The organism is Inquilinus ginsengisoli, assembly GCF_050434925.1.
GTDB lineage: Bacteria > Pseudomonadota > Alphaproteobacteria > DSM-16000 > Inquilinaceae > Inquilinus > Inquilinus ginsengisoli_B.
Genome location: NZ_JBNDJK010000001.1, coordinates 4,415,877 through 4,470,588, shown reverse-complemented (window position 1 = coordinate 4,470,588; position 54,712 = coordinate 4,415,877). Strand labels below are relative to the sequence as shown.

Below are 54,712 nucleotides of genomic sequence, written 5' to 3'. Positions count from 1 at the left end.
TCGAGGGGGGAATGCATGATCTGACTCCTCAAAATCATAGATAATCCTTTCGATTGATCTATGATCATTGCGACTCAGTCGAGTTTAGAGACGCAAAACCCCGTGTGCACCGATTTACTCAGTAGATAATCTATGATCCAGAAAGCGGGCGCTTCTCAACAAACCGTCGCCGACCGGATCGCCGAAATCCTGGCCGAGCGGATCGTGACCGGCGAACTGGCGCCGGATGCGCCGCTGCGTCAGGACCACATCGCCCATGAGTTCGGGTCGAGCCATGTGCCGGTCCGCGAGGCGTTCCAGCGCCTGCGGGCCCAGGGGCTGGCGGTCAGCGAGCCGCGGCGCGGCATGCGCGTGGCGCCGCTGGACGAGCGGTCGATGCGCGAGGTGGTGGAGATCCGGGCGGCGCTGGAGGTGCTGGCGCTGCGCCATGCCGCCCGCCGGCTGACGCCGCCGCAGATCGAGCGGATCGACGAGGCCGTCGCCGCCGGCGACCGGGCGCAGTCCTTCGCCGAGTGGGAAGCGGCGAACCGCAGCTTCCATCGCGAACTGGTGGCGGCCTGCCGCATGCCGCGCCTGCTGGCGATGCTGGCGGAGCTGCAACTGGCCAATTCCCGCTTCACCTTCGCGGCGACTCGGTCGGCCGGGTGGCAGCCGCGCTCGAACCAGGACCACCGGCAGATCCTGGACGCGCTGCGGCGCGGCGCCGTCGATCAGGCCGCCGCGCTGCTGGGCCGGCATATCCAGACGCTGGAACGGGTCGGCGGCGGCGCTGCCGACACGCCGGCCCGCTGAGGATCAGGCCCGGCGGCGCCGGCGGCCTTCGCGCTCGCCGCCGCCCTCGGCCGGGCGGCCGGATTGCGCCTTGATCGGGCCCAGCAGCCGCTCGACCGTCTCGACATCCGGCACCGGGCCGCGGGCGGTGCCGTTCACCGCCGCGACCATGGCGCGGATATGCTCCGGCGTCGTGCCGCAGCAGCCGCCGATGATGCGGGCGCCGGCATCGCGCGCCAGAATGGCGTAGTCGGCCATGATCTGAGGCGTGCCGTCATAGACGATGGCCCCCTCGCGGTACTGCGGGATGCCGCAATTGCCCTTGGCGACGATGATGTCGCCGGTCTCCGACGCACGCACGAGGCCCAGGATGCTGTCCAGCAGCTGGGCCGGGCCGATGCCGCAATTGGCGCCGAAGGCGCTGGGCCGGCAGGCGCAGTTGCGGCCATGAGTGATCGCCGCCTCCGGCGTCAGCCCCATCATGGTGCGGCCATTGGTGTCGAAGGTCATGGTCGAGACGATCGGCAGGCCGGTGCGCGACGCGCCCTCGATCGCGGCCTGGATCTCCTCCGCCGCCGAGATGGTCTCGATCCACAGCACGTCGACGCCGCCCTCGGCCAGCGCCTCGGCCTGCTCGGCGAAGGCGGCGACGCCCTCCTCGTAGCTCAGCGCGCCGACCGGCTGGAAGATGTCGCCGGTCGGGCCCATCGAGCCGGCGACGATCACCGGGCGGTCGAACTCCTCGGCCACCACGCGGGCGATGCGGGCGCCGGCGATGTTCAGCTCACGCACCCGGCCCTGGGCGCTGTGCAGCGCCAGCCGCCGCGCATTGCCGCCGAAGGTGTTGGTCAGGATGATGTCCGAGCCGGCCTCGGCGAAGCCGCGATGCACCACCTGCACCCGCTCCGGCCGATCGAGGTTCCATAGCTCCGGGCTGTCCCCGGTCTCCAGCCCCTGGGCGAACAACCCGGTGCCCATGCCGCCGTCGGCGAACAGGACCGGCTTGGCGGCGAGAAGATCGTGGAAACGGGTGCTGGACATGGCCGGACCTTCCTGAAACCGCGGCGGGCGCAAGGCGACGGTACCGCCGGGCTGATGCGAACTCCATCTAAATATAAGGACATCGTTATGAATTTATATCCCGCCTGCGACGCAGGCTCGCCCGGCCCCGCCGCGCTGCGAGTCGTTCGTCGTTGCCTTTGCCCAAGGCCCGGCGGAGAAGCGGAAGGCGAGCGAAGCGGAGACCGTGATGAAGGACTTTTCCGAGCTGACCGAGCGCGAGCTGCTGGCCCTGGCGATCGCGCTGGAGGAGGAGGATGCGCGGATCTACGGCGATTTCGCCGAAGGCCTGGCCGCCGACTTCCCCGCCTCGGCCGCCGTGTTCCGCGGCATGTCGCGGGAGGAGGACGGGCATTGCCACCGACTGCTCGAGCTCTACCGGGAGCGCTTCGGCGACCATATCCCGCTGATCAACCGCCATGTGGTCCGCGGCTTCATCCGCCGCCGGCCGGTCTGGCTGTCCCGGCCGCTGCCGCTGGACACCGTCCGCAAGCAGGCCGAGGCGATGGAAACTGAAACCCGGCGCTTCTACGAGCGCGCCGCCGGCCGCGCGACCGACATTGCCGTGCGCCAATTGCTGGGCGACCTGGCGGCGGAGGAACGGCGGCACGAGCATGTCGCAGGGCAGTTGGAGGAGAAGCACGTCCCGGCCAAGGTGCAGGCGCGCGAGGGCGAGGATGAGCGCCGGCTGTTCGTGCTGCAGATCGTGCAGCCGGGCCTGGCCGGTCTGATGGACGGGTCGGTCTCCACCCTCGCCCCGCTGTTCGCCGCGGCCTTCGCCACCCATGACAGCCTCGACACCTTCCTGGTCGGCCTCGCCGCCTCGATCGGCGCCGGCATCAGCATGGGCTTCGCCGAGGCGCTGTCGGATGACGGCAGCCTGACCGGCCGCGGCCGGCCCTGGCTGCGCGGCCTGGTCTGTGGCGGCATGACCGCGCTGGGCGGCCTGGGCCACACCCTGCCCTATCTGATCCCGGATTTCCGCATCGCCACCGGCATCGCCGTCGGCGTGGTGGCGGTGGAGCTGGCGGTGATCTCCTGGATCCGCCACCGCTTCATGGACACGCCGCTGTTGTCCTCCGCCTTCCAGGTCGTGGTCGGCGGCGTGCTGGTGTTCCTGACCGGTATCCTGATCGGCAGCGCCTGACGCGCCCAGCGTCAGGGCGGCGGCGCCGACATGGCCGCGACCACCAGGCGGCGCGCCTCGGCCGGGGTGAAGGGCTTTTCCAGCACCGGCAGGCCGGTTTCCCTCAGGAAGCCGTCGAGGCTGCCGGTCATGGTGTCGCCGGTGACGAAGATGATCCGGCCGGCAAAGCGCGGCCGGCGGTCGCGCAGCGCCCGGAACAGGTTGGGACCGTCGAGCTCCGGCATGCGCAGGTCGCTGATCACCAGGTCGTACTCCATGGCAGCCACGCGGCGCAGAGCCTCGGCACCATTGGCGGCGATGTCGATGCGGGCGGCCAGCGGCGCCAGGATCTCGGTCAGGGCGTCGGCGATCTCCGGCTCGTCGTCGACGACCAGGATGCGCCAGGCCGCCGCGGCCGACGGCTCGGGAACCGGCGACGCGGCTGCGTCGGCCGGGGACGCGGCGCGCGGCAGCATCAGCACGAAGCAGGCACCGCCGCCCGGCGCATCCTCCAGCGCGATGCTGCCGCCATGCGCCTCGACGATGCCGCGGCTGAGCGACAGGCCGACACCGGTACCGGCACCGACCGGCTTGGTGGTGAAGAAGGGATCGAAGATGCGCGAACGGATCTCCGGCGGCACGCCCGGGCCGCTGTCGGCAACGGTCAGCCGCAACCCGTCCGCCGCCTCGGTCGCCGCGATGCGCAGCCGGCGCGGGCCCGGCCGGTCCTGCAACGCCTGCTGGGCATTGACCACCAGGTTCATCATCACCTGACCGAGCTGGTCGGCATCACCCCAGACCGGCGGCAAGTCACACGGCACAGCCACCTCGACCTCGATGCCGTTGCTCCGCAGCCCATAGGCGGTGATGGCGATGGCGCCCTGGACCACGTCGACCAGCCGCAGCGCCCGTCGGGACGGCGATTTCTGCCGGGCGATCGCCAGGAAAGACCGGACGATGCCGGCGCAGCGCTCCGCCGCCGCGCCGATCCGCTCGGCCCGGCCGAGCATCGCCGGATCGGTGGCGGTCTCCAGCATCAGCCCGGCCTGGGTGGCCACCACGGCAAGCGGATTGTTCAGCTCATGCGCGACGCCGGCCAGGAGCGAGCCCAGCGCCGCCATCTTCTCGCTCTGGTACAGCGTCTCGCGCTGACGGGCCACCTCCTCTTCCGCCTGCCGGCGCCGGGTGATGTCGCGCACCGTCGCCGCCAGCGCGGGCGCGCCGTCGAGCATGAAGGCGACCAGCATGACCTCGGCCGGAAAGGTGGTGCCGTCCTTGCGCCGGTGGACCCATTCCAGCAGCACGTGTCCTTCGGCCAGGGCGCGCTGCATCCATTGCTCGGCGGCGACACGGGATGGGCGTCCGTCCGGCTGGAACTCCGGCGACAGATCGGCCGGGTGTTGCCGGAGGTACTCCGACTTGTCGCCGAAGCCGAACATCTGAAGCACCGCATCGTTGCCGTCGATGAAGCCGTTGCGGTCGAGAAAGGTGATCGCGTCGCCCGAGCGGATGAAGGCCCCCGCCAGGAGATCGTCACTGCGCGCCATCTGATGCTCCATGGATTCCATCCTCGGCGGCGCCAGCATGATGCGCGGCGCCGCCTTCTGGAAGATGCGACGGCTACAGCATGAAATCGCCGGCGACGAGCGCAGCACCGCCGGACATGGTGATGTGAAAGTCCGAGACCTTGTCGCCGTTGATGTCGCCGGCGATGGTGGTGACGTCGCCGGCGACGGCGTAGCGTAGCTGTCCCGCGGCGCCGGTGTAGAGGCCGGTGCCGATGAAGCTGAAGCCCTGGTTGCCGGCCACGCCGGCATTGGCGTCGATCGCCGTCAGGTCGATCCTGTCCGCCTGGGCGTGGCTGAAATCGGTGATCCGATCGGCATTGGCCCCGACGACGCTGTCGCCGATAGTGCCATAGACGAAGCGGTCAGCGCCGGCGCCACCGGTCAGCGTGTCCTTGCCACCGGCCCCGTTGAGCACGTCGTTGCCGTTCCACCCCTGCAGCAGGTTGGCGCCGCTGTTGCCGACAAGGCTGTCGATGCCCTGGCTGCCGGAGAGGTTCTCGATGCCGATCAGCGTGTCGCCCTGCGCCTCGCCCCCGCTGCCAGTCCCGGTCAGAAGGCTGACGGCAACGCCAGCGGAGTCGGTGTAGTAGCTCGCAGTGTCGATGTCGGCACCGCCGTCGAGCTTGTCGGCGCCGGCGCCGCCGCGAAGCACGTCGCTGCCGTTCCAGCCTTGCAGCGTGTTTACGCCGGCGTCACCGATGAGAGTGTCGTTGCCCTGGCTGCCGGAGAGGTTCTCGATGCCGAACAGCATGTCGGCTTGGGCCTCGCCGCCGCTGCCGGCGCCGGTGGTCAGGTTCACCACGACCCCAGTGGTGCCGGTGTAATAGCTGGCCGTGTCGATGCCGGTGCCGGCGTTGAGGTAATCGGCCCCGGCACCGCCCCGCAGGACGTCGGTGTCTTCCCCGCCATAGAGGTAGTCGTTGCCGGCTGCGCCCTCCAGCGTGTCGGCCCCGCCACCGCCCTGCAGCATGTTGTCGCCATCATCACCGCGCAGCTGATCGGCCCAACTGCTGCCGAGCAGGTTCTCGATCTCGATCAGCTTATCGCCGGCGGCATCCCCGCCGGCACAAGCACCGGTCGTCAGGTTGACGTCCACCGCCGCGCCGGAATCGCGATAGTCAGCATAGTCAGAATAGTCGTAATCGCCGCCGCCGATAATCGTGTCAGCCCCATCACCGCCGGCCAGGATGTCGTTTCCGTTCCCGCCGTCGAGCGTGTCGCTCCCCGTGCCTCCGTGGAGGGTGTCCTGGCCGGCACCACCTGCGATCACATCGTTGTCGGCGTCGCCGTTGAGCCTGTCGTTCCCCGTGCCTCCGTGGAGGGTGTCCTGGCCGGCACCACCTGCGATCACATCGTTGTCGGCGTCGCCGTTGAGATCGTCGTTGCCATCGCCGCCGGACAAGGCATCATCGCCATTGCCGCCAAATGCCGTGTCGTTGCCGATGCCGGCCAGAAGCTTGTCGTTGCCGCCAAATAGAACATACTCGTCGTCGGTGGTAGACAGATGATAATCGAGGTCGTCGTCGCCGGTCGCGACATCGCTGTTGTTGGTTCCGTAAATCTTCGTCACGATTGATCTCCGCATGTCTTCGGACGGCAGAGCGTCCATTGCAATGCGGAGACCTTAGCTGCCTTCGATTGCCGGAGGATGTCGCGACAGGCGGCTCATGGTTAAGAGCGTGTCGCGAGTGTTTCGTTGATGTTTCCGGGCGGGTGCCGGGTCGTCGCCGTCGAAGGAGGCCTGCGTGCTGGGTGTTTCTCGGACCGGCGCGCGTCATTTAGATTGTATGCAGTCTGTGCCGCGGCCTCGGGAGTCGGGATGTCGGATCGCCCTCATATCCTCGTCGTCGATGACGATCGCGACCTGCGCGAGAGCATCGGGGAATACCTGTCGCTGCACGGCTTCGATACCATCCTGGCCGAAGACGGCGCGGCGATGCGCCGGCGGGTGGCGGAGCGGCGGCCGGACCTGGTGGTGCTGGACCTTACCATGCCGGGCGAGGACGGCCTGACCCTCGCCCGCTGGCTGCGGGCGCAGGGCTCCACCGGCATCATCATGCTGACCGCGATGGCCGAGCCGACCGACCGGATCGTCGGGCTGGAGATCGGCGCCGACGACTATATCGGCAAGCCCTTCGTGCCGCGCGAGTTGGTGGCGCGGATCCGGACCGTGCTGCGCCGGCTGGCCCCGGTCGCCGCCGCCCCTGCCTCGGCACCGCAGCCTCCGGTGCATGAGGTCCGCTTCGGCCGCTGCGTTCTTGACCGGCTTTCCGGCAAGCTGCGCGGCGATGACGGGGTTGAGGAACAACTGACCGGCATGGAGCTGGACCTCCTGAACGCCTTCGCCGAGCATCCGAACAGGATCCTCAGCCGCGACCGGCTGCTGTCGCTGGCCCATAACCGCGACTGGGATCCGCTGGACCGCAGCATCGACGTCCGGATCACCCGGATCCGCAAGAAGATCGAGCCGGATCCGGCCCGGCCGCGGGTGATCAAGACGGTGCGCGGCGCCGGCTACATCTTCGAGCCGGGCGGGATCCCTTCGGCCTGAGCGGCCGCGGGTGCCGATCAGTCGCTCGGCACCCCGCCCTCCTCCTTCCGCTTCGCGACGAAGGCGTCGAGCTCCTCGGCGATGGCGGGGTCGATTGGCGGCGGCTCATATTCGGCGAGGATGCGCTTGTACAGCTGGTGCGCCCGCTGGGTGGCGTCCGGCGCCCCGACCTCCTGCCAGCTCTCGAAGTTGCGCCAGTCGGACAGCAGCGGCGCGTAGAAGGCGGTCTCGTAGCGCGCCAGGGTGTGCTGGCAGCCGAAGAAATGGCCGCCCGGACCGACCTCGCGGATGGCATCGAGGCCGAGCGTGTCGTCGTCGACCACGATCGGCTTCAGGAATTCCCTCATCGTCTGCACCAGCTCGGCATCGATGATCATCTTCTCGAAGCTGGCGCGCAGCCCGCCTTCGAGCCAGCCGAGGCTGTGCATCACCATGTTGGCGTGCCCCTGCACCGCGGCCCACAGCGACACCATGCTCTCATAGGTCGCCTGGGCGTCGACCGCGTTCGAGGCGTTGGTGTTGGAGGAGCGGTAGGGCAGGCCGTAGCGCCGCGCCAGCTGGCCGCCGGCCAGCGCCGCCTTGGCGTATTCCGGCGTGCCGAAGGCCGGCGCCCCCGACTTCATGTCGACATTGGAGGTGAAGCCGCCATACATCACCGGCGCGCCGGGCTTGATCAGCTGGATCAGGGCGATGGTCGCCAGCGCCTCCGCGTTCTGCTGCGCCAGGGCGCCGGCCAGCGTCGCCGGGGCCATGGCGCCGGCCAGGGTGAAGGGCGTGACCGTCACGATCTGCCCCGCCGTCGCCATCTCGATCAGGCCCTCGATCATCGGCCCGTCCAGGCGCAGCGGCGAGGAGGTGTTGACCACGGTGAACAAGCTGGGCTCGCGCTGCAGCTGCTCGCGGCTGACGCCGCGGGCGATGCGGGCGATCTCGATGCCGTCGCGCATCCGCACCCGGCCCAGCGCATAGGCGTGGAACGGCTTGTCCGACAGGGTGACGAAGGCGCGCAGCGCGTCGAGATGCCGGGTCGAGGGATGCAGGTCCACCGGCTCGACCGGATAGCCGCCGAAGATATGCATCGCGTTCAGCGCCTGGCCGAGGCGCAGCAGGTTGCAATAGTCGCGGTAGTTGCCGACCCGGCGCCCGCCCTCGATGTCGGAGACGTTCGGGGCCGAGCCGACCGAGGCGAAGACGATCGAGCGGCCGCCGATCCGGACGTCCCGCTCCGGGTTGCGGGCATGGAAGGTATAGGCGGACGGTGCCTTCGCCACCGCGTCCAGCACCAGGTTCCGATCGAATCGGACGCGGCGGCTGCCCGGCGAGGTCTCGGCCCCGGCACGGCGCAGGATCTCGATCGCCTCGTCGTGCAGGAAATCCATCCCGATCTCTTCCAGGATGGTCAGCGAGGCATCGTGGATGCGTTCGATCTGGTCGGCGCGCAGCACCTCGACCGGCGGCATCGGGTTCTCGACCAGCTGCCAGGGCAGCTGGGCAAGGCCGCCCGCACGGTCGCGTCGGCGGGGCGTGGTGCGGCTGCGGCTCATCCTGACCTCGTCTCGATCTCGGGCGAATCCCGACGTTCAACCCTGGCACGGGCGCCGTGGATTCACGCCGCCCGGATTCGCCATGCAGCAGCCTCGTCGCGACACGTCTCATGCTTCTCACGACATGTGACATCGGGCACGACGGCGGCCATAATCCTGCTGTAATATGCGAGCAGATCGCAACTGCATCGCATTTCCGTGGAGGATTGAATGCCCCGTCTGCTGGAGCCCGGTGATCCCGCTCCGCTCTTCGTGGTCCCGACGCCGCAGCGGCCGGATTTCCGCTTCGATACGGTGGCAGGGCGCTACGTCGTTCTCAGCTTCTTCGGCTCGGCCGGCGACGCGCAGTCGGCGCGGCTGCTGTCGGCGATCGCGGCCGAGGTCGGACCGTTCAACGACGGCCACGCCGCCTTCTTCGGCGTCAGCCAGGACAAGGACGACGCCCAGCCGGGACGGCTGCCCACCCGCGTCCCCGGGCTGCGCCACTTCTATGATTTCGACCGCAAGATCGCTGCCTCCTACGGCGTCGATCAACGGAAATTCAGCTACGTGCTGTCGCCCGGCCTGCGCGTGCTCGCCCGCTTCCCGATCGAGGACGGCGTCGAGCATGCCAAGCTGCTGACGGATTTCGTCAGCCGGCTGCCGCCGCTGACCCGGCTGGGCACGGCCACGCCGGGCGCGCCGGTGCTGGTGGTGCCGTATCTGTTCGAGCCGGAGTTCTGCCGCGCCCTGATCGATTACTACAACAAGGTCGGCGGTGAGGAGAGCGGCTTCATGCAGTCGCTGCCGGACGGCCGCACCGCCGCCGCGGTCGACCATGCGCATAAGAAGCGCAAGGACGCGACGATCGAGGACGATACGCTGCGCCTGGCCATGAAGGCCCGGATCGAGCGGCGCCTGGTGCCGGAGATCAAGAAGGCGTTCCAGTTCAACGCCACCCGGATCGAGCGCTACATCGTCGCCTGCTACGATTCCGGCGAGGGCGGCTATTTCCGTGCCCATCGCGACAACACCACCAAGGGCACTGCGCACCGCCGCTTCGCCGTCACCATCAACCTGAACGCCGACGAGTTCGAGGGCGGCGAGCTGCGCTTCCCCGAATACGACCGCCACAGCTACAAGGCGCCGACCGGCGGGGCGGTGGTGTTCTCGTGCTCTCTGCTGCACGAGGCGCTGCCGGTGACCAAGGGCACGCGCTACTGCACCCTGCCCTTCCTGTATGACGAGGAGGGCGCCAAGATCCGCGAGCAGAACCTGTCCTATTTCGCGGATGACGACCTGCGCAGCCAGCTGGAGCGCAACCTGCTGGGCAAGGAGGCGAAGGCGGCCAGTTGATCCAGGAGCGCGCCGCGGCAGCAGCGTTCGCGGCGCCCTTCGTTGATGGTCGGCACGGCCACGGTCGGTCTGGTTCGCTATAGCTCGCTGATTGGAGGGGGCCGCCGTTCAGGGTATCGGCGCCTCGCCGCCGTGGAATGCGTCGTTCGGCGCCGCCATCGAATGTCTCGGCCAAGCCGCTGACGTGGCGGTGCCGGCAAGCCAGAGCCGCCGCCGCCGCATGGCTCCGCTCTGGCCCTGCTGGCCCCGGCCCCGCTAGCCTCGCCGCATCGTTCCGCCACGACCCGCCCGGAGACGGCCATGCAGCGCCTCGAGACCATGATGACCGACGACCTCCGCGCCTTCCGGCGGCAGGCGGGAGACCGGCATGCCGCCTTCCGCGCCCGCGGGCTGAAACTGGACAGCAGCCGGGGCAAGCCATCGGCGGAGCAGCTCGACCTGTCGAATGCGCTGCTGTCCCTGCCCGGGCCGGACGGATACAAGGCGGCCGACGGCAGCGACTGCCGCAACTATCTCGGCGACGTCCGCGGCCTGCCCGAGGCGCGAGCCTTGTTCGCACCGATGCTGGGCGCGCCGGCGGAGCAGGTGCTGGTCGGCAATAACTCCAGCCTGACGCTGATGCACGACATCATCGCCTTTGCCCTGCTGCACGGCGTGCCGGACGGCGCCAAGCCCTGGGCCGCGCAGGGGCCGATCACGTTCCTGTGCCCGGTGCCCGGCTATGACCGGCATTTCGGCATCTGCGAGGGCTTCGGCATCCGCATGATCCCGGTGCCGCTGACCGGGCACGGGCCGGACATGGATGTGGTCGAGCGGCTGGTGGCGCAGGACGCGTCGGTCAAGGGACTATGGGCCGTGCCGAAATACAGCAACCCGACGGCTGAGACCTATTCGACCGAGACGGTGGAGCGGCTGGCGGCGATGCCCACCGCGGCCCCGGACTTCCGCCTGTTCTGGGACGACGCCTATGCGGTGCACCATCTGACCGACCGGCCGCATGTGCTGGCAAACATCCTGGAGGCCTGCGCCCGGCACGACCACGCCAACCGGCCCTTCATCTTCGGCTCGACCTCGAAGATCACCCTCGCCGGCGCCGGCCTGGCGCTGTTCGCGAGCTCGGCTGCCAACATGGATTGGGCCCGCAAGCATTTGTCGCGGCAGTCGATCGGCCCGGACAAGCTGAACCAGCTGCGTCACGTCCGGCTGCTGCGGGACGAGGCCGGCATCGCCGCGCTGATGGAGCGGCATCGGCAGATCATCGTGCCGAAGTTCCAGCGCGTGCAGGCGGTGTTCGCCGAACACCTCGGCGGCAGCGGCGTCGCCCGCTGGACCGAGCCCGAGGGCGGCTACTTCGTCAGCCTGGACGTTCGGCGCGGCTCCGCCCGCCGGACCGTCGCCTTGGCGCAGGAGGCCGGGGTGGCGATGGTGCCGGCGGGCGCGACCTTCCCGTATGGCCGCGATCCGGACGACCGCAACATCCGCATCGCCCCGACCTTCCCGGCGCTGCCGGAAGTGGGGCTGGCCGCCGAAGGCGTGGCGCTGTCGGTGCTGGTGGCGACCAGCGAGGCCATCCTGGCCGAGCGCGAGGCCGGCGGCGGCCACTGACGAAGGTGAGCGACCGCCGGGATCAGGGACAGCGGATGGCCGCGAGCCCGCCGCGCCCTTCCTCCGACACCGGCTCGAATTCGCCGGTGTCCGGGTCGCGCACCAGCAGCCGGCCGGAGGCGACGCCGAAATAGGCGCCGTGCAGCTGCAGCTTGCCGCGCCCGACCAGGATCGAGACGCAAGGGAAAGTCATCAGGTTCTTCAGGCTCAGCTCGACCGAGGCGAATTCGAGCCGGCGCAGATAGGCATCGCCGTCTTCCGGCTTGCGCGGACCGAGGCTTTCCGCCGCGGGGGCGATCTGCGACATCCAGCGGCCGATGAAGTCACCGGGCGACAGCGGCTCCTGCTCGTCGGCGAAGGCGCGGATGCCGCCGCAATGGGCGTGGCCCAGCACCACGATATGCTTCACCCTCAGCGCCTGGACCCCGAATTCGAGCGCGGCGCTGGTGCCGTGCTGGGTCTCCCGGTCGGGCTCGTAGGGCGGCACCAGGTTGGCGACGTTGCGCACCACCAGCAGCTCGCCCGGCGCCGCGTCGAAGATGACCTCGGGCGACACCCGCGAATCGACGCAGCCGATGACCATGATCTCGGGCTTCTGCCCGGCCTCGGCCAGCATCTCGTAGCGGTTGCGCTCGGCGGCGAACCGGCCGCTGAGAAAGGCGCGATATCCGTCGGTAAGCCGTTCGGGAAACATGGCCGTTCTCACATCCACCTCACCGCGACAAGGAATGCGGCAGAAGCGTGGCAATAGCAAACGGCGCCGTCCGCGCCAATACGGACCGCGCCGGCGGATCGCGGTTGGATCGGCGCCGGCTCTGCTCTAAGCAGGGCAGAGACCATGGCGTGAGAGCGAGAGTGCGGGCCGAATGCTGACGCTGGAGCGGATCTGCCGGAGCTTCGGGACCGTCCGGGCGCTGGACGAGGTGTCGCTGTCGATCGCGCATGGCGAGATCGTCTGCCTGGTCGGCCGGTCCGGCTGCGGCAAGTCCTCGCTGCTGCGCATCGTCGCCGGGGTCGATGCCCCCAACAGCGGCCGGATCCTGCTGGACGGCGCGGAGATCGCGGGACCGAACGGCTTCGTCGAGCCGGAGGACCGCAACATCGGCTTCATGTTCCAGGACTACGCGCTGTTCCCGCATCTGTCGGTCGAGGAAAACGTCGCCTTCGGCCTGAAGCGGCTGCCGCGCGAGGCGTCGCGCGCCCGGGCGGCGGAGGTGATCGGCCGCATCGGTATCGCGGCGCTGGCCGGCCGCTATCCGCACACGCTGTCGGGCGGCGAGCAGCAGCGCGTGGCCCTGGCGCGGGCGCTGGCCCCGAAGCCGGTCATCCTGCTGATGGACGAGCCCTTCTCCAACCTCGACCGCGGCCTGCGCGAGCAGGTGCGGGAGGAGACCATCGCGACGCTGCGGACCCTCGGCACGACGGCGATCATGGTCACGCATGATCCCGAGGAGGCGCTGTCGGCCGGCGACCGGGTGGTGCTGATGCAGAAGGGCCGCATCGTCCAGGCCGGCTCCGGCTACGAGATCTACGACCATCCCAACTCGCTCTACGCCGCCGAGTTCCTGTGCTCGCTCAACCGGATCGCCGGCATCGTCGGCGACGGCCGGGTGGAGACACTGCTCGGCACCTTTCCGGCCCCGCCCGGCCTGCCGGAGGGCAGCGCCGCCGTGGCCTGCATCCGGCCGCAAGCTTTGTCCCTGGCGCGGCCAGGCGAAGGCATGCCGGGGCACATCGTGAGCTGTTCGTTCCTGGGCGAGATCGAGCAGATTTCGATCCGGCTAGAGGGCGTCCCCGACCTGCTGCGCCTGCGCACCACCGGCCGGATCGTAGCGAAGCCGGGCGAGCCGGTCGCGGTGGCCGTCGATCCCGCGGGCGTCCTGGTGTTCGCCGCGGAGTGAGGCCGAATGCCGCGACGTAACCAGGCGGCTTGACGGCGCGAATTCAGCTATGATGAAGCAAATGCGTCTCGATTGCAGCGAACGAGCCGCATCGGACAACAGAAGGGGGTTTCGCATCATGAAGGACGTTTCCGCATTCCGGCTGGCGCTCGTGACGGGCATCGCCGTGGTCGGCTTCGCCGGCAGCGCCGCGGCCGACATCAACATCTACACGACGCGGGAGCCGGGGCTGATCCAGCCGCTGCTCGACGCCTACACCGCCAAGAGCGGCGTCAAGGTGAACACCGTGTTCCTGAAGGACGGTCTCGCCGAGCGGGTCGCGGCCGAGGGGCAGAGCTCGCCCGCCGATCTGCTGATGGCGGTCGATGCCGGGAACCTGGCCGATCTGGTGGACAAGGGCGTCACCCAGGCGATCCAGTCCGACGTCCTGATCGCCGCGGTTCCGGCGCCGCTGCGCGATCCGAACAACCATTGGGTCTCCCTGTCTATGCGCGCCCGCGTGCTCTACGCCGACAAGGACCTCGACCTGACGACTTTCAACTACGAGGATCTGGCCGATCCGAAGTGGAAGGGCAAGGTCTGCATCCGCTCCGGCCAGCACCCGTACAACACCGCGCTGTTCGCCGATTACATCGCGCATCACGGCGCCGAGAAGACGGAAGCCTGGCTGACAGGGGTCAAGGCCAACCTGGCCCGCAAGGCCGGCGGCGGCGATCGTGACGTGGCCAAGGACATCCTCGGCGGCATCTGCGACATCGGCATCGCCAATTCCTACTATGTCGGGCTGATGCGCTCCGGCAAGGGCGGCGAGGAGCAGGTCGCCTGGGGCAATGCGATCAAGGTGCTGCTGCCGACCTTCAAGGATGGCGGCACCCAGGTGAATGTCAGCGGAGCGGCCTTGGCCAAGCACTCGCCGAACAAGGCCGAGGCGGTGAAGCTGCTCGAGTACCTGGTATCCGACGACGCCCAGAAGATCTATGCCGAGGCCAATTTCGAGTATCCGGTGAAGGCCGGCGCTCAGGCCGACCCGATCATCGCCTCCTTCGGCGAGCTGAAGGTCGATTCCGTGCCGCTGACCGAGATCGTCAAGCACCGCAAGCAGGCCAGCGAGCTGGCCGAGAAGGTCGGCTTCGACGGCTGACGGACGGTCCGGGCGCGGCGAAATCCGCGCCCGGCGGTTTCCGACGATGACCCAAGCCGTCCTGCAGCAGGCCCCTGCCCTGACCACCGCCCGGCGCCAGCCCGGGCGGCGCTGGCTGTCGGCCGCCGCCGTCATCAGCGGGCTGGTGGCCCTGCCGGTCCTCGCTTTGGCCGGGGAGGCGCTGCAGGGGTCGACCGGGCTGTGGCCGCACCTATTCGCCTATGTGCTGCCGCCGGCGCTGGGCCAGACGGCTATGCTGCTGCTCGGCATCGGCGTGCTCGTCACCGTGATCGGCACCTCGACGGCCTGGCTGGTCACGGCCTACGACTTCCCGGGCCGCCGGCAGCTGGAATGGGCGCTGCTGCTGCCGCTGGCGGTGCCGACCTACATCATCGCCTACGCCTATCTCGACATCCTGCACCCGCTCGGCGTGGTGCAGGGCGCGATCCGGGCACTGCTGGGTTATTCCAGCCCGCGCGAGTTCCGGCTGCCCGACATCCGGTCGATGGCCGGGTGCATCGTGCTGCTGGGCTTCGTGCTGTACCCCTATGTCTACATCACCACCCGGGCGATGTTCCTGACCCAGGCGGCCAATCTGGTCGAGGTGTCGCGCACGCTCGGGACCCGGCGGGGCCAGGTGTTCCGGCGGGTGGCGCTGCCGCTGGCCCGGCCGGCCATCGCGGTTGGCGTCAGCCTGGCGCTGATGGAGGCGCTGAACGACATCGGCGCATCCGAGTTCCTCGGGGTCCGGTCGCTGACCATCTCGGTCTACACCACCTGGGTGACGCGCTCGGACCTGCCCGGCGCGGCGCAGATTGCGCTGGCCATGCTGGTTCTGGTGGTCGCGCTGGTCGCGATCGAACGCTGGGCCCGCCGTCGGCAGCGCTACTGGACGGCGGCGCAGCGCACGCGCAGCTTCACGCCGCACCGGTTCGCCCCACTCCCCGGGCTCGCGGCGCTGGCGCTCGGCCTGGTTCCGGTCCCTGATCGGCTTCGCCGCTCCGGCGCTCTATCTCGCGGTCGAGGCGTGGAAGCGGTTCCGCTTCAACGGGGTGTCCGACCGGCTGCTGTCCGAGGCGGTCAACACGGTGGTCCTGTCGGTGATCGCGACCATCGCCGTGCTGCTGTTCGGCGTGATCGTCGCCTATACGGCTCGGTCAAGGCCGGGACGGGTCGCAGCGGCGCTGCAGCGCCTCTCGACCATCGGCTATGCCATGCCGGGCACGGTGATCGCGATCGGCATCCTGGTCCCGGTGGCCGCCCTCGACCAGGTGATCGACCGGGCGGCGAGCGCCTGGCTCGGCGTCTCCACCGGGCTGCTGCTGATCGGGTCCGGGGCGGCTCTGGTCTACGCCTATGTCGCCCGGTTCCTGGCGATCTCCACCGGCGCGGTCGAGGCTGGCTTCAGCCGGATTCCGAGATCCTTCGACCAGGCGGCGCGCAGCCTGGGCCAGACCGTGACCGGGACCTTCCGGCATGTGCACCTGCCGCTGTCGAAGGCCGCGCTGGCCGCCGCCGGGCTGCTGGTGTTCGTCGACTGCATGAAGGAGCTGCCGGCAACCCTGCTGCTGCGCCCGCTCAATGTCGAGACGCTGGCGACGCATCTCTACGGCGAGGCCGCACGCGGAACCTATGAGGAGGCGGCCATCGCCGCCCTCGCCATCGTCCTGGTCGGCATCCTGCCGGTGGTGCTGCTGGCCCGGATCGGCCGGCGCAGCGGGTAGGCGCAGGCCGGAAGCTCCGGCTTCAGCCGCGGCGGCGCCGACGTCCGCCCTCGCCGCCCTCGGCCGTCTTCGGCGCCGGCAGATCGACCACGGCGGCCAGGTTCGGGAAGGCTGCCGTCTTGTGCGGCAGCGCCATCGCCTCGACGAAGTGCTGCTGGAACATCGGCTCGACCGCGGTCTCGATCTTCTCGACCCGGCGCACGACTTCCTCGATCTCGGCGCGGGCCGCGCGGCTGACCAGGGCGATGCGGGCGCCGGTGCCCGCGGCGTTGCCGCCGGCCACCACCCTGGTCAGGTCGCAATCCGGGATCAGCCCCAGAACCATGGCGTATTTCACGTCGATATGGCTGCCGAAGGCGCCGGCCAGGGTGATGCGGTCGACATGATCGACGCCCAGCTTGTCCATCAAGAGGCGTACCCCGGCATAGAGCGCGGCCTTGGCCAGCTGGATGGCACGGACGTCGTTCTGGGTGACCCGCAGCTCGCGCTCGCCATCGCGGTGCAGGACGTAGCTGAAGGTGCGGCCGTCGGCGACGATGCGGTCGCTGCGCGCCGCCATGCCGCCGTCGATCACCCCGTCCTGGGTGATCACGCCGGCCAGGAACATCTCGGCCAGCACCTCAATGATGCCGGAGCCGCAGATGCCGGTGACGCCGGTGCGCCGGACCTTCTGGGCGAAACCCTCCTCGTCCGACCACAGTTCGCTGCCGATGATGCGGAAGCGCGGCTCCAGCGTGTCGCGGTCGATCCGCACCCGCTCGATCGCGCCCGGCGCGGCGCGCTGGCCCGACGAGATCTGCGCCCCTTCGAAGGCGGGACCGGTGGGGCTGGAGCAGGCGAGCAGGCGATGCTTGTTGCCGAGCACGATTTCGGCATTGGTGCCGACATCGACGATCAGCCGCAGGTCGTCCGATTTGTGCGGCTCCTCCGACAGGATCACCGCGGCGGTGTCGGCGCCGACATGGCCGGCGATGCAGGGCAGGACATAGACCCGGGCGTTTGGGTGGATCCTGAGGTCGATCTCGGTCGCCCAGATGTTGATCGCCTGGTCGGTGGCCAGCGCGAAGGGCGCGCCGCCCAGCTCGATCGGGTCGATGCCCAGCACCAGGTGATGCATGATCGGGTTGCCGACCAGCGTCACCTCCAGCACGTCCTCGACCTCCAGCCCGGCCTGGGCCGTGACGTGCCGGGCGAGATCGTTCAGCGCCTCCCGCACCGTCTCGGTCAGCGCCTTGTCACCGCCGGGGTTCATCATGATGTAGCTGACCCGGCTCATCAGATCCTCGCCGAAGCGGATCTGCGGGTTCATGGCGCCGCCGGAGGCGACGACCTCGCCGGTCTCGATGTCGCAGAGATGGCAGGCGATGGTGGTGGAGCCGATGTCGTAGGCCAGGCCATAGATCTTGTCGCGGAAGCCCGGCCACACGGCCAGCAGGCGCTTCACTCGCTGCTCGCGCACCGCCACGGTGCAGGTCCAGCCGGTCCCTGTCTCGCTTTGGGCACGGAGGGCTTTCTGGAGCCGCTGCATCACCCGCAGGTCGCAGTCCAGGCCGGTGATGCCCCATTGCTCGGCCAGCGCCTCCTCCAGCCGGCGCAGATCGCCGGAGGGGTCGTGCATGTCGGGCTCGCGCACCTCGACATAGTAGAGCTTGACCGGCGGGTCGACCTCGATAACCCGGTGCTCGGCGTCCTTGCGGACCACCTGCTTGTGCACCTGGCTCTCTGGCGGTACGTCGACGACGAGGTCGCCCTGGATCAGGGTCTGGCAGGACAGCCGGCGGCCCGGCTTCAGCCCGCGCTTCTCGGCATAACGCAGCTCCGCTGCTCCGGTCCCGGAAGCATGGCCGGCGCGGGATTCGATGCCGTGCTTGGCGAACTGGCCGTTGCCGATCTCGACCTGGCAGCGACCGCAGATCGACCGGCCGCCGCAGACGCTGTCGACGTCGACGCCGAGCGACCGCGCCGCCTGCAGCAGCGGCGTGCCCAGCGCGAAGCGGCCGCGATGGCCCGACGGGGTGAAGACGACCAGCGCCGTCTGCGTCGCGTCCTGGCCCGGCTGCGCTGCGTCGATCATGTTCATCATCAACCCGTCGTCATCACGGCGCCCCGGCCGAGGCGCCGCCCCTCACGTCACTGCGCCCGCCGCCGGCGCCCTTCGCGGCCGCCGCGCGCGCCGGCCGCCTCGGCGCCCTCGGGCGCGGGCTCACGATACTGCCGGATCCAGCGGGCGCAATGCGGGTCATGCCCCATCATCGTGTCCGCGCCCAGCACCGCCTGCAGGCTCTCCGCATGCAGCGGGTTGGTGATCGCCGAGGTCATGCCGGCGCCGATCGCCATGGTCAGGAAGGCAGCGTTCAGCCCGTGCCGGTTCGGCATGCCGAAGCTGACATTGGAAGCTCCACAGGTGGTGTTGACCTTCAGCTCCTCGCGCAGCCGGCGGACCAGGGCGAACACCTGCCGCCCGGCGGTGTTGATGGCGCCGATCGGCATCACCAGCGGGTCGACCACGATGTCGGCGTAGGAGATGCCATGGTCGCGCGCCCGCTCGACGATCTTCTTGGCAACGGCGAAGCGCACGTCCGGGTCCTCGGAGATGCCGGTCTCGTCGTTCGAGATGGCGACAACCGCGGCGCCGTATTTCTTCACCAGCGGCAGCACCGTCTCCAGCCGCTCATCCTCGCCGGTGACCGAATTGACCAAGGCCTTGCCCTTGTAGACGGCCAGCCCGGCCTCCAGCGCAGCGACGATCGAGCTGTCGATCGACAGCGGCACATCGGTGATCGACTGCACCAGCTGGATGCATTCGGCCAGGATGCGCGGCTCGTCGGCCAGCGGGATGCCGGCATTGACGTCCAGCATCTGGGCCCCGGCCGCGACCTGGGCCAGCGCGTCGGACTGGACCCGGCTGTAGTCGCCGTTCTTCATCTCCTCGGCCAGGATCTTGCGGCCGGTCGGGTTGATCCGCTCGCCGATGATGACGAAGGGCCGCTCGAAGCCGATGGCGATCTCCTTGGTCGCCGAGCTGATCACCGTGTCCGTCATGCCCTGCCTTCGGATGCTGGAGTTCTGTGGGATCGAGGCTAGGAGGAACGCCCCGGCCGGGATCGTCTTGCAGCGGCATCGCCTGCCGCAAGCGCGTCAGGGATGCCGCTGCCGTACTTTGTCAAAGTTTGGAATCCGCCTATCATGGCGGGCGAGGAGATCTTGGCCATGCACATCTCACTGACACCCAAGTTAGAGGAACTGGTCCGGGAGAAGGTGGAGTCCGGCCTCTACAACAATGCCAGCGAGGTCGTGCGCGAAGCGCTCCGCCTGATGCAGGAGCATGACGAGATCCGTCGCCTGAAGCTGGAGCGCCTGCGCGACGAGCTGGCAAAGGGCGAGGCCGATATCGCCGCCGGCCGCGTCACGGTCCTGGACAGCGACGACGCGATCGAAGACTTCTTCGCCCGTCTGTGAAGCGGCTGATCGTCTCTACCGCGGCGAAGGCCGATTTGACGGCCATTGGCCACTACACCGCCGAGACCCTGGGTGTCGATCAGAGAGCCCGATATCTCGGCCAGATCCGTGCACGGTTCCTCCAGCTCCAGAGAAACCCAGACCTCGGTCGAGTGCGCGACGAGATCCGTCGCGGCTATCGAAGCATCTCCTGTGGACGACACGTCATCGTCTATCGAGAGACGGACGATATGATCGAGATCCTCCGAATCCTGCACGACCGTATGGATCTGCACCAACAGCTCGCAGATCCCAGCCCTGGTCCCTCCTGAGCCGCGCTCAGCCCGCGATGCCGCCAGCTTCGACCAGGGCCCGCAGCCGGGCGTCGTCATATTCCGCCTCGATCCGCGCCGCGGCCGCATCGGCCTCGGCCTGCAGGTCGTCGCCGCACTCGACCGGCTCGGACTTCTTCCATTCCTCGAGATAGCTGTCGGCATCGCGCGCCTTGCCGCGCATGGCGGCGCGGTCGATCGCATCCTGGAAGCGCTGCGACAGCAGCACCTTGGCCTGGTCGCGCCGGCCGGCCTTGGCGGTGACCTGGCTCGGGATGTCGCGCCAGGAGACGATGATGAGCTGCGGCATGGAGTCTCTCGATCGGTAAAAGGTCAGGCGGAAGCCGCCACGAACTGAGCGAATTCGCCGTAACTCGTGAAGCGGTACTCATAACCCAGCCCCAGCCGGTCCGCCGCGGCCTCTGCCTGGGCCTGCAGCGCCGGATCCTCGGTCTGGGCCAGATAGACCACCCGCCGGTAGTTGCCGAAGATCATCGGCAGCAGCTCCGGGTGGCGGTCCAGCCCCATGCCTTCGACGATCAGGGTCTGGAAGTGGCGGACCAGATAGTCGGTCAGGAAGAAGCTGCCCGGCTCCTCCTCCATCAGCCGGTCGAAATCGGCAGTTCCGGCGAAGAAGGCGTAGCAATGCGGGCCGCCGATGCGCTCGGCCCCCTCATCCGCCAGCACCCGGTCGATGGCGCCGCCGCTGCCGCATTCGGCATAGGCGATGCGGATTCGGCTCCAGCCCATGGCGCGGGCGGTGCGGATGCGCTGGCGCAGCCGGTCGGCGATGCGCTCGGGCCGGTTGTGCAGGATGGCGGGCAGGCAGGTGACGGCAACGCGATCCGCGATGCCGTTGGCGCGGATCACGGCCAGCGTCTCGCGCGCCAGGGCACCGCACGCGATCAAGAGCGTCCGATCCGGGCCGGGGTCGACCCCGGCGACGCCGAACCGGTCACCCGACGATGCAGGGGGCCTCAGGCCGTCGCGCTCTTCGCCTGGTTGTGCTTGCGCCGCATGAAGTCCTTGGCCGTCTCCACCGCCACCGCCGCGTCGCGGCAATAGGCGTCTGCGCCGATTTCCCGTGCGAATTCTTCGTTCAGGGGCGCACCGCCGACGAGCACCACGTAGTCGTCGCGGATCCCCTGCTCCTTCAATGTGTCGATGACGACCTTCATATAGGGCATGGTGGTCGTCAACAGGGCGGACATGCCGACGATGTCGGGCTGATGCTCCTCGATCGCCTTCAGGTAGTTCTCGACCGGGTTGTTGATGCCGAGGTCGATCACCTCGAAGCCGGCGCCTTCCATCATCATCGACACCAGGTTCTTGCCGATGTCGTGGATGTCGCCCTTGACCGTGCCGATCACCATCTTGCCGACCTTGGGCGCGCCGGTCTCGGCCAAGAGCGGCCGCAGCACGAACATGCCGCGCTTCATGGCGTTGGCCGCCAGCAGCACCTCGGGCACGAACAGGATGCCGTCGCGGAAGTCGATGCCGACGATGCGCATGCCCTCGACCAGCGCCTTGGTCAGCACGTCGTAGGGCGTCCATTTGCGCGCGAGCAGGATGTTGACGCTCTCGACGATCTCGTCGGCGAGGCCGTCATAGAGGTCGTCCCACATCTGCTCGACGAGTTCCTCGTCGTTCAGCGCGTTCAGGTCGATATCGTCATCCGCCATGGGGGCCCTCGATCGCCGGCTGCTGACTAGCCACGGCTCGCATTAACCGGGATGCCGGGTGTCGCCGCTAGCCTGGAACCGACCCCGACTGCGAAGGCGGCGACACGTCATGCGATCGGCCGGGCGCGGCATCACCGCGCTTGCCAGCCGCCCCCCGCCCCCGGATGATGCCCCTCCTCCGGCCGCACGGTTGCCATGGACCTCCAGGATTCCCTCGTCACCTTCCTCCGCCACTTTCCGCGGACGGACGATGCCACCCTGATCATTCTCAAGGGCCATCTCCTGCTGGAGGAGGAGATCAACAACCTGCTGCAGGAGATGCTGCCCAACCCGCAGGCGCTGGACGGGCTGCAGATCAACTTCTTCACCAAGACCCAGTTCGCCCGCGCCCTGATCAAGAACGAAGCGCTGGACGACATACTGGACGCGGCGGAGAAGCTGAACCGCCTGCGCAACCGGCTGGCGCACAACCTGGAGCCGTCCGGGGTCGAGGCCGCGATCCGCGATTTCGTCACCGCCGCCGACGGGAGGATCCTGGGCGGCGAGACTGCGCCGGAGCAGCAGCTGAAGCGGCGCATCGCCTTCCTCTGCGGCCAGCTGCTGCGCTTCCGCACCGAGTACCGCGCCGCGCGCCAGATCCTGAAGACCAGGGTCGGCGGCGGCAAGTCGAAGCCGAAACGGTCCTGAGGGCGGCCATGCCGAACTGGCGCAACCGCGGCGGCGGGCGGCGCGACCCGGAGCGGGTCGAACGGGCCGTGAAGGCGGACCGGCTGCGGCAGGACCGCCGGGCCAAGGCCAACCTCGAGGTGCAGGAGGCCGAGCGCAACACGCTGGCGATCGGCCTTCTCGCCGAAGAGATCGCCGACCGCGACGCCGCGGCCGAGCAGGAAGCCGATCCCATTCCCAAACGCCGTCCGCCGCGGGATACTGGGTGAATGCGGATCGACATCTTCTTCGACGTGGTCTGCCCCTGGTGCTACATCGGCAAGCACCGGCTGCAGCGCGCCCTGGCGATACGGCCGCTGCCCGGCATCGAGCTCCGCTGGCAGCCTTTCCAGCTGAACCCGGAGATGCCGAAGCAGGGCGTCGACCGGCAGAGCTACATGATCGCCAAGTTCGGCGGGCGCGAGCGCATGCGGCAGATCAACGCCGTGGTCGCCGAGGCTGCCGGCAAGGAAGGCCTGCCGCTGAACCAGAGCGTGATCCGCCGCACCCCGAACACGGTCGAGGCGCACCGGCTGATCCGCCATGCCGGCGAGCTGGGCGAGGCCGACCGCATGGTCGATGCGCTGTTTGCCGCCTATTTCGTCGACGGCCTGGACGTCGGCAATCGCGAGATCCTGATCGGCATCGCGGAAGATCTGGGCTTCGACCGTCGCCGCGTGGGCGGGGTCCTGGCCAGCGAGATCGGCATCGCCGAGATCCAGGCTGCCGACCTGCGGGCCCGGCAACTGGGCATCCAGGCGGTGCCGTGCTTCGTCTTCGACGGCCGCTACGCCGTCTCCGGCGCCCAGGAGCCGAGCGCCTTTCTGCCCCTGCTCGACCTCGCCCGCGAACACGCCGTCTCCGCGCCGCTATCGGAACGGGCGTAGCGGCCCGTTCTACCAGCTCCATTCGATGCGGTATGGAACCGGCGCGATTGAGCACCTCAACGGGTGGCGGCGGAGTCACCCCTCAAGGATGGCCGGATCAGCACATCGGCCGAAATCCCCAGCCTTTCGTGCAGGCGTCGGATCATGTCGATCGACAAGCCCCGTCTACGATTCATCACCTCCGCCACGCGGGCGCGGGTCCCTATCAGCGGTTCGAGATCCCGACGGGTCAGGCCCTGCTGCTCCATTCTGAACCTGATGGCCTCGATCGGATCCGGCGGGTCCATCGGATGGTGCTGGGCTTCATAGGCATCGATCAGGGTCGCCAACACATCCAGTCGATCGCCATCGGCCGTGCCGCTTTTGGCTCCCCACAGGCGTCCGATCTCGCCCAGGGCCTCCTCATAATCCGCCTCGGTGCGGATCGGCCTCACCTCAGTCGCCATGCTGCACCTCCGTCACGTCGATCTGGTCATAGGCCCTGTGGGTGCCGATCCATTTGACCCAGACGATCGCCTTTTCGAAATCGACCGATACGACCAGACGATAGTCGTTGCCTTTGATGTTGAACACGATGCGCTCAGACGTCACGACACTCGCTGTCGCATACAACCGTTTCACGTCGGCAGTGGTGGCCCAACTGGCCTTGCTCACTTCATCGAACCAAGCATCCAGCGCTGCTTTCACCGCCGGCTGGGCCTTCTGACCGGCGAGACTGGCGACGAATTCCCGCAGCGTCCGCCGGGCGATGATCCGCATTTCGAGATCCTACAACGATCCCAATATGGGAGCAAGCAGCCCTACCCCGCGGCCAGATCGGCCAGGCGCTGTACCAGCTTGCGGGCGCCGCCCACCCTATCCTGCGGGGTCTCCCAGCCGCGGGCATAGACCAGCTTCTGGTCCGGACGGACCTTGATCGCCCCGGCCATGCGCTGGATGAAGCCGATCAGCTTGTCCGGCTTGGCGAACCGGTTGTCGCGGAAGCCGATCACCGCGCCCTTCGGCCCGGCGTCCAGCCGCTCCACCCCGGCGGTGCGGCACAGCTGCTTGATCGCCACCAGCTCCAGCAGGTTCTCGACCTCCTCCGGCAGGGCGCCGAAGCGGTCGATCAGCTCGGCGGCGAAGCCGTCCAGCTCCGCCTGGCCCTCCAGCGCCGAGATCCGGCGATAGAGGTCGAGCCGCACCTGCAGGTCGGCGACATAGGTCTCCGGGATCAGCACCGGCACGCCGAGATTGATCTGCGGCGTCCAGCTTTCGACCACCTCGTCCGACGCGCTGATGCCGGCACGGGCGGCGCGCACCGCTTCGTCCAGCATCTGCTGGTACAGCTCGGCCCCGACCTCGCGGATATGGCCCGACTGCTCCTCGCCCAGCAGGTTGCCCGCGCCACGGATGTCCATGTCGTGGCTGGCCAGGGTGAAGCCGGCGCCCAGCGTGTCCAGCGTCTCGATCACGTGCAGCCGCTGCTGCGCCGTCTTGCTCAGCGCCTTGCGCGGACCGTAGGTGAGATAGGCATAGCCGCGCAGCTTCGACCGGCCGATGCGGCCGCGCAGCTGGTACAGCTGGGCCAGGCCGAACAGGTCGGCGCGGTGGATCACCATGGTGTTGGCCGACGGCACGTCCAGGCCGGATTCGACGATCGCGGTGGCCAGCAGCACGTCGAACTGGCCGTCGTAGAAGGCGCTCATCACCTCTTCGAGCTGGGTCGCCGGCATCTGACCGTGGGCGACGGCGATCTTCACCTCCGGCACCAGCTCCAGCAGGGTCTGGTGCGCCTCGGCCAGATCATCGATCCGCGGGCAGACATAGTAGGTCTGGCCGCCGCGGAAATGCTCACGCATCACCGCCTCGCGGATGATCACCGGGTCGAAGGGCAGGACGAAGGTGCGCACCGCCAGACGATCGATCGGCGGGGTGGTGATCAGCGACAGCTCGCGCACGCCGGAGAGCGACATCTGCAGCGTCCGCGGGATCGGCGTGGCGGTCAGCGTCAGCACATGCACGTCCTCGCGCAGCGCCTTCAGCTTCTCCTTCTGCTTGACGCCGAAATGCTGCTCCTCGTCGACGATGACGAGGCCGAGATTCTTGAACGACACCTGCTTCGACAGGATGGCGTGGGTGCCGACGACGATGTCCATGGTGCCGGCCGCCAGCTCGTCCCGCACCAGCTTGGCCTCCTTCGGCGTGACCATGCGCGACAGCTGGGCCACGCGCAGCGGCAGGCCCTTGAAGCGTTCGGAGAAGGTGCGGAAATGCTGCCGGGCCAGCAGCGTGGTCGGCACCACCACCGCCACCTGCACGCCGTTGGCGGCGGCGGCGAAGGCGGCGCGCAGCGCCACCTCGGTCTTGCCGAAGCCGACATCGCCGCAGACCAGCCGGTCCATCGGCCGGCCGGACTGCAGGTCGTCCAGCACCTCGTCGATGGCGCGCTGCTGGTCCTCGGTCTCGGCATAGGGGAAGCGGGCCGCGAACTCCTCGTACAGCCCCTCGGGCGGCGGCAGCGCGGCGGTGGTGCGCAGGGCGCGGGCGGCGGCGATCCGCATCAGCTCCTCCGCCATGTCCTTCAGCCGCTTCTTGACCCGCGCTTTCCGCGCCTGCCAGCCGGCGCCGCCCAGCTTGTCGAGCTGCACGGCCATGTCGCCGGAGCCGTAGCGCGACAGCACTTCGATGTTCTCGACGGGTACGAACAGCTTGTCGCCGCCCTCGTAGACGATGCGGAGGCAGTCATGCGCCGCGCCGCCGACGGTCAGCGTCTCCAGCCCCTCATAGCGGCCGATGCCGTGGTCCTGGTGGACGACGATGTCGCCCGCCGCCAGGGCCGAGACCTCGGCGATGAACTGCTCGGATTTGCGGCGCTTCTTCTGCGGCCGGGTCAGCCGGTCGCCGAGGATGTCCTGCTCGGTGACGACGGCGAGGTCCGGGGCCGAGAATCCGTGCTCGAGCGGCAGCACCACCATGACGGCGCTGGCCGGATTGGTCTTCTCCACGCCGGCCCAGCTCTCGGCCACGGCGAAGTCGGCTCGGCCCTGCTCCGACAGCATCGTGCGCAGCCGGTCGCGGGCGCCGGTGGTGTAGCCGGCGATCAGCACGCGCTTGCCGGCGGTCTTCAGTTCGCCGATGTGATTTCGCACCGCGGCGTAGAGATTGACCTCGGGATTGGCCCGAGCCTCGGCGAAGTCATGGCCGCGGCGGCCGCCGGCATCGATACCGCCCTCCGGCGGGGCAAAGGGTGAGAAATTGGTCACCGGCCGGCCGGCGAGCCCGGCATCCCATTCCGCCACGTCGAGATACAGGCGATCGGGCGGAATCGGCCGGTAGGGTACGCCCTTGGCCTTCTTCTGCGCCGCCTGATGGGTCAGCCGCGCCTCGTAGAAATCGGCGATCTGGGCCAGGCGCTGGTCGCGCGCCTGCTCCAGCTGGTGGTCGAGCGTGACCGAGGCGTCGGGCAGGTAGTCGAAGACCGTATCGAGGCTGTCGTGGAACAGCGGCAGCCAATGCTCCATGCCGGGCTGCTTGCGGCCGGCCGAGATCGCCTCGTACAGCGGGTCGTCGTCGTTGATGGCGCCGAACAGCTCGCGATAGCCGCTGCGGAAGCGGGCGATCGAGGCCGGGTCGAGGAACACCTCGCCCATCGGCTTCAGCGTGATCCGATCGACCTCGCCGGTGGTCCGCTGCGACATCGGGTCGAAGCGGCGGATCTTCTCCAGTTCGTCGCCGAACAGATCGAGCCGCAGCGGCTCCTCGATCCCCGGCGGGAACAGGTCGACGATGCCGCCGCGGACGGCGAATTCGCCCGGCTCACGCACCGTCTGGGCGCGGACATAGCCGTTGCGCGCCAGGAAGCCCTGCAACCCTTCAAGGTCTACCCGCTGCCCGGGCGCGATCGACAGGCTGGCCTCGGCGAAGGCGTCGCGCGGCGGCACCCGCTGCATGGCGGCGCCGATCGTGGTCAGCACGACGAAGGGCCGGCCGGGCTCGCGCGCAACCAGCAGCCGCGTCAGCGCGTCGACGCGCTCCGCCACCGTCTCCGGATTCGGCGAGACTCGGTCATAGGGCAGGCAGTCCCAGGGCGGCAGCACCACGACCGGCAGGTCGGGTGCGAAGAAGGCCAGCGCCGCCTCTAGCGCCGGCAGCCGGGCGTCGTCGCTGGCGACATGCAGCAGGCCCTTGTCGCCGGCCTTGCGAGCCAGCTCGGCGATCAGCCGCGCATCCTGGCCCTGCGGCACACCGCCGATGGCGCGATGCCGGGCGGCGGTGCGGGCGGCGACGGGTTCGGCCAGGGCGCTCATCCGCGCCCCCGCGACCGGGCATAGTCGATCAGCAGCCGCAGGACGTCGCTGTCGGATTCGGAAGGCACGGGCAGCCGCTCGGTCACCCAGTCCCACAGGTCGGGGTCGTTGTTCTCCAGCAGCTCGCCGTAACGGGCGAGCTGATCCGCATCGAGTAGATCCAGCGTCGCGTCGGCGAAGCCGCCGAGCAGCAGGTCGGCTTCACGGGTGCCGCGATGCCAGCTGCGGAAGCGCAGTCGGCGACGCAGCGGCGCGACAGCGGCGCTATCGATTGGCTCGGTCATTGGCTTAAGGTGCGTGTCCACGTGAGCCCCATATAGACCCGAGCCTTGCGTCCGCAAATCCTCTTCCCACTCTTTGCTGCCATCGAATCCCTGCACGGCATCGGTCCGAAGATCGCCCGGCTGATCGAAAGACTGGCCGGGCCGAAGGCGCTGGACCTGTTGTGGCACCTGCCCTCGGGCGTGGTCGACCGGCGCCGGGTGGTCACCCTGCGCGAGGCCCAGCCCGGCGGCATCGTCACCCTGACCCTCAGAATCGACGGCCATATCTGGGGCTCGTCCACCCGCGCGCCGCACCGGGTCCGCGCCTCGGATTCGACCGGGACGATCGACCTCGTCTTCTTCCACGCCCAGGCGAAATGGCTGGAGACGACCTTCCCGATCGGACAGACCCGCATCGTCTCTGGCCGGATCGAGCAGTATCAGGGCAGCCTGCAGATGCCGCATCCCGACCGGATCGGCACGCTGGAGGAACGCGAGGCGATCGCGGTGGTCGAGCCGATCTATCCGCTGACCGCCGGGCTGCAGCCGCGTACCCTGGCCAAGGTGATCGCCGACGCCGTCGCCCGTGCGCCGGAGCTGCCGGAATGGCAAGACGCCGCCTGGCTGCAGCGCCGCGGCTGGCCAGGCTGGCAGGAGTCGCTGCGCCGCGCCCATGCGCCTGAGGATGCGGCCGACCTGCTGCCCGTCGCCCCAGCCCGGCAGCGCCTGGCCTATGATGAGCTGCTGGCCAACCAGCTGGCCCTGGCGCTGTTCCGCCGTTCGACCCGCCAGCGCCCGGGCCGGCCGACCAGCGGCGACGGGTCGCTGCGGGAAAAGGTCGAAGCCGCCCTGCCCTTCGCCCTGACCAACGCCCAGCGCCTGTCCCTGGCCGAGATCTATGCCGATATGGCGGCGCCGAACCGGATGCTGCGGCTGCTGCAGGGCGATGTCGGCAGCGGCAAGACCGTCGTCGCGCTGCTGGCCATGCTGGCAGCGGTGGAGGATGGCCGTCAGGCGGCGCTGCTGGCCCCGACCGAGATCCTGGCCCGGCAACACCGTGAGACGCTGGCGGCGCTGCTGCAGCCGGTCAGGCTGGAGCCGGGCCTGCTGACCGGCCGCGACAAGGGCAAGGCGCGGAAGGAGACGCTGGCCGGGCTGGCCGATGGGTCGATCCGAATCGTCGTCGGCACCCATGCGCTGTTCCAGGAGAGCGTCGAATTCGCCGACCTGGCCGTGGCCGTGATCGACGAGCAGCACCGCTTCGGCGTGCATCAGCGGCTGCAGCTCTCGGCCAAGGGCGAGGGTGTCGACGTGCTGGTCATGACGGCGACGCCGATCCCACGCACGCTGCAGCTGACCGCCTACGGCGACATGGAGGTGTCGAAGCTGACCGAGAAGCCGCCGGGGCGCACCCCGGTCGACACCCGCGTCGTCTCGGTCGAGCGGATCGACGAGGTGGTGGCCGGCATCGGCAGGCATCTGGCCGGCGGCGGGAAAGCCTATTGGGTCTGCCCGCTGGTCGAAGAATCCGAGACCAGCGACCTGGCCGCCGCGACCGACCGGTTCGACGACCTGCGCCGCATGTTCGGCGAGAAGGTCGGGCTGGTGCACGGCAAGATGAAGGCGGCGGAGAAGGACGCGGTGATGGCCGGCTTCGCCGAGGCCGGCATCGACCTGCTGATCGCCACCACGGTGATCGAGGTCGGCGTCAACGTGCCGGCGGCGACGGTGATGGTGATCGAGCATGCCGAGCGCTTCGGCCTGGCCCAGCTGCACCAGCTGCGCGGCCGGGTCGGGCGCGGCGACGCGGCGTCGCGCTGCATCCTGCTGTATTCCCCGCCGCTGTCGGAGACATCGCGGCAACGCCTGGCGACGATCCGCGAGACCGAGGACGGGTTCCGCATCGCCGAAGAGGATCTGCGCCTGCGCGGCGCCGGCGAGGTGCTGGGCACACGGCAGAGCGGCCTGCCGGAGTTCCGCGTCGCCGACATCGATTCCCAGGGCGACCTGCTGGCCGTGGCCAAGGACGACGTCGCCCTGATCCTGAACAAGGACCCGGAGTTGGAAGGACCACGCGGCCAGGCGCTGCGAACTCTATTGTACCTGTTCGAGCATGACAGCAGCGCAAAATACCTGCGCGCAGGATAACGATCCCAAGAATCGGCCACCGCAGGTGCGGTTTGGGCTCGTCGTCCGTGCCGAAATGTCGGACGATACCCCTTCGCAACCGGATGCATCTGCAAGCCCGACGGCGATCGAGCGGGATGCGCGGAACCGAGAAGGGGAAACCACCATGACCGACATCGCTCAAGGGCGAGCCACAGACATCGACGATCCCTATCACCTCACGCCGGAAGGCGTGCGGGAGCCGCCGAAGGGATGGGGCGCCAGCCTGAAGCATCTCGGGCCCGGGCTGATCCTGTCGGCCTCGATCGTCGGGTCCGGCGAGCTCGTCGCCACCACCACGCTGGGAGCCCAGGTGGGCTTCGCCCTGCTCTGGATGGTGATCTTCTCGACCTTCGTGAAAGTCGCCGTGCAGGTCGAGCTGGCGCGCTGGACCATCTCCACCGGCCAGCCGGCCCTGACCGGCTACAACAAGGTGCCGCCGGCGGTCGGGCGCATCGGCTGGGTCAACCTGCTGTGGGTCGTCATGGCGCTGTCGAAGATTCTGCAGGTCGGCGGCGTGCTGGGCGGCACGGCCCTGGCCTTCTCGATCCTGCTGCCGCTGGGCGGAGATCCGCTGGGCACCACGTCGCTCGGGATCTGGACGGCACTGCTGGTCTGCGTCTCGATCGCCCTGCTCTATTCCAACAACTACAGCCTGATCGAGCGCGGCGCGGTGCTGCTGGTCGTGGTGTTCTCCGTCGTCACGGTGGTGATCGCGCTCGGCCTGCCTTTCACGCCCTACCCCTACGCCGCCGGCGACCTGGCGGCCGGGCTGGCCCTGACCATCCCGGCCGGGGCCGTGGGCGCCGCGATCGCCATGTTCGGCATCACCGGCGTCGGGGCCGACGAGCTGACCTTCTACACCTATTGGTGCGTCGAGAAGGGCTATGCCCGGTCGGTCGGCCCCAATGACGGCAGCGAGGCGTGGAAGCGCCGCGCCCGGGGCTGGATCAGCGTGATGTACAAGGACGCCTTCGTCTCCTGGTGCATCTACACCTTCTCGACCATCGCCTTCTACATCATGGGCGCAGCGGTGCTGAACCCGCAGGGGCTGGTGCCGAAAGGCAACGAGATGATCACCACCGTCTCGCGCATGTACACCGACACGCTCGGCGAATGGGCCGGGCTGGCATTCCTGGTCGGGGCGATCGCGGTGCTGGGCTCGACCTTGTGGGCCTCGATCCCGAGCTGGTCGCGGATGTATGTCAACCTGCTGGCCGTCATCGGCGCGGTGGACTGGCACGACACGCGGCAGCGGACACGCTGGATCCGCATCTTCACCGTGGCGCTGCCAATCATCTGGGGGCTGGCCTACATGACCTTGCAGTCGCCGGTGCTGATGATCCAGATCGGCGGGGTGGCCACCGGCATCTTCCTGCTCGCCGCGGTGGTGGCGGTCTGGTACCTGCGGCGGTCCGAGACCGACCCCGACCTGTATGGCGGGGCGGTGTTCAACGCCCTGCTGGTAATCAGCAGCATCGCGATCGTGCTGCTGGGCCTCTACACCGGCGCCAACGTGCTGGGGATTAAGCTGGCCTGAAAGCGGCCGGGGCGCGGGAAAACCGCGCCCCGGTCCGGATCAGAAGTTCAGGATGCTGCCGACGCTCAGGGACGAGGTCTCGAAGTCCGATCCCTGGCGGAACTCGTCCTTCTCGTAGCGGAGCTCGCTGAACACATCGAGGCCCGGCGCCAGGTTGTAGACCAGCGTGCCGATCACGTTGTGGCTGGCCTTCAGATCGTCGCCGTCGGTGAAGGTCGAGTCCAACCCATTGTTCTTCTGCGCCGCCGTATAGGCATAGCCGATCGAGGCCAGCCACGGGCCGGTGGTGTAGGACAGGTCGCCGACGATCGAGTCGATCGCCTTGTCCGCCCGGAACGTGCTGGAGAAATGGGTCCAGCTGGCGCTGGCCCAAAAGCCGTTGGCGAAACCGACCTGGCCGGCCAGGTAATAGGCCTCGAGGTCGTGATTGCCGCTGACGCCGTTGCCGTCATAGGCCATTCCGGAGAAGCGCAGTTCGGTGCCGTCGAAGGTCTGCCGGTAGTCGATGCCGCCGCCGATGACGTTCTCATAGACGGTGGTGCTGTCGTTGATCAGGTCATTGCGACCGCCATTGCCGGCATGGCCGTTGCCGCCGACCACGGGCGTGAAGTCGACGCCGAAGGACAGCCCCGCGAAGCTCGGCGACGTGTATTTGACCTTCGTGTCCTTGCTGTTCAGCCCGCCGAACTGCTGGTACGGCGCCACGGCGAAGAACGCATCACTGCCGCCGATCCAGGTGCCGGGGCTGCGGAAGCCGTTGCCCCAGTCGGTGTCGAGACCGAATTTGGTACCCAGCGTCTGCTGCGCATAGACGTGGAAGTCCTCCGCGATATAGGGCGCATCGCCAAGGGTCACCGTGCCGAAATCGCCCTTCAGGTAGACATAGGTGCGATCGACAGTGACGTCGTTGCGGCGGTCGACATTGTTGAAGCGAATCCGGGCGCCGTATTCCAGGCCGGAATCGGTGACGTTCTTGACGTCGAACTGCAGCCGCGCGCCCGACTCGAAATCGTAGTCGCGATCGATGTCGGGGCTGCGATTGTCGTTGAACAGCACGCCGGCCAGGAAGCCGACGCGGCCCGAAAGCCTGAGCTGCAGGCCCGAGGTCACGTTCGCGTCCTCGGCGTGGGCCGCGCAGGTGGCGGCGAGGGCCGCCAACGCGGCCGCACAGAAAAGGCTCTTCCTCATGGAAACCTCTGATCGCAAGCGATCGTTTCGGGGATGACGCGGCGCACCATGCTCCCGGATATCGAGAATACAAATTAAAACCAACGCCGTAGCCGAAATGTCACGATCCCATCGCGCAGCATCGCCCGCCCGACCCCATTGCGCTTCGTCCGGGATCAGGCCAGGAAAGCGATGATGAAGCCCCTCGATCCCGCCAAGATCCGCCTTGCCGAAGACGGCCCCGATTTCGTGCCGCGGCCGCATCAGCGCGTCGCCCGCGACGCCATCCTCGCGGCGCGGGCGGCGGGACGGCCGGGCTTCCTGCTGGGCGACCTGACCGGGCTGGGCAAGACCCTGTCGGCCTGGCTGGCGGTCGCAGCGATGCCGGAGGCCGAGGTGCTGGTGATCTGCCCGAAGGGCGCCGTGCCGCAATGGCGCCGGACCATCGCCCGCTCCGGCACCGCGGCGAAGCGGGTGACCCTGACCAACTTCGAGAAGACCAAGTCGCTGCTGGCACCGCCGCCCGCCAGCACCAAACGCTCGACGCGAGCCAAGAACAATGAGCTGGCGAAGCACGGCACGCCGAAGCGGACCTGGCCGATCGTGGTGATCGACGAGGCGCACCGCATCCGCAACCCGAACTCGCAGCAAGGCTTGGTCTGCCGGCAGATGGCCGCAGCCGCCGAGTTCACGATCTATATGAGCGCCACTGCCGGCCAGGCGCCGCACGAGCTGTCCTATCTCGGCCGGCTGCTGGCCGAGGCCGCGGGCGGCGTCGCCGGCGACCTCGACGGCTTCCGCACCCTGATGAAACGGCTGCGCATCGGCCGCGCCAAGGGCCGCTGGAAGAACTGGAGCTGGGAGCCGAACCCGGAGGATCGCCGTGTGATGGCCGATCTCCTTTACAAAGGGCCCAAGGCGATCGGGCTGCGCCGCCGGCCGGAGGATATCGCCGGCTGGCCCGAGGTGCAGCGCGAGCTGGCGCCGACTGCGCTGGACGCGCCTGCCCGGCGACTCTACGAGGCGACGTGGCGCGAGTTCCGGCGCGAGCTCGGCCTGGCCGCCGGCAGCACCCGCCGCGCCACCGGCTGGGCCGCCGATCTGCGCTTCCGGCAGAAGGCCAGCCTGCTGCGCATCGCCGGCACCGCCGATTTCTGCGACGACCTGCTGGCCAACGGGCAGCAGGTGGCGGTCTCGGTCGCTTTCCTGGAGACCAGCGCCATGCTGGCCGAAACGCTGCGCGGCCGCGGCTGGTCGGTCGGCGAGATCAACGGCACCCAGTCCGGCGAGACCAACGAGAATGTCCGGATCGCCTTCCAGACCGGCCGGCTGGACGCGGTGCTGTTCACGGTGACGGAATCGATCTCGCTGCATCGCGGCGAGCTGCCGGGCGGAGAGCGCGACCGGTCGCTGGTGGTGCACGACATGCGCCACAGCGCCATCCAGCTGCAGCAGATCGAGGGGCGCTGCCACCGCGACGGCGAGCGCGCGGTGATCTACTACGCCTATGCCGAGGGCACGGTGGAGGAGAACGTGGCCGCCACGGTGATCGCCCGCATGGCGTCGATGGAGGCGATGGCCGGCGACGACACCGCCATGCTCGACGCCATCTCCGCCGTGGTCGAGACCGCGGCGCTGCGGCGCGATGCGGCCTAATATCCAGTTGTGAGAATGCCCTGATGAATGCGGACGATGTGCTGAGACGCTACCAGGATCTGCCCGACTTTGCCGGGACCGACCTGTCCGACGTGAACCAGCCGGGAGTCTTCGGCGACGCCCCGATCCATGTCGCGGCGAATCGCGGCCGGACCGATGAGATCACGGCGCTGCTGGACGGCGGCGCCGATGCGAATGCGTCGGGCGAGCTCGGCAACACCCCGCTGCACGAGGCGGTGGTGCAGAACCGGATCGAAGCTGTGAAGCTGCTGCTGGAGCGTGGCGCCGATCCGCAGCGGAAGAACCATTTCGGCGGCTCGCCGCTGGATGCCGCTCGCTCCCGCGAGAACCGGCGCCTCGTCCGGCTGCTGGAAGGCGGCGCTCCGGCCCGCCGGTGACTACCAGAGGTTCTTGCCGTCGATCACCGTCACCGGCACTGCGTCCAGGTCGAAATCGTCGAGCAGCCGGGCGTTGATGCTGACCTTGGGGTTGCTGAAATCCGGCTGGCCGGTGCTGAAGTCCGGCGTCTCGGTATAGGTGGTGCAGCCGCAGACACCGCAGTGGTGGTGGTGGATGGTGTAGCTGCCCCACTGATAGGTCGACACCCGGTCGCGCGCCGTCGTCAACTTGAAGTCGGCGGCGGGGTAGTAGCCCCACAGCGCGCCGCGCTTGGCGCAGAAGGAGCAGGTGCAGCGGGTGACGCTCTCCGGCGCCGTCGGCACCTCGAACTGCGTCGCGCCGCAATGGCAGCTTCCCTTGACCGTCATGGCGTTCCACCCTCTTTCGCCCGGTGAGTCCCGGCCGGGCAGTGTGGCCGAGATCGCGTGCGCTATGCCACCGCCGTAGCTCCGATCACGTCGGCCAACGCCTCGACGGCATCGACCATGCGGTCGGTCGCTTCGAGCAGTGCGATGATCACCGGCAGATCCGCCTCGGGCTGGCGGGCCAGATCGAGCAGTTCGCTCAGCGCCCGGTGGCGCGCCGGCAGGTCGGGCGGGATCGCCGGCGCCCGATTGTCGCGCAGGGCGGTGGCCAACTCGCCCAGGGCGACGGCGATGGCATGGCCGAACGATGCGATCGCGGCGTGCTTCGCCAGCGCCGCGCCGCCATGGTCGTGCAGCGCGCTTTCCAGCGCCATGCCGGCCCGCAGGATGCGGTTGGCATTGGCGAAGATCGCCTCGGCCCGCGCCGGCTGAGCGGGATCGGCCGGCTCGACCCGCAGCCGCTCGACCGAGGCCTGGGCGTTGACCCGGGCGGCGCGAGCGGCGGTACGGGCCTCGGCCTGAGCCTTCGCGTCGGTGCCCAGCAACGCCCCCAGATAGGCGGCATAGGCGTCGAGCATGGCGGCGATCACCGGCCGCTCCCGCCCGCGCTCCCAGGTCGGCCACAGCAGATAGGCGGCCAGCGCCAGCAGGCTGCCCAGCACCGTGGCGACGCCGCGGTCCAGCAGCGTGTGCCCGGCCGGTTGCCCGGCCAGTCCCAGCAGCAGCACCACCACGGCGGTCAGCAGCGACACCGCCAGGCCGTAATGCACCGGCGCGAGGTAGCGGAAGCCGAAATAGAGCGGCGCGATCAGCAGCGCCTGGGCCAGCGGGTGGTCGGCCACCAGATAGACGACCGCCGTGGCCACCAGCAGGCCGGCCAGGGTGCCGAACATGCGCAGCAGGCCGAAGCTGACGGTGCCGCCGAAATCCGGCTTCAGCACGATCACCACCGTCATGGCGATCCAGTAGAACTGCGGCAGGCCGATGGCGCGGCCCAGCGCCTCCGCCGCCACCACGCAGACGGTCAGGCGCAGCGCGTGGCGGAAGGCGGCGGAGGACAACGACAGGTTGGCACGCAACGTCGCCAGCGGCGCGCCGGGCCGCAGCGCCGCCGGCTGCAGGGCATCGCGCTCGGCCGCCCGCCGGTCGCCGCGGACGCCGGCCTCGGCCGAGTTGCGGAGCGCGGCGCGCAGCGCTCCGGCCAGCCCGATCGCCCGCGCCTCCGCCAGATGCAGGCGGGAGCGGAGGAGCGGCTCATGCGCCGCGTGGCGAGCGTCGCGCAGAGCGGCCAGCGCCGCCTCGAACCCTTTCAGCGCCGCCCCGCCCTCCATCGGCCGGCCCTGGCGCAACGCCATGCCGAGGCCGCGCAGCACCACCGCGGCCTGGCGCATCACGGCCGGCAGCGCCGGGTCCTCGACCTGGCCGCGCAGGTCGGACAGTGCCAGCAGCTCGAGCCGGATGCGCTCGGCCAGGCCCAGCAGCACCCGGAACGCCTCCACCCCGCGGATCCGGGCGGCGCCGCTGCGGGCCAGCAGCAGTTGTGCCTCACCCAGGGAATCGGCCAGCGACATGAATTCGGTGTCCTCCGGCATCGCCCGCGCGATCTCCGACAGCATGCGGTAGACCGCGGCCAGCGCGTCGCGCTCCGGCTGGTAGATCCTGAGCGGCCAGGCGGCCACGGAGAACAGCGTGGCCAGCAGGCCGCCGGCGAAGAACAGGCCGGCGGCGGCCCAGGGGTCGAAGCCATGGCCGGCGGTCCCGGCAGTCACCACCAGCACGATCAGGATCGCGGTGCCGCCCTGCATCGCCACCGGGCCGAGCGCCACCAGCATGGCGAGCAGGAAGGCCGAGACCGCCAGCACCGGCAGGAAGGGCAGCCATTGCGTGCCGAGCGAGAAGCCGGCCAAGGCCGCCAGCCCGGTGCCGACCGAGATCAGCAGCATGCGGCGCAGGCGCAGCGCATGCGGCCCCGGCGCATCCGAGGTCACGACATTGAGCGCGCCGCCGGCGACGGCGAGCCCGACATCGGTCTGGCCGAGCAACACGCCGAGGATCACGGGCAGGGCCACGGCCAGCGCGTTGCGCAGCGCCACCGGCCAGGGAATGGTGGCGCGGTTCCACTGCACCAGCGCCATCAGCAGCGGTGATCGCCGGCGGGTCGCCACCCCCGTCACCGCCACGCCGCCTGCCACCCTCGAACGATCATCCACCCGCCTTCATCGAATCGTCCCCCGGGCCATGATGCCCGGCGATGCTGCACGGCGTCGACCGTCGATCCGGTCCCTGCGGACATCGATTCTTCATCCGCGTGCAACAGATCCGTCATCCCCGCTCCCTATCATCCGCGAGACGCAGCGGAACCGGATACCGGCCGCGGCACCAAAGCTCGCTTTTTCGACACATCCGATTGCCGCCGCTCGTCGGGCCGCCCGATGCGCGGGTGATTTGCCATGACGGGCGATCGGCAGCAGCAAGGAGCCGACCGTGCGGGTGATCCAGATCAGCGATACCCATCTGAGCCCCGGCAAGAGCCACTTCGCGCCGAACTGGGCGCCGCTGGCGGAGTGGCTGCAGGCCGCCCGGCCGGACCTGGTGGTCCACACCGGCGACCTCAGCGTCGACGGGGCGGATGTCGAGGCCGATCTGGAGCATTGCGCCGAGCTGCTGCGCGCCCTGCCCTTCCCGGTGCTGTCGGTGCCCGGCAACCACGATGTCGGCGACCTGCCCGGCACCCGCCAGCCGGCCAATCGCGAGCGGCTGGAGCGCTGGCGCCGCATCGTCGGGCCGGATCGCTGGGTACACGACCAGCCCGGCTGGCGCCTGGTCGGGCTGAACAGCCAGGTCATCGGCAGCGGTGATGAGGAGGAGGCGGCGCAATTCGCCTGGCTGCAGGGCGTGCTGGAGGCCTGCGAGGGCCGCGGCGTCATGGTCTTCACCCACAAGCCGATCTTCGTCGACCAGCCGGACGAGGGCGACACCGGCTATTGGAGCATCCGCCCGGCGCCGCGCCGCCGGCTGCTGGAGCTGTTCGAGCGGCATGGCGTGGCCCTGGTTGCCAGCGGCCATTTGCACCGCGCCTGGACCGGCGCCCATCTCGGCACCCGGTATGTCTGGGGGCCCTCCTCCGGCTTCATCGTCGGGCCGATGGAGCGCGACATGCCGGGCGACCGGATCCTCGGCGCCGTGATCCACACGCTGGACGAGACGGTGTCGAGCGAGATCGTCGAGCTGCCGGAGCTGCAGCCCTTCGTGATCGACGACGTAATCCACGAGGTCTATCCGCGTCACCAGCCCGTCGAGGCCATCTCGTGACCGGCCTGACGCTGCGCCGCATCAGCAAGGCCTTCGGCGGCAACCGGATCCTGCAGGACGTCACCATCGAGGCCGCGCCGGGCGAGTTCATCGCCCTGGTCGGCCCGTCCGGCTGCGGCAAGACCACCCTGCTGCGCATCGCCGCCGGGCTGGAGCATGCCGACACCGGAACGGTGCAGCTGGGCGACCGCGACATCACCGCGCTGCGCCCGGCGGCGCGCGACATCGCCATGGTGTTCCAGTCCTACGCCCTGTATCCGCATCTGACCGCCGGGCAGAACATCGCCGTGCCGCTGGCGATGCGGCGGCTGTCGACGGCGCAGCGCCTGCCCTTCATCGGCAATCTGATGCCCGGCCAGCGGACCCTGCGCACAGAGATCCAGGCCTCGGTCCGCGAGACGGCTGCCAGCCTGAGGATCGACCACCTGCTCGACCGCAAGCCGGGCCAGATGTCCGGCGGCCAGCGCCAGCGTGTCGCCCTGGCCCGGGCCCTGGTGCGCCGCCCCGCGGCCTTCCTGATGGACGAGCCGCTGTCGAATCTGGACGCCAACCTCCGGGTCCACACCCGCGGCGAGATCGTCGAGCTGCACCGCCGCGCCGGCGTCACCACGCTGTATGTCACCCATGACCAGTCCGAGGCGCTGAGCATGGCCGACCGGGTCGCGCTGATGATGGGCGGCCGGCTGCTGCAGCTCGACACGCCGTCCCGCATCTACACCGACCCGGCGCATGTCGAGGTGGCGCAGTTCATCGGCAGTCCGCGCATCAACCTGCTGCAAGCGGTGCTGGACGACACGCACGCCGCCCGCATCGGCGGCCGGGTCCTGGTCGACGGTATCGAGGCCGTGCCCGGGACCGCGGTGACGCTGGGCATCCGGCCGGAGGCGCTTCGCTTCCTGATGGCGGGTCAGCCCGGCTTGGCCGCAACGGTGCGCCGGCTCGAGTTCCTGGGCTCCGAGCTGCTGGTGTTCCTCACATTGGCCGACGGGGCGGAGCTGGTCGCCAAGACCGCCCCGGCCCTGGCGGCCGAGCTCGCGCCCGGCGCCGCGGCGACGCTGGCGATCGACGCTGCCGACATCCTGGTCTTCGGCCCCGAGGGTGGCCGCGTGTCGGTGTCGGCGGCGCCGCTGCGGATCGCGGCCCATGGCTGAGCTGGCATTCGACGACGGCACCGCCCGCCGGGCCGCCCGGGCCGCGGCGCGGGCGGAGGGCTTCGCCGCCTGGCGCCTGTCCGGCCCGGCGGTGCTGCTGCTGGCGGTCCTGGTCCTGGCCCCGACCCTGGCAGTGCTGGGCTTCAGCCTGACCGACTACGAGCTCGGCTATGATGGCGTCACCTTCATCGGCCTCGACAACTACGCCGAGCTGCTGGGCGACCGGACCTTCCTGATCTCGCTGAAGAACACCGCGGTCTACACCGCGATCGTCACCCCGGCCTCGGTGCTGCTGGGTCTCGGCGTCGCGCTGTTGATCGAGGCGGAGACGCGCGGCCGGGCGCTGTTCCGCACCGTCTACTTCCTGCCCGTCGCCTCGCTGCTGGTGGCCATGGCCACGGTCTGGCAGTACCTGCTGCATCCCAGCATCGGCCCGGTGAACGAGATGCTGCGGCTGGTCGGCCTGCCCGGCCCGAACTGGCTGGGCGACAGCAAGACCGTGCTGCTGAGCCTGGCGCTGATCGGCGTGTGGCAGTCGGTCGGCTTCAACATGGTGCTGTTCCTGGCCGGGCTGACCGCGATCCCGCGCGAGCTGTACGCCGCCGCCGAGATCGATGGCGCCGCCAGTGCCTGGGAGCGGTTCCGGCTGGTGACCTGGCCGATGCTGGGGCCAACCACGCTGTTCGTGATCACCATCAGCGTGGTCAACGCGGTGAAGGTGTTCGAGACCGTCGGCACGCTGACCCAGGGGGGCCCGAACAAGGCGTCCGAGGTCCTGCTCTGGACCATCTACCAGGAGGGCTTCGTCTATCTCCGGGTCGGCTACGCCTCGGCGATGACGGTGGTGTTCCTGGCCGTGCTGGTGGTGCTGATGCTGGTGCAGTACCGCGTCCTCGACCGCCGGGTGCACTACGCATGACCGCGTGGCCCCCCCTGCGGATCATCCGCCTGGCCCTGCTGTCGCTCGGCGCCCTGGTCTTCGTCGCGCCCTATCTGTGGATGCTGTCGGTCGCGATGAAGCCGCAGGACGAGATCTTCTCCTCCTCCCTGTCGCTGCTGCCGCACCGCTGGGCGCTGGTCGAGAATTTCACCAAGGCGCTGACCCGGGTGCCGATGGGGCAGATCCTGCTGAACGGCGTGATCGTCTGCGGCCTGATCCTGGTGCTGCAGGTGCTGGTCGCCGTGCCTTGCGCCTATGCCATGGCCAAGCTGCGCTTCCGTGGATCCCGGGCCATGGTCACCATGATCATGCTGGGCCTGCTGGTGCCGATCCATGCCATCGCCCTGCCGATCTATGTGGCGCTGTCGGCCAGCGGCACGCTGAACACCACTGTCGCGCTGGTGGCACCCTTCACCATCTCGGTGTTCGGCATCTTCCTGTTCCTGCAGTTCTTCCGGGCGATGCCGGACGACCTGATCGCCGCGGCCCGGCTGGACGGGATGTCGGAGCTGGCGATCGTCTGGCGCGTCATCGTGCCGAACGCCTGGCCGGCGATCACCGCCTTCGCGATCTTCTCGGTCGTCGCCCATTGGAACGACCTGTTCTGGCCGCTGATCGTGGTCAGCGACACCCGCATGGCGACCCCGCCGCTGGGCCTGCTGTTCTTCCGCGCCGCCGAGGCCGGCGACGACTATGGCGCGCTGATGGCGGCGACGGTGATCGTCACCCTGCCGCTGGTCGCCGCCTTCCTGGCCGCCCAGCGCCGCTTCATCGAAGGCATCACACTGACCGGGCTGAAGGGCTGACCCGGTCGCATTTCTTCCAGAGAGGGGCAATCCGTGAAACTGATCCGAACCGCGCTGGCGGGCATCGCGCTGGCGGCGAGCCTGGCCGGTGCCGCGCAGGCTGAGACCACCCTGACCGTCCATTACCCGATGCCGGGCTTCTTCAAGGACGTGATGGACACGATCTCGCAGAGATTCATGTCCGAGCATCCGGACATCAAGATCGTGTTCGCCAGCCCTTCGCCGACCTATGAGGACGGGCTACAGCTGATCCTGCGCCAGGCCGGCACCGCGGAGATGCCGGATGTCACCTTCATCGGCCTGAACCGGCTGCGGGTGGTGGCGGAGCGCGGCATCTCGGTCGACCTCAAGCTATTCGTCGACAAGGACGGCCATATGGCCGAGCAGGGCTTCAGCGACCACATCCTGGGCCTGGCCCAGTTCGGCGGACAGCAGGCCGGGCTGGCTTTCGCCACATCGAACCCGATCATGTACTACAACGCCGACCTGGTGCGGAAAGCCGGCGGCAACCCCGACAATCCGCCGAAGACCTGGGACGAGGTGCTGGCGCTCGGCGCCAAGATCAAGGCGCTGGGCGACGGCGTCGACGGCATAGACTTCCGCTGGCAGGGCGACGACTGGATGTTCAGCGCCCTGTTGTTCGGCGCCGGCGGCGACATGCTGTCGGCGGATGAGAAGAAGGTCGCCTTCGACGGCCAGGAAGGCCTGGCTGCGTTCACCCTGGTCCAGCGCATGGTGACCGAGGGCGGCATGCCGGTCTTCACCAAATCCGCCGGCGAGCAGGCCTTCGTCGCCGGCAAGGTCGGCCTCGCCTTCCAGACCACCGGCGCGCTGCGCAACACCATCAAGAATGTCGGCGATAAGTTCGAGCTGAGGACCGCGGCGATCCCGCTGCTGGATCCGGCCAAGGGCCGGCTGCCGACCGGCGGCAACGCCGCGGTGATGCTGACCCGCGACCCGGCCAGGCAGCAGGCGGCCTGGGAGTTCATCAAGTTTGCCGCCGGCCCCTATGGCGCCTCGGTGGTGGTGCCGGGCACCGGCTATGTCCCGAACAACGATCTGGCGGCCAAGTCGCCCGAATATCTCGGCGACTTCTACGCCAAGAACCCGCTGTTCAAGGCCGGGCTGGAGCAGATGGACAAGATGCGGCCTTGGTACGCCTTCCCCGGCAGCAACGGCGTCAAGGTGACCCAGACCATCGTCGACAACCTGTCGCGGGTGGTGGAGCAGAGCGCGACGCCGGAGGAGGCCCTGGCCGACGCCGCCGACGAGGTGCAGAAGCTGCTGCCGCGGCGCTGAATCGTCGCTACATAGAGAGAGGGCCGGGCAGCCGTCCGGCCCTTTCCGTTTCGGGGTCGTGTCCATGTCCGCCGACGATATCGCCTGGAGAGTCGAGGAAGCCTGCCAGAACGCCTGGCCGTCGCCGCGGCAGGTGCTGCTGGGCGGCTGGCTGCTGCGTGCCTCCGGCGGCGCCACGCGCCGGACCAACTCGGTCAACCCGCTGCGCGGCGGCCCGCGCGACCCCGGCGGCATCATCGCGGCGGCGGAGGGGATCTATCGCGGCCTCGGCCAGCCGTCCCGGTTCCGGGTGCCCTCGATCGCGACAGGCATGGACGCGCCGCTGGAGCGCGAGGGCTACGTCGCCGAAGGCGACACCACCACCCTGCTGGCAGACCTGTCCGACCACCGGCCGCGGGACTGCGCCCATATCGAGCTGTCGGACCGACCGGACGAGGACTGGCTCGCCCTGCGATCGGTCCAGGCCGACCCGATCTTTGGCGCAATGGTCGACAGCATCGCGCTGCCCAAGGCCTTCGCCGCCTGCCGGGTCGACGGCCAGGTGGTAGCGACGGCCTATGGCGTCGTGCACGACCGGCTTCTGGTGGTCGAGGCTGTCGCCACCCGTCCCGAGCATCGCCAGCGCGGTTACGGGAGCCGGACCGTCGGCCATCTGATGGATTGGGCGCTGACCCAGGGCGCCGGCGGCGCCTGCCTGCAGGTGGTGGCCGACAACGCACCGGCCCTGGCGCTCTACGCGTCGCTCGGCTTCCGCACCGAGCTGTACCGCTACCACTACTGCAGCAAGGGCACGGCAGGCTGATCCACCCTGGACATCAATTTCCTCGTCATCGCGAGGAGGCGAAGCCGACGTGGCGATCCAGCGGCTCGATCTCTCTGGATGGCCACGCCCCTTCGGGGCTCGCCGTGACGGTTCTGGATTTCGGCGGGTGGCACACGGGCACCACCCGCACTTTCATCAGATCTTCGCCACGAGCTCCGCCAGCTGGTCGGCGCACAGCCCCCAGCCTTCGTGGAAGCCCATCTTCTCATGGGCCTCGCGATCGGCCACGGTCCAGTGCAGGGCACGGGCCGTGTAGCGGGTCTTCCCGCCCTCGTCCGCGAAGGTGATGATGCCGGTGAAGAACGGCTTCTCCGACGGCTCCCAGGCCTTGGTGTAGGCGTCGGTGAAGACCAGGCGCTCGTTCTTGACGATCTCGAGATAGACGCCCCGGTTCGGGAATTCGGTGCCGTCGGGGCCGCGCATCACGATCAGGTTGGAGCCGCCCGGCCGCAGATCGACCTCGATCACCGGAGTGGTCCAGGGCCGCGGCGTGAACCACTGCTTCATCAGCTCGGGCTCGGTCCAGGCGCGGAACAGCTTCTCGCGCGGCGCGTCGATCAGGCGGGTCAGGACGAGCTCGCGGTCGGAGGCAGGGGTGGTGGTCACTGGGGCATCTCCTGGTTTGAACCTTTGATGCCCCAAGGACGGCCCCCCAGCCGGGGTTCCGACACGGCCTTGAATATTTTTCCTCAGCCGGCGGCGCGCACCGCCAGGAAGGCCTCGCGCAGCCGTTCGACGACGGTCGGGCCGTTGCGCCGGCGCGGCTGGCCGAGATGGGCACTGCGCAGGTCGTCCATGAACTCGTCCCACAGCGCCGGCCCACCCTCCTCCAGCAGCTGGGCGCGGATCGACAGGTCGGGAGTGGCCGGCATGTGGCGGCGGCCCCAGGCCCCCATATGGGCCAGAAGCGGCACCAGCTGGATCGCCTTCTCGGTCAGGCTGTAGATCGCCTTCTGCTTGTGGCTCTCGTCGTCGGTGCGGGTCAGGAAGCCGGCCTCGGTCAGGCGCTTCAGCCGGTCGGCCAGGATGTTGGAGGCAATGCCCTCCTCCGACCGGGTCAGCAGCTCGCGGAAGTGCCGCCGGTCGCCGAACATGATGTCGCGGATCACCAGCAGGCTCCAGCGGTCGCCCAGGGCCTCGAGGGTGAGATTGATCGGACAGCCGGATCGCGGTTCACTGCTCATGCGGGGTCGCTCCTTTTCCGCTTGCAATATGCAATCGGAAAATCTAAGAAGCAACCAGTTGCTATATACAATCAGATAAAAAAGCAACCTAGGAGGACGACACCCATGCGCAAGGCAATCCTGTCGATGTTCATCAGCCTGGACGGCTACATCACTGGGCCGAAGGGGGAGTTCGTGCCGCCGCAATGGTCCGACGACCTGGCGACGCATTGGTCCGGCTATTCCCTGGAGCGGGCCGGGCACCTGCTCTACGGCCGGGTCAACTTCCTGTTCAACAAGGGATTCTGGGAGCCGGCCGCGACCGATCCGAACAGCCCGGCCGCCGGCGTTCCCTGGGCCTCGGTGATGAACCGGCTGCCCAAGACCGTGTTCTCGACCACGCTGACCGGCGACCCCGGCTGGAACGGCACGGTGGTGCGCGACGACCTGGAGGGCGCGGTCGCGCGGCTGAAGGCGGAGGCCGGCGGCGACCTGTACATGTTCGGCGGCGCCGGCATCGCCCAGAGCTTCGTCGCCCGCGACCTGTTCGACGAATATCGGCTGATGGTGACGCCGACCCTGTTCGGCGACGGCCAGCGGCTGTTCGTGCCAGGCTTCGACCGCATCGACCTGAAGCTGATCGAAAGCCGGACGCTCGACACCGGCGCCGTGATCCTGCACTACCGGCGCGAGCGCGGCTGAGTCGTCACGGCACCAGGACGATCTTGCCGGTGCTCCGGCGCTCCTCCAGCACACGGTGGGCCTCGGCCGCCTGGTCCAGGCGGTAGCGCCCGCCCACGGTCACCGTCAGCGTGCCGGTCGCGGCCAGGCCGAACAGCTCCGCCAGGTCGGCCCGCAGGCCTTCGGGCGTCAGCAGCGGCAGCAGGGCGAAGCCCTTCAGCGACTGGTTGCGGTAGAACATCCCCTCCAGCTCGGCGACCATGAGCTCGTACCGGCCGAGCGCGCCGAACACTAACTCCCCGGCCGGCGCCAGGGCCTCAAGGCAAGCCCTGGTCACGGCGCCGCCAACGGTGTCATAGACGATGTCGGCGCCATGGCCGCCGATGGCCTCCCGGACCCGGCCGGCCCAGCCGGGCTCGCCGTAGTCGATGCCGAGATCCGCCCCGAGGTTGCGGGCGATATCCAGCTTCTCCCGCCCTCCTGCCACGGCAATGATCCGCTCGGCACCGGCGCGCCGGGCAAGCTGCAGCAGGAGCGACCCGAGGCCGCCGGCCGCGGCGGTGACCAGGACCGACCGGCCGCGCGGCGGGCTGCGCCGTACCAGGTGCAGCGCCGTCAGACCCTGCACCAGCAGCGCCACGGCATGCTCGAAGGACAAACCGTCGGGCAGCGGCACGACCGAAGCGGCCGCGACGGTGAGATATTCGGCATAGCCTCCATTGGGACGGCCGACGGCAAACATCGGCACCGCGACCCGCGCACCGCGAAGGGCGGCGTCGACACCCTCCCCCACCGTCTCGATCTCTCCCGCCACCTCGACGCCCGGGACCATCGGCAGCTCGGGCGTCACGGCGTAGAGGTTCCGACGCATCAGAGTCTCGAAATAGTTCACCCCGGCGGCCCGCACCCGGACCAGCACCTCGCCGGGGCCGGGCTGCGGGGTCGGCGGCTCGACGGTTTCGAGCACCTCTGGCCCGCCGAAGCGGCTGAACTGGACGGCTTTCATGGCCTCACCTGGCGTTGGACAGCGTGAGGCGCCTTTTGCCAGTATGCCGCCGGGCAGCTCTACACACCCTTTCGTTCCATACTGACCAGAAGGTGACCATGGCAGAGACGATCAAGCGGCTGCCGGTGCTGCCGGTGGAGCGCGCCTTCAAGGTGATCGGCGGCCGCTGGAAGGCGGTCATCCTCTACCACCTGTTCGACGGGCCACGACGGCTGTCGCAGCTCAAGCGGTCGTTGCCCGAGATCAGCCAGAAGGTGCTGATCCAGCAGCTGCGCGAGATGGAGGAGCACGGGTTGGTGCACCGCGAGATCTTCCGCCAGGTGCCGTCGCGGGTGGATTATTCGGCCACCCCGCTGGGGCTGAGCCTGGAGCCGGTGCTGCGGGAGCTATGCGACTGGGGCCAGCGCCACGCCGCCGCGCTGGACGAGCTGGACCGCCTGGCCGAATGCCGCCTGCGACCCGCTCAAGTCATGGACGCATCGCCTGCACCCTAATCGGCCGGCAACGCCCCGCGCTCCAGATGCGAGCTGAGGACGATGTAGCTGCGCGTGCCCTGGACGCCGGGGATGTCGTAGATCACCCGCAGCAGGTCCTCCAGCCCCTGGGCGTCCTGGGTCCGCACCTTCAGCATGAGACAGGTGTCGCCGGTGACGGTGTGGATCTCCTCCACATCCGGCCGCTGCGCCAGGTCCAGCATCTCCTGGGTCTTGCCCCAGCCGGTGGTGTTGACATGGATGAAGGCCAGGATCGGCTTGCCCAGCTTGCGCCCGTCCAGCGCCGCGACCGTGGCCTTGATCACCCCGTCGCGCCTCAGCCGCTTCACCCGCTCATGCACCGCCGGCGGCGACAGGTTCAGCGCCCGGCCGAGCTCGGCATAGCTCAGTGTCGCATCGGTCGCCAGCAGCCCTAACAGCTTTCGGTCGACGGCGTCGATGGAGGGCGCCTCCACGGGCCGGCGCCGAACCGTTTTCGTATTTTCGATGACCACGAGAATCGCCCTTCATGACCGAACCAGGTTCGGCAACTATATCTCATGACCGAACGTCATCAACATGAGAGCGCCGTCTCGCTGCAGACCGCGATCCTGACCGCCGGCATTGCCGCGGTCGGCTCGAACTCGCTGGTGCTGAGCCCGATCCTGGGCGATGTCGCCACGGCAATGGCGGCCACGCCGGTGGCCGTGTCCCGCGCCATCGCGGCCTATGGCGGGGCGACCGCGCTGTCGGCCTTCCTGCTGGCACCGCAAATCGACCGCATCGGCCCCCGCCGGGCGCTGCTGGGCGGCATGGTCGGGCTGGCGGCGGCGACGCTGCTCTCCGCCTTCGCCATGCATTGGCTGATGCTCGCGGCCGCCCAGGCGCTGGCCGGCCTGGGCGCCGGGATCATCCTGCCCTCGATCTACACCCTGGCCACCACGATCGCGCCGCCGGGGCGGGAATCGCGGGTGCTGGGCCGGGTGCTGACCGGCTGGTCGATCTCCATGGTCGCCGGCGTGCCGGCCGCCGCCCTTGTGGCCGAGACGCTGGGCTGGCGCGCCGTCTTCCTGGTGCTGGCCGGCCTGGCCGTGCTGGCTCTGTTCGGCATCGCCCGGCTGCCGGCACCGCCGTCGCGCGACCGAGGCGCAAGGCCGGGACTGGGGGCGCTGGTCGCCCCCCTCGCCTACCCCGGCGTGCCGGCGCTGCTGGCGATCTGCCTCGGCTTCATGGCCGCCTTCTACGGCGTCTACGCCTTCATCGGCGATCATGTGCGGGCCGAGCTCGGCCTCAGCGCCGGCCAGGCCGGGCTGATCGTCTTGACCTACGGCATCGGCTTCGGCGCCGCCAGCCTGGGCGACGGGCTGGTCGACCGGCTGGGGCCACGCCGGCTGTTCCCGCTGATGCTGCTGGCGGTGGCGGCGATCTACGCGCTGATGCTGCCGGCGACGCACAGCTTCGCCGCGATCGCCGCGCTGACCGGGCTTTGGGGCTTCGCCAACCATTTCGGGCTGAACATCCTGGTACTGCTGCTGTCCCGGGCCAAGCCCGAGGCGCGCGGCGCCGTGCTGGGGCTGAACAGCGCCGTCACCTATCTCGGCACCCTGACCGGCACCGGCCTGGCCGGGATCGGCTATGCCGCCGCCGGCTTCCCGCTGCTGGCGATGGGAGCGGCCGCGGCCTGCCTCGCCGCAGCCCTGATCGCCGCGACGGCGCTGCGGCCGCGGCGGATCACCGATCCTGCGGCATCCTGACCCTGCCTTACGCCTGCAACGCGACGGCCTCTTTCCCGAACAGACTGGAGGGACCAGTTCTGGTCCCTCCCTGAGCGGGATGGCCCCGCGGAGGTACAGGATGCCGAGACTTGCGGGGCTGACAACGGCCGTTCCCCGGTATGTGATCACCCAGGACGAGGCGCGCGAAGGCGCCCGGCGCGTCTTCGCGGCGCGGCCGGAGCTGTTCGAGCGCATGGCGCCGATCTACGATTCCGCCGGCATCGACACCCGCCGTTCCGCCGTGCCGCTGGAATGGTACTTCGCCCCGCATGACTGGCACGACCGCAGCGCCGTGTTCATGAACACGGCGCTCGACCTGCTGGAGGACGCGGCAAGGCGCTGCCTGGATGAGGGCGGCATCGGCGCCGGCGAGGTCGACGCCATCGTCACCATCTGCTCGACCGGCATCGCCACGCCCAGCCTCGACGCCCGGCTGATGGAGCGGCTGCCGTTCCGGCCGGACACGGTGCGGCTGCCGGTGTTCGGCCTGGGCTGCGCTGGCGGCGTGCTGGGCCTGGCCCGCGCCGCCGCCCTGTCCCGCGCCCTTAACGGCACCGTGCTCCTGCTGGTGGTGGAGCTGTGCGGCCCGACCTTCCGCCGCGGCGACCTGACCAAGAGCAACGTCGTCGCCACCGCCCTGTTCGGCGACGGCGCCGCCGCGGTCCTGATCCGACCGGAGGACGGCGCGCCGGCCCTGGGGCCGACCGGCGAACATCGCTGGCCCGGCACGCTGGATGTGATGGGCTGGTCGGTCGAGGCCGACGGGCTCGGCGTGATCTTCTCGCGCGACATCCCGACCCTGGTGCGCCGCGACCTGCGGCCGGCGGCGGAGGCCTTCCTCGACCGGCACGGACTCGGTGTCGCGGATCTCTCCGGCTTCGTGTTCCACCCCGGCGGCACCAAGGTGGTCGAGGCGCTGCGCGACGCCTTCGAGCTGCCGGACGCGGCGATGGCGGCCGAGCGGGCGGTGCTGCGCCGCTACGGCAACATGTCGGCGGTGACGGTGCTGTTCGTGCTGGCGGAGAAGCGCCGGCAGATGGCCGGGCGCTGGCTGTTGAGCGCGCTGGGCCCCGGCTTCTGCGCCGGCTTCGCCGTTCTGGATTGCGGCTGATGCTCGGCTGGGCACAGGGTGTGGCGCTGCTGGTGGCGGCGCAGCGTCTGGGCGAGCTGGTCTATGCCCGTCGCAACGAAAGCCGGCTGCGCGCCCGCAGTGCGGTCGAGAGCGGCGCGCGCCACTATCCGCTGTTCATCCTGCTGCACGGTGCCTGGCTGCTGGCGGTCTTCCTGCTGATCCCGGCCGACCGGGTCCCGTCCTGGCCGCTGCTGGGCCTGTTCCTGCTGCTGCAGGCGGCGCGGGTCTGGGTGGTGGCGACGCTGGGGCCGTACTGGACCACACGGGTGCTCAGCCTGCCCGGCGCCCCGCTGGTACGCCGCGGCCCTTATCGCTGGGTCCGGCACCCCAACTACCTGATCGTGACGGCCGAGATCGCGGTGCTGCCCCTGGCCTTCGGTGCTTGGTGGATCGCCATCGCCTTCTCTCTCGCCAATGCCCTGCTGCTGTACCACCGCATCGGCGTCGAGGAGCGCGCCCTGGCCGAACGGGGCTGAGGCGGGACGCCGCAGCCCGGGGAACGTTCGGCCGGCCCGATGGTTCGGTCCATCAGGCGCCTTCAACAGCATTCCGGAGCTCATGGCCGAGGCATTCCCCCGCAGCCAGCAGCAATACTTTCCCGCCCTGACCGCGCTGCGTGGCATCGCCGCGCTCTGCGTCGTGCTGTTCCACTATTCGGTCGGGTCGTTCCCGAACCTGCGTCTGACCGACACGACCTACTTCGTCGGCAAAAGCTACCTTTTCGTCGACCTGTTCTTCGCGCTCAGCGGCTTCATCCTGATGCATGTCTATGGGCCGAGCTTCGCCGACGGGCCGTCGAAGGCGACGCTGGGCCCGTTCCTGCGGGCCCGCCTGGCGCGGCTGTACCCGTTGCATCTCGTGCTCCTGGGCGGCTTCGTTCTGCTGGAGCTGGTGAAGCTCGCCGTCGACCGCACCGGCCTCGACGCCTTCGGCGGCAGCCACAGCCTCGCCAGCCTGCCGGGCAGCCTGCTGCTGCTGAACGCGGCCGGCCTCTACGACACCATCACCTGGAACGGACCGTCCTGGTCGATCAGCGCCGAATGGATCGTCGGCCTTGCCTTCCCGTTGCTGGTGCCGGTCGTCGCCCGGCTGCGCCCGACCGGACTGCTCCTGCTCTATGTCGCGACCCTGGCCGGCTTCGCCCTGCTGTCCGCGGGACCGCAGCACGACCTCGACCTGACCAGCGACTGGGGCGTGCCGCGCTGTTTCCTCGGCTTCACCGGCGGCATGGTCCTCTACCGCGTCTGGCAGGACGGCGCCCCGCGATGGATGGCGACCGATGCGGCGGCCCTGGCCACCGCCGGCGGCATCGTCCTGGCCATGCACCTGAACATGCGCGGCATCTTCGTGATGCCATTGTTCGGCCTGCTGATCCTCTGCCTGGCGCAGAACACGGCACGGGTGGGCCGGGCGCTGGGCACGCGGCCGATGATCTTCCTCGGCGAGATCTCCTACGCCCTCTATCTCGCGCAGATCCTGCTGCTCGACAGCGCACATCTCGGCTGGCGGCTGGCCACCGGCCATGAGATCGAGGACGCTGGCTTCTCCGCCGTGCAGTCACTGGGTGTGATCGGCCTGATGGTTGCGGCGCTGCTGCCGCTCTCCATCCTGCTGCATCGCCGGGTCGAGGTTCCGGCCCGCGGCTGGCTGCGCCGGATCGGCGCGCCACGCCCGCTGCGCCCCGCTTTCCAGCGGCCGGGCTGACGGCTGCAGATCGGCTCTGGCGGGCGCGGCCCGCCGGCCCTATCCTGGCGCGCCTCAACAACGAGACGCACCCGTGCCTGCCAACGACGCCCGCCCCCTCGACGGGATCGATCTCCTCGCGGTCGCCCCGGCCGCCCTGCGCGCCGAGTTGCAGAAGCAATGCCGCTGGCAGCGCTTCGCACCACACGAGCAGATCATCGACCGCAACGACGATCCGGACCACGTCTATTTCCTGGTCGAGGGCAAGGTCCGGGTGGTGATCTATTCCGCTTCGGGCCGCGAGATCACCTTTGACGACCTGTCGGCCGGCGCCTCCTTCGGCGAGCTGTCGGCGCTGGACCGGGAGCCGCGCTCCGCCAATGTCATGGCGCTGACCGACGCGACCGTCGCCGCCTTGCCCACCGCCCTGTTCCGCAGCGCCGTGACCGAGCATCCCGCCCTGGCGCTGGCGGTCATGGTGCATCTTGTCGGCATGGTCCGCCGGGCCAATGAGCGGATCATGGAGCTGAGCACGGTGGGCGCCAACAACCGGGTGCATGCCGAGCTGCTGCGCCTGGCGACGCTCGGGGCGCAGCCGGACGGCAGCGCGACGATCCGGCCGATCCCGGTGCATTCCGACATCGCCAGCCGGGTCAGCACAACGCGCGAGACGGTGGCGCGGGTGCTGAGCGATCTGGCCAAGTCGGGCATCGTCGTCCGTGCCGCCGACCATCTGCAGGTCGCCGATCTGAGCCGCCTGGAGCGGCTGGTGGAGGATGTCCGTGGCGAGTGGTGACGGTGGCGGCAGCGGTGGGGGCCTGAACCGCTGGACCACGCTGAAGATCAAGTCGGTCTATGAGAATCCCTGGATCAAGGTCGACGAGCACGATGTGCTGACCCCGGCCGGCACGCCCGGGATCTATGGCGTAGTCACCTTCAAGAACCTGGCGATCGGAGTGGTGCCGGTCGACGACCGCGGCCGGGTCACCCTCGTCGGGCAGTACCGCTACGCCCTCGACCTGTACAGCTGGGAGATCCCAGAGGGCGGCGGCGACCCGCAGCTGCCGCCGGTCATCTCGGCCCAGCGCGAGCTGCGCGAGGAGACCGGGCTGGAGGCGGCGCATTGGCACGGCCTCCTGACCATGCATCCGTCGAACAGCGTCTCGACCGAGATCGCCCATCTGTTCGTCGCCTGGGGCCTGACCCAGGGCGAGGCCGAGCCGGAGGAGACGGAGGATCTGGCACTGCGCACGGTGCCGCTGGCCGAGGCCTTCGCCATGGTGGTGGACGGCCGGATCACCGATTCGCTGACCGTTGCCGCCCTGCTGCAGCTGCAGGTGATGCTGCTGAGCGGCACCCTGCCCCAGGGCCTGGCCGAGATCCTGCAGCGGGCGGACGCGCCGGCCGGGTGAAGCGCGTCCTGTTCGTCTGCGGCCGCAACCTGCGGCGCAGCCCGACGGCGGAGGCGATCTTCGCCGATGCCCCGGGCATCGAGACCGCCTCGGCCGGGCTGAACCCCGATGCCGAAGAGCCGCTGACCGCCGAGCTCGTCGAATGGGCCGACCTGATCTTCGTCATGGAGAAGGCGCAGCGCGCCAAGCTGTCCGCCCGCTTTCGCGCCTCGTTGCGGCGATCCCGGGTGATCTGCCTCGACATCCCTGACCGTTACGACCTGATGGACCCGGAACTGGTGCGGCTGCTGCGCGCGAAGGTCACGCCGCTGCTGCGATAGCACCACCGGCAACCGAAGCATCAAGGAAGCATCATCGTTCTGTCACGGCCCCGGGCCTAGGGTCCGCGCCTTCCGTAGACGCGAGGACGATCGATGATCCGCATGACCGCAGTTCCAGCTCTGCTTCTCGCCGCCGGCCTCCTGGCGGCCCCCGCCTGGGCGGAGGAGCCGAAGCCCTATCCGGTCGAGGCGGTCGCCTCCTTCCCCGCGTCCGAGGCACGGCAGGCCGTGGCGGTGGATGCCGACTCCTTCTACGCCATCAACAGCCGGTCGATCGCCCGCTACAACCGGAAGACCGGCGCCCGGATCGCCGCCTGGACCGAAGCGAAGGACGGCCCGATCGTCCATCTCGACAGCGGCGTGGTCGTCGACGGCAAGCTCTACACCGCCCATTCCAACTATCCGGAGTGGCCGATGACCAGCTCGGTCGAGATCTGGGACGCGGCGACGCTGAAGCATGTCGGCACGCACAGCTTCGGCATCGATCGCGGCTCGCTGACCTGGATCGACTATCGCGACGGGGCCTGGTGGGGCGGTTTCGCCAACTACAACCGGGTGTTCGACCGCAGCCCGCTGGCCTATGGCAACAAGTACGCCACCCAGATCGTCCGCTTCGACGCCGACTGGCGCGTCGCCGAGGCCTGGGTGCTGCCGCCGGAGCTGCTGGAGAAGTTCGGCGACATGAGCAATTCCGGCGGCTCCTGGGGGCCGGACGGGCGGCTCTGGATCACCGGCCATGACGAGCCGGAGGTCTATGCCCTGGCCTTGCCGGAGGCGGGCTCGGTGCTGCGCTGGGTCGGCACCGCGCCGCTCGACATCGCCGGCCAGGGCATCGCCTGGGACCGCACGCAGCGGGGGGTGATCTGGGGCGTGGTCCGCGACAAGGAGAAGAACGAGAACCGCGTCACCGCCGCCCGGGTGCAGCTGCCGTAGCCGGCTACCACGCCCGGCGCTGGCCCATGACGTGGGCCGGCGCGACCGGGCGCGGCGCCCGTTCCGCCCGCGGCGAGTGGCTGAACAGCGAGCGGTAGCATTTGGCGAAATGCGAGGCCGAGGCGAAGCCGCAGGCCACCGCCACCTCCAGGATCGGCATCGAGGTCTGCGCCAGCAGGATCTGGGCGTGCTTCAGCCGCGCCTCGAGATAGTACTGGGACGGGGTGCAGTTCAGATAGATCCGGAACAGCCGCTCGAGCTGCCGGGTCGACAGCCCGGCGGCCCGGGCCAGCGCCGCCCGCGGCAGCGGTTCCGCCAGATTGGCCTCGATCTCGGCGATCGCCGCCAGCAGCTTCGGATGGCTGACGCCGAGCCGCTCGCGCAGCTCCATCCGCTGCGGCGCGTGGCCCTGGCGCGGCCGGGCGTGCAGGAACTGCTCCGCCACCTGGTTGGCGAGGTCGATCCCGTGCGCCTGGCCGATCAGGTAATGGGTCATGTCCAGCGACGCCGTGCCGCCGGCCGAGGTGAAGCGGTCGCGGTCGATCTCGAACAGCCGCCCGGTGACGTCGAGCCGCGGGAAGGTCTCGGT

56 protein-coding genes and 1 pseudogene (2 of these 57 only partly in view) are annotated in these 54,712 nt (G+C 69.3%); 34 read left to right on the top strand and 23 right to left on the bottom strand.

Annotated elements, in window-relative coordinates:
• Positions 1-17, bottom strand: partial view of a biotin transporter BioY gene (locus tag QFZ27_RS21365; RefSeq protein ID WP_429228453.1) — the 5' portion only. It extends 541 nt beyond the left edge of the window; only the first 17 of its 558 coding nucleotides appear in the window; its start codon is at positions 15-17; its stop codon lies beyond the left edge, outside the window.
• A 115-nt stretch (positions 18-132) separates the two neighbouring features.
• On the opposite strand from QFZ27_RS21365, the gene QFZ27_RS21360 reads away from it, so the two are divergent.
• Positions 133-792: a GntR family transcriptional regulator gene (locus QFZ27_RS21360; RefSeq protein ID WP_429228452.1), complete on the top strand. Its 660-nt coding sequence runs from the start codon at positions 133-135 to the stop codon at positions 790-792.
• A gap of 3 nt (positions 793-795) precedes the next feature.
• Here QFZ27_RS21360 and bmt read toward each other — a convergent pair whose 3' ends face one another.
• Complete coding sequence (gene bmt / locus QFZ27_RS21355) at positions 796-1,812, bottom strand: betaine--homocysteine S-methyltransferase (protein WP_429228451.1); 1,017 nt, start codon at positions 1,810-1,812, stop codon at positions 796-798.
• A gap of 208 nt (positions 1,813-2,020) precedes the next feature.
• Between bmt and mbfA the strand changes: the two genes are divergently transcribed.
• Positions 2,021-2,977, top strand: a complete 957-nt coding sequence (gene mbfA, locus QFZ27_RS21350) for an iron exporter MbfA (RefSeq protein ID WP_429228450.1) — start codon at positions 2,021-2,023, stop codon at positions 2,975-2,977.
• Positions 2,978-2,988: 11 nt separating this feature from the next.
• Here mbfA and QFZ27_RS21345 read toward each other — a convergent pair whose 3' ends face one another.
• Positions 2,989-4,503 (bottom strand): hybrid sensor histidine kinase/response regulator, encoded by a 1,515-nt coding sequence (locus QFZ27_RS21345; RefSeq protein WP_429228449.1) that lies wholly within the window; start codon positions 4,501-4,503, stop codon positions 2,989-2,991.
• Between the two features lie 73 nt (positions 4,504-4,576).
• Positions 4,577-6,094: a calcium-binding protein gene (locus QFZ27_RS21340; RefSeq protein ID WP_429228448.1), complete on the bottom strand. Its 1,518-nt coding sequence runs from the start codon at positions 6,092-6,094 to the stop codon at positions 4,577-4,579.
• Between the two features lie 249 nt (positions 6,095-6,343).
• On the opposite strand from QFZ27_RS21340, the gene QFZ27_RS21335 reads away from it, so the two are divergent.
• Positions 6,344-7,075: a response regulator gene (locus QFZ27_RS21335; RefSeq protein WP_429228447.1), complete on the top strand. Its 732-nt coding sequence runs from the start codon at positions 6,344-6,346 to the stop codon at positions 7,073-7,075.
• Between the two features lie 17 nt (positions 7,076-7,092).
• On the opposite strand, the gene QFZ27_RS21330 is transcribed toward QFZ27_RS21335, so the two are convergent.
• The gene (locus QFZ27_RS21330) at positions 7,093-8,619 is read right to left on the bottom strand and encodes a trimethylamine methyltransferase family protein (protein WP_429228446.1); all 1,527 of its coding nucleotides are present in this window, start codon (positions 8,617-8,619) and stop codon (positions 7,093-7,095) included.
• 210 nt (positions 8,620-8,829) lie between these two features.
• Here QFZ27_RS21330 and QFZ27_RS21325 point away from each other — a divergent pair, with 210 nt between their 5' ends.
• Positions 8,830-9,954 carry a 2OG-Fe(II) oxygenase gene (locus QFZ27_RS21325; RefSeq protein WP_429228445.1) on the top strand — a complete coding sequence of 375 codons (1,125 nt, stop codon included), beginning with the start codon at positions 8,830-8,832 and terminating at the stop codon, positions 9,952-9,954.
• A gap of 300 nt (positions 9,955-10,254) precedes the next feature.
• Complete coding sequence (locus QFZ27_RS21320; RefSeq protein WP_429228444.1) at positions 10,255-11,559, top strand: aspartate aminotransferase type Ic; 1,305 nt, start codon at positions 10,255-10,257, stop codon at positions 11,557-11,559.
• Between the two features lie 22 nt (positions 11,560-11,581).
• On the opposite strand, the gene QFZ27_RS21315 is transcribed toward QFZ27_RS21320, so the two are convergent.
• Positions 11,582-12,253, bottom strand: coding sequence for a carbonic anhydrase (locus tag QFZ27_RS21315; protein ID WP_429228443.1), 672 nt, complete (start codon positions 12,251-12,253; stop codon positions 11,582-11,584).
• A gap of 172 nt (positions 12,254-12,425) precedes the next feature.
• On the opposite strand from QFZ27_RS21315, the gene QFZ27_RS21310 reads away from it, so the two are divergent.
• The 4 genes and pseudogenes from QFZ27_RS21310 to QFZ27_RS21295 all read left to right on the top strand — a co-directional run bounded on the left by QFZ27_RS21310 (position 12,426) and on the right by QFZ27_RS21295 (position 16,325).
• Positions 12,426-13,460 carry an ABC transporter ATP-binding protein gene (locus QFZ27_RS21310; RefSeq protein ID WP_429228441.1) on the top strand — a complete coding sequence of 345 codons (1,035 nt, stop codon included), beginning with the start codon at positions 12,426-12,428 and terminating at the stop codon, positions 13,458-13,460.
• A 118-nt stretch (positions 13,461-13,578) separates the two neighbouring features.
• Positions 13,579-14,601 carry a Fe(3+) ABC transporter substrate-binding protein gene (locus tag QFZ27_RS21305; protein ID WP_429228440.1) on the top strand — a complete coding sequence of 341 codons (1,023 nt, stop codon included), beginning with the start codon at positions 13,579-13,581 and terminating at the stop codon, positions 14,599-14,601.
• A gap of 46 nt (positions 14,602-14,647) precedes the next feature.
• A pseudogene (locus tag QFZ27_RS21300) lies at positions 14,648-15,427 on the top strand (ABC transporter permease); the annotation flags it as partial.
• A gap of 226 nt (positions 15,428-15,653) precedes the next feature.
• A complete protein-coding gene (locus QFZ27_RS21295) occupies positions 15,654-16,325 on the top strand; it encodes an ABC transporter permease (protein ID WP_429232480.1) in 672 nt (223 codons plus the stop codon).
• Positions 16,326-16,347: 22 nt separating this feature from the next.
• Here the strand turns inward: QFZ27_RS21295 and QFZ27_RS21290 are convergent, their stop codons facing one another.
• Together QFZ27_RS21290 and QFZ27_RS21285 are read right to left on the bottom strand one after the other, a co-directional pair.
• A complete protein-coding gene (locus tag QFZ27_RS21290) occupies positions 16,348-18,399 on the bottom strand; it encodes an ASKHA domain-containing protein (protein WP_429228439.1) in 2,052 nt (683 codons plus the stop codon).
• A gap of 56 nt (positions 18,400-18,455) precedes the next feature.
• The gene (locus QFZ27_RS21285; RefSeq protein WP_429228438.1) at positions 18,456-19,367 is read right to left on the bottom strand and encodes a methyltetrahydrofolate cobalamin methyltransferase; all 912 of its coding nucleotides are present in this window, start codon (positions 19,365-19,367) and stop codon (positions 18,456-18,458) included.
• Between the two features lie 144 nt (positions 19,368-19,511).
• On the opposite strand from QFZ27_RS21285, the gene QFZ27_RS21280 reads away from it, so the two are divergent.
• Entirely contained in the window at positions 19,512-19,784 is a 273-nt protein-coding gene (locus QFZ27_RS21280) for a type II toxin-antitoxin system ParD family antitoxin (RefSeq protein ID WP_429228437.1), read from the top strand.
• A complete protein-coding gene (locus QFZ27_RS21275) occupies positions 19,781-20,095 on the top strand; it encodes a type II toxin-antitoxin system RelE/ParE family toxin (protein WP_429228436.1) in 315 nt (104 codons plus the stop codon). The genes QFZ27_RS21280 and QFZ27_RS21275 overlap by 4 nt, the downstream gene beginning before the upstream one ends.
• Positions 20,096-20,102: 7 nt before the next feature.
• Here the strand turns inward: QFZ27_RS21275 and QFZ27_RS21270 are convergent, their stop codons facing one another.
• The 3 genes from QFZ27_RS21270 to QFZ27_RS21260 form a co-directional block, all read right to left on the bottom strand.
• Positions 20,103-20,405, bottom strand: a complete 303-nt coding sequence (locus QFZ27_RS21270) for a virulence factor (protein ID WP_429228435.1) — start codon at positions 20,403-20,405, stop codon at positions 20,103-20,105.
• Between the two features lie 23 nt (positions 20,406-20,428).
• Entirely contained in the window at positions 20,429-21,004 is a 576-nt protein-coding gene (locus tag QFZ27_RS21265; RefSeq protein WP_429228434.1) for a DUF1638 domain-containing protein, read from the bottom strand.
• A 68-nt stretch (positions 21,005-21,072) separates the two neighbouring features.
• Complete coding sequence (locus tag QFZ27_RS21260) at positions 21,073-21,777, bottom strand: corrinoid protein (protein ID WP_429228433.1); 705 nt, start codon at positions 21,775-21,777, stop codon at positions 21,073-21,075.
• 195 nt (positions 21,778-21,972) lie between these two features.
• On the opposite strand from QFZ27_RS21260, the gene QFZ27_RS21255 reads away from it, so the two are divergent.
• Genes QFZ27_RS21255 through QFZ27_RS21245 form a run of 3 tightly spaced genes read left to right on the top strand, consistent with a single transcriptional unit; the run spans position 21,973 to position 23,369 of the window.
• A complete protein-coding gene (locus QFZ27_RS21255; protein ID WP_429228432.1) occupies positions 21,973-22,464 on the top strand; it encodes a hypothetical protein in 492 nt (163 codons plus the stop codon).
• An 8-nt stretch (positions 22,465-22,472) separates the two neighbouring features.
• Positions 22,473-22,712 carry a hypothetical protein gene (locus tag QFZ27_RS21250; RefSeq protein ID WP_429228430.1) on the top strand — a complete coding sequence of 80 codons (240 nt, stop codon included), beginning with the start codon at positions 22,473-22,475 and terminating at the stop codon, positions 22,710-22,712.
• A complete protein-coding gene (locus tag QFZ27_RS21245; RefSeq protein ID WP_429228429.1) occupies positions 22,713-23,369 on the top strand; it encodes a DsbA family oxidoreductase in 657 nt (218 codons plus the stop codon).
• A gap of 56 nt (positions 23,370-23,425) precedes the next feature.
• On the opposite strand, the gene QFZ27_RS21240 is transcribed toward QFZ27_RS21245, so the two are convergent.
• Genes QFZ27_RS21240 through QFZ27_RS21225 form a run of 4 tightly spaced genes read right to left on the bottom strand, consistent with a single transcriptional unit; the run spans position 23,426 to position 27,942 of the window.
• Positions 23,426-23,815 (bottom strand): helix-turn-helix domain-containing protein, encoded by a 390-nt coding sequence (locus QFZ27_RS21240; RefSeq protein WP_429228428.1) that lies wholly within the window; start codon positions 23,813-23,815, stop codon positions 23,426-23,428.
• The gene (locus tag QFZ27_RS21235; RefSeq protein ID WP_429228427.1) at positions 23,805-24,128 is read right to left on the bottom strand and encodes a type II toxin-antitoxin system HigB family toxin; all 324 of its coding nucleotides are present in this window, start codon (positions 24,126-24,128) and stop codon (positions 23,805-23,807) included. Before QFZ27_RS21235 ends, QFZ27_RS21240 begins: the two co-directional genes overlap by 11 nt.
• 41 nt (positions 24,129-24,169) lie before the next feature.
• Positions 24,170-27,658: a transcription-repair coupling factor gene (gene mfd / locus QFZ27_RS21230; protein ID WP_429228426.1), complete on the bottom strand. Its 3,489-nt coding sequence runs from the start codon at positions 27,656-27,658 to the stop codon at positions 24,170-24,172.
• Positions 27,655-27,942 (bottom strand): FAD assembly factor SdhE, encoded by a 288-nt coding sequence (locus QFZ27_RS21225; RefSeq protein WP_429228425.1) that lies wholly within the window; start codon positions 27,940-27,942, stop codon positions 27,655-27,657. Before QFZ27_RS21225 ends, mfd begins: the two co-directional genes overlap by 4 nt.
• Positions 27,943-27,987: 45 nt before the next feature.
• On the opposite strand from QFZ27_RS21225, the gene recG reads away from it, so the two are divergent.
• Complete coding sequence (gene recG / locus QFZ27_RS21220) at positions 27,988-30,069, top strand: ATP-dependent DNA helicase RecG (protein ID WP_429228424.1); 2,082 nt, start codon at positions 27,988-27,990, stop codon at positions 30,067-30,069.
• A 145-nt stretch (positions 30,070-30,214) separates the two neighbouring features.
• On the top strand, positions 30,215-31,627 hold the full coding sequence (locus QFZ27_RS21215; protein WP_429228423.1) for an Nramp family divalent metal transporter: 1,413 nt from the start codon (positions 30,215-30,217) through the stop codon (positions 31,625-31,627).
• Between the two features lie 39 nt (positions 31,628-31,666).
• Here the strand turns inward: QFZ27_RS21215 and QFZ27_RS21210 are convergent, their stop codons facing one another.
• Positions 31,667-32,815, bottom strand: coding sequence for a porin (locus QFZ27_RS21210; RefSeq protein ID WP_429228422.1), 1,149 nt, complete (start codon positions 32,813-32,815; stop codon positions 31,667-31,669).
• A gap of 174 nt (positions 32,816-32,989) precedes the next feature.
• Here QFZ27_RS21210 and QFZ27_RS21205 point away from each other — a divergent pair, with 174 nt between their 5' ends.
• Positions 32,990-34,450 carry a DEAD/DEAH box helicase family protein gene (locus tag QFZ27_RS21205; RefSeq protein ID WP_429228421.1) on the top strand — a complete coding sequence of 487 codons (1,461 nt, stop codon included), beginning with the start codon at positions 32,990-32,992 and terminating at the stop codon, positions 34,448-34,450.
• A 23-nt stretch (positions 34,451-34,473) separates the two neighbouring features.
• Positions 34,474-34,848, top strand: a complete 375-nt coding sequence (locus tag QFZ27_RS21200) for an ankyrin repeat domain-containing protein (protein ID WP_429228420.1) — start codon at positions 34,474-34,476, stop codon at positions 34,846-34,848.
• On the opposite strand, the gene QFZ27_RS21195 is transcribed toward QFZ27_RS21200, so the two are convergent.
• A complete protein-coding gene (locus QFZ27_RS21195; RefSeq protein WP_429228419.1) occupies positions 34,849-35,217 on the bottom strand; it encodes a GFA family protein in 369 nt (122 codons plus the stop codon).
• A 62-nt stretch (positions 35,218-35,279) separates the two neighbouring features.
• A complete protein-coding gene (locus QFZ27_RS21190) occupies positions 35,280-37,424 on the bottom strand; it encodes an FUSC family protein (RefSeq protein WP_429228417.1) in 2,145 nt (714 codons plus the stop codon).
• 274 nt (positions 37,425-37,698) lie between these two features.
• Here QFZ27_RS21190 and QFZ27_RS21185 point away from each other — a divergent pair, with 274 nt between their 5' ends.
• From QFZ27_RS21185 to QFZ27_RS21160, 6 genes are all read left to right on the top strand, one after another.
• Positions 37,699-38,526: a metallophosphoesterase family protein gene (locus QFZ27_RS21185; RefSeq protein WP_429228416.1), complete on the top strand. Its 828-nt coding sequence runs from the start codon at positions 37,699-37,701 to the stop codon at positions 38,524-38,526.
• Positions 38,523-39,677, top strand: a complete 1,155-nt coding sequence (locus QFZ27_RS21180; protein WP_429228415.1) for an ABC transporter ATP-binding protein — start codon at positions 38,523-38,525, stop codon at positions 39,675-39,677. Before QFZ27_RS21185 ends, QFZ27_RS21180 begins: the two co-directional genes overlap by 4 nt.
• A complete protein-coding gene (locus QFZ27_RS21175; RefSeq protein WP_429228414.1) occupies positions 39,670-40,596 on the top strand; it encodes a carbohydrate ABC transporter permease in 927 nt (308 codons plus the stop codon). Before QFZ27_RS21180 ends, QFZ27_RS21175 begins: the two co-directional genes overlap by 8 nt.
• On the top strand, positions 40,593-41,423 hold the full coding sequence (locus QFZ27_RS21170) for a carbohydrate ABC transporter permease (protein WP_429228413.1): 831 nt from the start codon (positions 40,593-40,595) through the stop codon (positions 41,421-41,423). The genes QFZ27_RS21175 and QFZ27_RS21170 overlap by 4 nt, the downstream gene beginning before the upstream one ends.
• A gap of 33 nt (positions 41,424-41,456) precedes the next feature.
• A complete protein-coding gene (locus tag QFZ27_RS21165; RefSeq protein ID WP_429228412.1) occupies positions 41,457-42,722 on the top strand; it encodes an ABC transporter substrate-binding protein in 1,266 nt (421 codons plus the stop codon).
• Positions 42,723-42,786: 64 nt separating this feature from the next.
• The gene (locus QFZ27_RS21160) at positions 42,787-43,524 is read left to right on the top strand and encodes a GNAT family N-acetyltransferase (protein WP_429228411.1); all 738 of its coding nucleotides are present in this window, start codon (positions 42,787-42,789) and stop codon (positions 43,522-43,524) included.
• A 156-nt stretch (positions 43,525-43,680) separates the two neighbouring features.
• Here the strand turns inward: QFZ27_RS21160 and QFZ27_RS21155 are convergent, their stop codons facing one another.
• Positions 43,681-44,151, bottom strand: a complete 471-nt coding sequence (locus QFZ27_RS21155; RefSeq protein WP_429228410.1) for an SRPBCC family protein — start codon at positions 44,149-44,151, stop codon at positions 43,681-43,683.
• Between the two features lie 83 nt (positions 44,152-44,234).
• Positions 44,235-44,729, bottom strand: coding sequence for a winged helix-turn-helix transcriptional regulator (locus QFZ27_RS21150; protein ID WP_429228409.1), 495 nt, complete (start codon positions 44,727-44,729; stop codon positions 44,235-44,237).
• Between the two features lie 105 nt (positions 44,730-44,834).
• Here QFZ27_RS21150 and QFZ27_RS21145 point away from each other — a divergent pair, with 105 nt between their 5' ends.
• Positions 44,835-45,410: a dihydrofolate reductase family protein gene (locus QFZ27_RS21145; RefSeq protein WP_429228408.1), complete on the top strand. Its 576-nt coding sequence runs from the start codon at positions 44,835-44,837 to the stop codon at positions 45,408-45,410.
• Between the two features lie 4 nt (positions 45,411-45,414).
• On the opposite strand, the gene QFZ27_RS21140 is transcribed toward QFZ27_RS21145, so the two are convergent.
• A complete protein-coding gene (locus QFZ27_RS21140) occupies positions 45,415-46,395 on the bottom strand; it encodes a quinone oxidoreductase family protein (RefSeq protein WP_429228407.1) in 981 nt (326 codons plus the stop codon).
• Positions 46,396-46,493: 98 nt separating this feature from the next.
• On the opposite strand from QFZ27_RS21140, the gene QFZ27_RS21135 reads away from it, so the two are divergent.
• Positions 46,494-46,889: a winged helix-turn-helix transcriptional regulator gene (locus QFZ27_RS21135; RefSeq protein ID WP_429228406.1), complete on the top strand. Its 396-nt coding sequence runs from the start codon at positions 46,494-46,496 to the stop codon at positions 46,887-46,889.
• Here QFZ27_RS21135 and QFZ27_RS21130 read toward each other — a convergent pair.
• Positions 46,886-47,344, bottom strand: a complete 459-nt coding sequence (locus QFZ27_RS21130) for an Lrp/AsnC family transcriptional regulator (RefSeq protein WP_429228405.1) — start codon at positions 47,342-47,344, stop codon at positions 46,886-46,888. The genes QFZ27_RS21135 and QFZ27_RS21130 overlap by 4 nt on opposite strands.
• 84 nt (positions 47,345-47,428) lie before the next feature.
• Here QFZ27_RS21130 and QFZ27_RS21125 point away from each other — a divergent pair, with 84 nt between their 5' ends.
• The 8 genes from QFZ27_RS21125 to QFZ27_RS21090 all read left to right on the top strand — a co-directional run bounded on the left by QFZ27_RS21125 (position 47,429) and on the right by QFZ27_RS21090 (position 54,123).
• A complete protein-coding gene (locus QFZ27_RS21125) occupies positions 47,429-48,622 on the top strand; it encodes an MFS transporter (protein ID WP_429228404.1) in 1,194 nt (397 codons plus the stop codon).
• Between the two features lie 100 nt (positions 48,623-48,722).
• On the top strand, positions 48,723-49,754 hold the full coding sequence (locus QFZ27_RS21120) for a type III polyketide synthase (protein WP_429228403.1): 1,032 nt from the start codon (positions 48,723-48,725) through the stop codon (positions 49,752-49,754).
• Complete coding sequence (locus tag QFZ27_RS21115; protein WP_429228402.1) at positions 49,754-50,251, top strand: isoprenylcysteine carboxyl methyltransferase family protein; 498 nt, start codon at positions 49,754-49,756, stop codon at positions 50,249-50,251. The genes QFZ27_RS21120 and QFZ27_RS21115 overlap by 1 nt, the downstream gene beginning before the upstream one ends.
• A gap of 82 nt (positions 50,252-50,333) precedes the next feature.
• Positions 50,334-51,479 carry an acyltransferase family protein gene (locus tag QFZ27_RS21110; RefSeq protein ID WP_429228401.1) on the top strand — a complete coding sequence of 382 codons (1,146 nt, stop codon included), beginning with the start codon at positions 50,334-50,336 and terminating at the stop codon, positions 51,477-51,479.
• 73 nt (positions 51,480-51,552) lie between these two features.
• Positions 51,553-52,254, top strand: coding sequence for a Crp/Fnr family transcriptional regulator (locus tag QFZ27_RS21105; RefSeq protein WP_429228400.1), 702 nt, complete (start codon positions 51,553-51,555; stop codon positions 52,252-52,254).
• Positions 52,235-52,870, top strand: coding sequence for an NUDIX domain-containing protein (locus tag QFZ27_RS21100; RefSeq protein ID WP_429228399.1), 636 nt, complete (start codon positions 52,235-52,237; stop codon positions 52,868-52,870). The genes QFZ27_RS21105 and QFZ27_RS21100 overlap by 20 nt, the downstream gene beginning before the upstream one ends.
• Positions 52,867-53,190, top strand: a complete 324-nt coding sequence (locus QFZ27_RS21095; RefSeq protein ID WP_429228398.1) for a low molecular weight protein tyrosine phosphatase family protein — start codon at positions 52,867-52,869, stop codon at positions 53,188-53,190. Before QFZ27_RS21100 ends, QFZ27_RS21095 begins: the two co-directional genes overlap by 4 nt.
• Positions 53,191-53,292: 102 nt before the next feature.
• Positions 53,293-54,123: a hypothetical protein gene (locus QFZ27_RS21090; protein WP_429228397.1), complete on the top strand. Its 831-nt coding sequence runs from the start codon at positions 53,293-53,295 to the stop codon at positions 54,121-54,123.
• A gap of 4 nt (positions 54,124-54,127) precedes the next feature.
• Here QFZ27_RS21090 and QFZ27_RS21085 read toward each other — a convergent pair whose 3' ends face one another.
• Positions 54,128-54,712, bottom strand: the 3' portion of a protein-coding gene (locus QFZ27_RS21085) for a GlxA family transcriptional regulator (protein WP_429228396.1). 423 nt of this gene lie beyond the right edge of the window; 585 of the gene's 1,008 nt are visible here — the last part of the coding sequence; the start codon falls outside the window, past its right edge — the gene reads right to left on this strand; it ends in the stop codon at positions 54,128-54,130.

Excerpts from the sequence above, each read along its gene's own strand:
- QFZ27_RS21235 (WP_429228427.1), bottom strand. The coding sequence starts at position 24,128 with ATGCGGATCATCGCCCGGCGGACGCTGCGGGAATTCGTCGCCAGTCTC.
- QFZ27_RS21150 (WP_429228409.1), bottom strand. The coding sequence starts at position 44,729 with ATGAGCAGTGAACCGCGATCCGGCTGTCCGATCAATCTCACCCTCGAG.
- QFZ27_RS21135 (WP_429228406.1), top strand. The coding sequence starts at position 46,494 with ATGGCAGAGACGATCAAGCGGCTGCCGGTGCTGCCGGTGGAGCGCGCC.
- QFZ27_RS21100 (WP_429228399.1), top strand. The coding sequence starts at position 52,235 with ATGTCCGTGGCGAGTGGTGACGGTGGCGGCAGCGGTGGGGGCCTGAAC.
- QFZ27_RS21115 (WP_429228402.1), top strand. The coding sequence starts at position 49,754 with ATGCTCGGCTGGGCACAGGGTGTGGCGCTGCTGGTGGCGGCGCAGCGT.
- QFZ27_RS21145 (WP_429228408.1), top strand. The coding sequence starts at position 44,835 with ATGCGCAAGGCAATCCTGTCGATGTTCATCAGCCTGGACGGCTACATC.
- QFZ27_RS21170 (WP_429228413.1), top strand. The coding sequence starts at position 40,593 with ATGACCGCGTGGCCCCCCCTGCGGATCATCCGCCTGGCCCTGCTGTCG.
- QFZ27_RS21215 (WP_429228423.1), top strand. The coding sequence starts at position 30,215 with ATGACCGACATCGCTCAAGGGCGAGCCACAGACATCGACGATCCCTAT.
- QFZ27_RS21280 (WP_429228437.1), top strand. The coding sequence starts at position 19,512 with ATGGCGGGCGAGGAGATCTTGGCCATGCACATCTCACTGACACCCAAG.
- QFZ27_RS21120 (WP_429228403.1), top strand. The coding sequence starts at position 48,723 with ATGCCGAGACTTGCGGGGCTGACAACGGCCGTTCCCCGGTATGTGATC.
- QFZ27_RS21305 (WP_429228440.1), top strand. The coding sequence starts at position 13,579 with ATGAAGGACGTTTCCGCATTCCGGCTGGCGCTCGTGACGGGCATCGCC.
- QFZ27_RS21310 (WP_429228441.1), top strand. The coding sequence starts at position 12,426 with ATGCTGACGCTGGAGCGGATCTGCCGGAGCTTCGGGACCGTCCGGGCG.
- QFZ27_RS21320 (WP_429228444.1), top strand. The coding sequence starts at position 10,255 with ATGCAGCGCCTCGAGACCATGATGACCGACGACCTCCGCGCCTTCCGG.
- QFZ27_RS21255 (WP_429228432.1), top strand. The coding sequence starts at position 21,973 with ATGGACCTCCAGGATTCCCTCGTCACCTTCCTCCGCCACTTTCCGCGG.
- QFZ27_RS21325 (WP_429228445.1), top strand. The coding sequence starts at position 8,830 with ATGCCCCGTCTGCTGGAGCCCGGTGATCCCGCTCCGCTCTTCGTGGTC.
- QFZ27_RS21260 (WP_429228433.1), bottom strand. The coding sequence starts at position 21,777 with ATGGCGGATGACGATATCGACCTGAACGCGCTGAACGACGAGGAACTC.
- QFZ27_RS21335 (WP_429228447.1), top strand. The coding sequence starts at position 6,344 with ATGTCGGATCGCCCTCATATCCTCGTCGTCGATGACGATCGCGACCTG.
- QFZ27_RS21090 (WP_429228397.1), top strand. The coding sequence starts at position 53,293 with ATGACCGCAGTTCCAGCTCTGCTTCTCGCCGCCGGCCTCCTGGCGGCC.
- mbfA (WP_429228450.1), top strand. The coding sequence starts at position 2,021 with ATGAAGGACTTTTCCGAGCTGACCGAGCGCGAGCTGCTGGCCCTGGCG.
- QFZ27_RS21140 (WP_429228407.1), bottom strand. The coding sequence starts at position 46,395 with ATGAAAGCCGTCCAGTTCAGCCGCTTCGGCGGGCCAGAGGTGCTCGAA.
- QFZ27_RS21360 (WP_429228452.1), top strand. The coding sequence starts at position 133 with ATGATCCAGAAAGCGGGCGCTTCTCAACAAACCGTCGCCGACCGGATC.
- QFZ27_RS21110 (WP_429228401.1), top strand. The coding sequence starts at position 50,334 with ATGGCCGAGGCATTCCCCCGCAGCCAGCAGCAATACTTTCCCGCCCTG.
- QFZ27_RS21250 (WP_429228430.1), top strand. The coding sequence starts at position 22,473 with ATGCCGAACTGGCGCAACCGCGGCGGCGGGCGGCGCGACCCGGAGCGG.
- QFZ27_RS21125 (WP_429228404.1), top strand. The coding sequence starts at position 47,429 with ATGACCGAACGTCATCAACATGAGAGCGCCGTCTCGCTGCAGACCGCG.
- QFZ27_RS21210 (WP_429228422.1), bottom strand. The coding sequence starts at position 32,815 with ATGAGGAAGAGCCTTTTCTGTGCGGCCGCGTTGGCGGCCCTCGCCGCC.
- QFZ27_RS21160 (WP_429228411.1), top strand. The coding sequence starts at position 42,787 with ATGTCCGCCGACGATATCGCCTGGAGAGTCGAGGAAGCCTGCCAGAAC.
- QFZ27_RS21205 (WP_429228421.1), top strand. The coding sequence starts at position 32,990 with ATGAAGCCCCTCGATCCCGCCAAGATCCGCCTTGCCGAAGACGGCCCC.
- QFZ27_RS21195 (WP_429228419.1), bottom strand. The coding sequence starts at position 35,217 with ATGACGGTCAAGGGAAGCTGCCATTGCGGCGCGACGCAGTTCGAGGTG.
- QFZ27_RS21270 (WP_429228435.1), bottom strand. The coding sequence starts at position 20,405 with ATGCCGCAGCTCATCATCGTCTCCTGGCGCGACATCCCGAGCCAGGTC.
- QFZ27_RS21315 (WP_429228443.1), bottom strand. The coding sequence starts at position 12,253 with ATGTTTCCCGAACGGCTTACCGACGGATATCGCGCCTTTCTCAGCGGC.
- QFZ27_RS21290 (WP_429228439.1), bottom strand. The coding sequence starts at position 18,399 with ATGATCGACGCAGCGCAGCCGGGCCAGGACGCGACGCAGACGGCGCTG.
- QFZ27_RS21245 (WP_429228429.1), top strand. The coding sequence starts at position 22,713 with ATGCGGATCGACATCTTCTTCGACGTGGTCTGCCCCTGGTGCTACATC.
- QFZ27_RS21345 (WP_429228449.1), bottom strand. The coding sequence starts at position 4,503 with ATGGCGCGCAGTGACGATCTCCTGGCGGGGGCCTTCATCCGCTCGGGC.
- bmt (WP_429228451.1), bottom strand. The coding sequence starts at position 1,812 with ATGTCCAGCACCCGTTTCCACGATCTTCTCGCCGCCAAGCCGGTCCTG.
- mfd (WP_429228426.1), bottom strand. The coding sequence starts at position 27,658 with ATGAGCGCCCTGGCCGAACCCGTCGCCGCCCGCACCGCCGCCCGGCAT.
- QFZ27_RS21330 (WP_429228446.1), bottom strand. The coding sequence starts at position 8,619 with ATGAGCCGCAGCCGCACCACGCCCCGCCGACGCGACCGTGCGGGCGGC.
- QFZ27_RS21240 (WP_429228428.1), bottom strand. The coding sequence starts at position 23,815 with ATGGCGACTGAGGTGAGGCCGATCCGCACCGAGGCGGATTATGAGGAG.
- QFZ27_RS21175 (WP_429228414.1), top strand. The coding sequence starts at position 39,670 with ATGGCTGAGCTGGCATTCGACGACGGCACCGCCCGCCGGGCCGCCCGG.
- QFZ27_RS21200 (WP_429228420.1), top strand. The coding sequence starts at position 34,474 with ATGAATGCGGACGATGTGCTGAGACGCTACCAGGATCTGCCCGACTTT.
- QFZ27_RS21285 (WP_429228438.1), bottom strand. The coding sequence starts at position 19,367 with ATGACGGACACGGTGATCAGCTCGGCGACCAAGGAGATCGCCATCGGC.
- QFZ27_RS21225 (WP_429228425.1), bottom strand. The coding sequence starts at position 27,942 with ATGACCGAGCCAATCGATAGCGCCGCTGTCGCGCCGCTGCGTCGCCGA.